This window comes from Agrobacterium sp. CG160-95, assembly GCF_053521725.1.
The window spans coordinates 284,620-339,765 of the sequence record NZ_JBNWDU010000004.1 but is presented as its reverse complement, the minus strand read 5'-3'; the positions used below and the strand labels follow the sequence as shown (position 1 = coordinate 339,765).

Annotated in this window: 59 protein-coding genes (2 of these 59 cut by a window edge); 28 read left to right on the top strand and 31 right to left on the bottom strand. The window is 59.3% G+C overall.

The genetic code is table 11. The features are described from left to right. Window positions 1-286: the 3' portion of an aminoacyl-tRNA hydrolase gene (gene pth, locus ACQZ63_RS16010; RefSeq protein WP_080798024.1), read on the top strand. The gene continues 431 nt to the left of window position 1, outside the view; only the last 286 of its 717 coding nucleotides appear in the window; its start codon lies off the left edge, out of view; it ends in the stop codon at window positions 284-286. 6 nt (window positions 287-292) lie between these two features. Further along, the gene (locus ACQZ63_RS16005; protein WP_025594151.1) at window positions 293-745 is read left to right on the top strand and encodes a GNAT family N-acetyltransferase; all 453 of its coding nucleotides are present in this window, start codon (window positions 293-295) and stop codon (window positions 743-745) included. 11 nt (window positions 746-756) lie between these two features. Here the strand turns inward: ACQZ63_RS16005 and clpS are convergent, their stop codons facing one another. Next, window positions 757-1,068 (bottom strand): ATP-dependent Clp protease adapter ClpS, encoded by a 312-nt coding sequence (clpS, locus tag ACQZ63_RS16000; RefSeq protein ID WP_003513495.1) that lies wholly within the window; start codon window positions 1,066-1,068, stop codon window positions 757-759. A gap of 253 nt (window positions 1,069-1,321) precedes the next feature. Here clpS and ychF point away from each other — a divergent pair, with 253 nt between their 5' ends. The 4 genes from ychF to ACQZ63_RS15980 all read left to right on the top strand — a co-directional run bounded on the left by ychF (window position 1,322) and on the right by ACQZ63_RS15980 (window position 4,383). Further along, on the top strand, window positions 1,322-2,425 hold the full coding sequence (gene ychF, locus ACQZ63_RS15995; RefSeq protein WP_003513497.1) for a redox-regulated ATPase YchF: 1,104 nt from the start codon (window positions 1,322-1,324) through the stop codon (window positions 2,423-2,425). Window positions 2,426-2,746: 321 nt separating this feature from the next. After that, window positions 2,747-3,220 (top strand): MaoC family dehydratase, encoded by a 474-nt coding sequence (locus ACQZ63_RS15990; protein ID WP_113556409.1) that lies wholly within the window; start codon window positions 2,747-2,749, stop codon window positions 3,218-3,220. Then, window positions 3,217-3,684, top strand: coding sequence for a MaoC family dehydratase (locus ACQZ63_RS15985; protein ID WP_003513502.1), 468 nt, complete (start codon window positions 3,217-3,219; stop codon window positions 3,682-3,684). Before ACQZ63_RS15990 ends, ACQZ63_RS15985 begins: the two co-directional genes overlap by 4 nt. A 63-nt stretch (window positions 3,685-3,747) precedes the next feature. Further along, window positions 3,748-4,383, top strand: coding sequence for a class I SAM-dependent methyltransferase (locus ACQZ63_RS15980; protein WP_065687145.1), 636 nt, complete (start codon window positions 3,748-3,750; stop codon window positions 4,381-4,383). A 13-nt stretch (window positions 4,384-4,396) separates the two neighbouring features. Here the strand turns inward: ACQZ63_RS15980 and ACQZ63_RS15975 are convergent, their stop codons facing one another. The 5 genes from ACQZ63_RS15975 to petA form a co-directional block, all read right to left on the bottom strand. Further along, on the bottom strand, window positions 4,397-4,939 hold the full coding sequence (locus ACQZ63_RS15975) for an adenine phosphoribosyltransferase (RefSeq protein ID WP_019565208.1): 543 nt from the start codon (window positions 4,937-4,939) through the stop codon (window positions 4,397-4,399). A gap of 90 nt (window positions 4,940-5,029) precedes the next feature. Beyond that, window positions 5,030-5,422 carry a GFA family protein gene (locus ACQZ63_RS15970; protein WP_113556410.1) on the bottom strand — a complete coding sequence of 131 codons (393 nt, stop codon included), beginning with the start codon at window positions 5,420-5,422 and terminating at the stop codon, window positions 5,030-5,032. 79 nt (window positions 5,423-5,501) lie between these two features. Further along, window positions 5,502-6,386: a cytochrome c1 gene (locus tag ACQZ63_RS15965; protein WP_003513510.1), complete on the bottom strand. Its 885-nt coding sequence runs from the start codon at window positions 6,384-6,386 to the stop codon at window positions 5,502-5,504. 22 nt (window positions 6,387-6,408) lie between these two features. Continuing rightward, the gene (locus tag ACQZ63_RS15960; protein ID WP_019565206.1) at window positions 6,409-7,692 is read right to left on the bottom strand and encodes a cytochrome b; all 1,284 of its coding nucleotides are present in this window, start codon (window positions 7,690-7,692) and stop codon (window positions 6,409-6,411) included. A 14-nt stretch (window positions 7,693-7,706) separates the two neighbouring features. After that, on the bottom strand, window positions 7,707-8,285 hold the full coding sequence (petA, locus tag ACQZ63_RS15955; protein WP_003513514.1) for a ubiquinol-cytochrome c reductase iron-sulfur subunit: 579 nt from the start codon (window positions 8,283-8,285) through the stop codon (window positions 7,707-7,709). Between the two features lie 310 nt (window positions 8,286-8,595). Between petA and ACQZ63_RS15950 the strand changes: the two genes are divergently transcribed. Continuing rightward, window positions 8,596-9,528 carry an endonuclease/exonuclease/phosphatase family protein gene (locus tag ACQZ63_RS15950; protein WP_113556413.1) on the top strand — a complete coding sequence of 311 codons (933 nt, stop codon included), beginning with the start codon at window positions 8,596-8,598 and terminating at the stop codon, window positions 9,526-9,528. Window positions 9,529-9,541: 13 nt separating this feature from the next. Here ACQZ63_RS15950 and ACQZ63_RS15945 read toward each other — a convergent pair whose 3' ends face one another. The 3 genes from ACQZ63_RS15945 to ACQZ63_RS15935 all read right to left on the bottom strand — a co-directional run bounded on the left by ACQZ63_RS15945 (window position 9,542) and on the right by ACQZ63_RS15935 (window position 14,158). Then, window positions 9,542-11,518 carry an ABC transporter ATP-binding protein gene (locus tag ACQZ63_RS15945; protein ID WP_162763675.1) on the bottom strand — a complete coding sequence of 659 codons (1,977 nt, stop codon included), beginning with the start codon at window positions 11,516-11,518 and terminating at the stop codon, window positions 9,542-9,544. Between the two features lie 251 nt (window positions 11,519-11,769). Further along, on the bottom strand, window positions 11,770-13,620 hold the full coding sequence (locus tag ACQZ63_RS15940) for an ABC transporter ATP-binding protein (RefSeq protein ID WP_013636605.1): 1,851 nt from the start codon (window positions 13,618-13,620) through the stop codon (window positions 11,770-11,772). A 382-nt stretch (window positions 13,621-14,002) separates the two neighbouring features. Further along, a complete protein-coding gene (locus ACQZ63_RS15935; RefSeq protein ID WP_448799317.1) occupies window positions 14,003-14,158 on the bottom strand; it encodes a hypothetical protein in 156 nt (51 codons plus the stop codon). A 225-nt stretch (window positions 14,159-14,383) separates the two neighbouring features. Between ACQZ63_RS15935 and ACQZ63_RS15930 the strand changes: the two genes are divergently transcribed. Both ACQZ63_RS15930 and ACQZ63_RS15925 read left to right on the top strand, forming a co-directional pair. Next, complete coding sequence (locus tag ACQZ63_RS15930) at window positions 14,384-14,857, top strand: tRNA (cytidine(34)-2'-O)-methyltransferase (RefSeq protein WP_003513525.1); 474 nt, start codon at window positions 14,384-14,386, stop codon at window positions 14,855-14,857. A 172-nt stretch (window positions 14,858-15,029) separates the two neighbouring features. Then, window positions 15,030-16,682, top strand: coding sequence for a Na/Pi cotransporter family protein (locus ACQZ63_RS15925; RefSeq protein WP_080798012.1), 1,653 nt, complete (start codon window positions 15,030-15,032; stop codon window positions 16,680-16,682). A 3-nt stretch (window positions 16,683-16,685) separates the two neighbouring features. Here the strand turns inward: ACQZ63_RS15925 and ACQZ63_RS15920 are convergent, their stop codons facing one another. Then, on the bottom strand, window positions 16,686-16,961 hold the full coding sequence (locus ACQZ63_RS15920; RefSeq protein WP_013636608.1) for a hypothetical protein: 276 nt from the start codon (window positions 16,959-16,961) through the stop codon (window positions 16,686-16,688). Between the two features lie 129 nt (window positions 16,962-17,090). Here ACQZ63_RS15920 and hemF point away from each other — a divergent pair, with 129 nt between their 5' ends. From hemF to ACQZ63_RS15905, 3 genes are all read left to right on the top strand, one after another. Continuing rightward, complete coding sequence (gene hemF, locus ACQZ63_RS15915) at window positions 17,091-18,002, top strand: oxygen-dependent coproporphyrinogen oxidase (protein ID WP_111803779.1); 912 nt, start codon at window positions 17,091-17,093, stop codon at window positions 18,000-18,002. Between the two features lie 122 nt (window positions 18,003-18,124). Continuing rightward, window positions 18,125-18,391 (top strand): hypothetical protein, encoded by a 267-nt coding sequence (locus ACQZ63_RS15910; RefSeq protein ID WP_111790668.1) that lies wholly within the window; start codon window positions 18,125-18,127, stop codon window positions 18,389-18,391. A gap of 120 nt (window positions 18,392-18,511) precedes the next feature. Then, entirely contained in the window at window positions 18,512-18,697 is a 186-nt protein-coding gene (locus tag ACQZ63_RS15905; RefSeq protein ID WP_003513537.1) for a DUF1059 domain-containing protein, read from the top strand. A gap of 26 nt (window positions 18,698-18,723) precedes the next feature. Here the strand turns inward: ACQZ63_RS15905 and ACQZ63_RS15900 are convergent, their stop codons facing one another. Genes ACQZ63_RS15900 through ACQZ63_RS15890 form a run of 3 tightly spaced genes read right to left on the bottom strand, consistent with a single transcriptional unit; the run spans window position 18,724 to window position 21,241 of the window. Beyond that, a complete protein-coding gene (locus ACQZ63_RS15900; protein ID WP_111790667.1) occupies window positions 18,724-19,980 on the bottom strand; it encodes a CCA tRNA nucleotidyltransferase in 1,257 nt (418 codons plus the stop codon). Continuing rightward, complete coding sequence (locus ACQZ63_RS15895) at window positions 19,977-20,615, bottom strand: NUDIX hydrolase (RefSeq protein WP_065702302.1); 639 nt, start codon at window positions 20,613-20,615, stop codon at window positions 19,977-19,979. Before ACQZ63_RS15895 ends, ACQZ63_RS15900 begins: the two co-directional genes overlap by 4 nt. Next, window positions 20,612-21,241: a DUF1285 domain-containing protein gene (locus ACQZ63_RS15890; protein WP_025594170.1), complete on the bottom strand. Its 630-nt coding sequence runs from the start codon at window positions 21,239-21,241 to the stop codon at window positions 20,612-20,614. Before ACQZ63_RS15890 ends, ACQZ63_RS15895 begins: the two co-directional genes overlap by 4 nt. Before the next feature lie 175 nt (window positions 21,242-21,416). On the opposite strand from ACQZ63_RS15890, the gene ACQZ63_RS15885 reads away from it, so the two are divergent. The 5 genes from ACQZ63_RS15885 to ACQZ63_RS15865 all read left to right on the top strand — a co-directional run bounded on the left by ACQZ63_RS15885 (window position 21,417) and on the right by ACQZ63_RS15865 (window position 28,850). Then, the gene (locus tag ACQZ63_RS15885; protein WP_003513541.1) at window positions 21,417-22,427 is read left to right on the top strand and encodes an AAA family ATPase; all 1,011 of its coding nucleotides are present in this window, start codon (window positions 21,417-21,419) and stop codon (window positions 22,425-22,427) included. A 111-nt stretch (window positions 22,428-22,538) separates the two neighbouring features. Continuing rightward, window positions 22,539-23,453, top strand: coding sequence for a DUF58 domain-containing protein (locus ACQZ63_RS15880; protein ID WP_003513542.1), 915 nt, complete (start codon window positions 22,539-22,541; stop codon window positions 23,451-23,453). Further along, window positions 23,450-26,260, top strand: a complete 2,811-nt coding sequence (locus ACQZ63_RS15875) for a DUF4159 domain-containing protein (RefSeq protein WP_113556414.1) — start codon at window positions 23,450-23,452, stop codon at window positions 26,258-26,260. The genes ACQZ63_RS15880 and ACQZ63_RS15875 overlap by 4 nt, the downstream gene beginning before the upstream one ends. A gap of 1 nt (window position 26,261) precedes the next feature. Beyond that, complete coding sequence (locus ACQZ63_RS15870; RefSeq protein WP_111783597.1) at window positions 26,262-28,349, top strand: hypothetical protein; 2,088 nt, start codon at window positions 26,262-26,264, stop codon at window positions 28,347-28,349. Window positions 28,350-28,436: 87 nt separating this feature from the next. After that, window positions 28,437-28,850: a GNAT family N-acetyltransferase gene (locus tag ACQZ63_RS15865; protein ID WP_013636615.1), complete on the top strand. Its 414-nt coding sequence runs from the start codon at window positions 28,437-28,439 to the stop codon at window positions 28,848-28,850. 33 nt (window positions 28,851-28,883) lie between these two features. On the opposite strand, the gene ACQZ63_RS15860 is transcribed toward ACQZ63_RS15865, so the two are convergent. Next, entirely contained in the window at window positions 28,884-30,197 is a 1,314-nt protein-coding gene (locus ACQZ63_RS15860; protein WP_065659143.1) for an MFS transporter, read from the bottom strand. A gap of 245 nt (window positions 30,198-30,442) precedes the next feature. Beyond that, entirely contained in the window at window positions 30,443-31,015 is a 573-nt protein-coding gene (locus ACQZ63_RS15855; protein ID WP_113556415.1) for a GNAT family N-acetyltransferase, read from the bottom strand. Window positions 31,016-31,311: 296 nt separating this feature from the next. Here ACQZ63_RS15855 and ACQZ63_RS15850 point away from each other — a divergent pair, with 296 nt between their 5' ends. Next, window positions 31,312-32,304 carry a glutathione S-transferase family protein gene (locus tag ACQZ63_RS15850; protein ID WP_448799316.1) on the top strand — a complete coding sequence of 331 codons (993 nt, stop codon included), beginning with the start codon at window positions 31,312-31,314 and terminating at the stop codon, window positions 32,302-32,304. A gap of 17 nt (window positions 32,305-32,321) precedes the next feature. On the opposite strand, the gene ACQZ63_RS15845 is transcribed toward ACQZ63_RS15850, so the two are convergent. Then, complete coding sequence (locus ACQZ63_RS15845; RefSeq protein ID WP_013636619.1) at window positions 32,322-32,813, bottom strand: NUDIX domain-containing protein; 492 nt, start codon at window positions 32,811-32,813, stop codon at window positions 32,322-32,324. Window positions 32,814-32,879: 66 nt separating this feature from the next. On the opposite strand from ACQZ63_RS15845, the gene ACQZ63_RS15840 reads away from it, so the two are divergent. Together ACQZ63_RS15840 and ACQZ63_RS15835 are read left to right on the top strand one after the other, a co-directional pair. Beyond that, the gene (locus ACQZ63_RS15840; RefSeq protein WP_080797986.1) at window positions 32,880-33,827 is read left to right on the top strand and encodes a metallophosphoesterase family protein; all 948 of its coding nucleotides are present in this window, start codon (window positions 32,880-32,882) and stop codon (window positions 33,825-33,827) included. A gap of 74 nt (window positions 33,828-33,901) precedes the next feature. After that, complete coding sequence (locus ACQZ63_RS15835; protein WP_080797983.1) at window positions 33,902-34,192, top strand: GIY-YIG nuclease family protein; 291 nt, start codon at window positions 33,902-33,904, stop codon at window positions 34,190-34,192. Window positions 34,193-34,350: 158 nt separating this feature from the next. On the opposite strand, the gene leuA is transcribed toward ACQZ63_RS15835, so the two are convergent. The 4 genes from leuA to ACQZ63_RS15815 form a co-directional block, all read right to left on the bottom strand. Next, window positions 34,351-36,060 (bottom strand): 2-isopropylmalate synthase, encoded by a 1,710-nt coding sequence (gene leuA, locus ACQZ63_RS15830; RefSeq protein ID WP_113556417.1) that lies wholly within the window; start codon window positions 36,058-36,060, stop codon window positions 34,351-34,353. Window positions 36,061-36,359: 299 nt separating this feature from the next. Continuing rightward, on the bottom strand, window positions 36,360-37,547 hold the full coding sequence (locus tag ACQZ63_RS15825) for a benzoate/H(+) symporter BenE family transporter (protein ID WP_111803826.1): 1,188 nt from the start codon (window positions 37,545-37,547) through the stop codon (window positions 36,360-36,362). 88 nt (window positions 37,548-37,635) lie between these two features. Next, window positions 37,636-38,280 carry an NrsF family protein gene (locus tag ACQZ63_RS15820; RefSeq protein WP_111790661.1) on the bottom strand — a complete coding sequence of 215 codons (645 nt, stop codon included), beginning with the start codon at window positions 38,278-38,280 and terminating at the stop codon, window positions 37,636-37,638. After that, window positions 38,277-38,792 carry a sigma-70 family RNA polymerase sigma factor gene (locus tag ACQZ63_RS15815; protein WP_003513560.1) on the bottom strand — a complete coding sequence of 172 codons (516 nt, stop codon included), beginning with the start codon at window positions 38,790-38,792 and terminating at the stop codon, window positions 38,277-38,279. The genes ACQZ63_RS15820 and ACQZ63_RS15815 overlap by 4 nt, the downstream gene beginning before the upstream one ends. 218 nt (window positions 38,793-39,010) lie before the next feature. Here ACQZ63_RS15815 and ACQZ63_RS15810 point away from each other — a divergent pair, with 218 nt between their 5' ends. Beyond that, entirely contained in the window at window positions 39,011-39,259 is a 249-nt protein-coding gene (locus ACQZ63_RS15810) for a pentapeptide MXKDX repeat protein (RefSeq protein WP_025594191.1), read from the top strand. A gap of 116 nt (window positions 39,260-39,375) precedes the next feature. Here ACQZ63_RS15810 and ACQZ63_RS15805 read toward each other — a convergent pair whose 3' ends face one another. Then, the gene (locus tag ACQZ63_RS15805; protein ID WP_003513567.1) at window positions 39,376-39,957 is read right to left on the bottom strand and encodes an ATP-dependent Clp protease proteolytic subunit; all 582 of its coding nucleotides are present in this window, start codon (window positions 39,955-39,957) and stop codon (window positions 39,376-39,378) included. A 233-nt stretch (window positions 39,958-40,190) separates the two neighbouring features. Here ACQZ63_RS15805 and ACQZ63_RS15800 point away from each other — a divergent pair, with 233 nt between their 5' ends. Beyond that, the gene (locus ACQZ63_RS15800) at window positions 40,191-40,781 is read left to right on the top strand and encodes a HupE/UreJ family protein (protein ID WP_003513569.1); all 591 of its coding nucleotides are present in this window, start codon (window positions 40,191-40,193) and stop codon (window positions 40,779-40,781) included. A 100-nt stretch (window positions 40,782-40,881) separates the two neighbouring features. After that, window positions 40,882-41,637: a DUF2076 domain-containing protein gene (locus ACQZ63_RS15795; protein WP_065659138.1), complete on the top strand. Its 756-nt coding sequence runs from the start codon at window positions 40,882-40,884 to the stop codon at window positions 41,635-41,637. Between the two features lie 25 nt (window positions 41,638-41,662). Here the strand turns inward: ACQZ63_RS15795 and queF are convergent, their stop codons facing one another. The 4 genes from queF to ACQZ63_RS15775 all read right to left on the bottom strand — a co-directional run bounded on the left by queF (window position 41,663) and on the right by ACQZ63_RS15775 (window position 44,808). Beyond that, window positions 41,663-42,127, bottom strand: coding sequence for a preQ(1) synthase (gene queF, locus ACQZ63_RS15790; RefSeq protein WP_013636627.1), 465 nt, complete (start codon window positions 42,125-42,127; stop codon window positions 41,663-41,665). Between the two features lie 17 nt (window positions 42,128-42,144). Beyond that, window positions 42,145-43,047, bottom strand: coding sequence for a cation diffusion facilitator family transporter (locus tag ACQZ63_RS15785; protein ID WP_003513576.1), 903 nt, complete (start codon window positions 43,045-43,047; stop codon window positions 42,145-42,147). A 156-nt stretch (window positions 43,048-43,203) separates the two neighbouring features. Continuing rightward, complete coding sequence (locus ACQZ63_RS15780) at window positions 43,204-43,632, bottom strand: glyoxalase superfamily protein (protein WP_065659137.1); 429 nt, start codon at window positions 43,630-43,632, stop codon at window positions 43,204-43,206. Window positions 43,633-43,701: 69 nt separating this feature from the next. Then, window positions 43,702-44,808: a branched-chain amino acid ABC transporter substrate-binding protein gene (locus ACQZ63_RS15775; protein WP_065662206.1), complete on the bottom strand. Its 1,107-nt coding sequence runs from the start codon at window positions 44,806-44,808 to the stop codon at window positions 43,702-43,704. Window positions 44,809-45,095: 287 nt separating this feature from the next. Between ACQZ63_RS15775 and ACQZ63_RS15770 the strand changes: the two genes are divergently transcribed. Then, complete coding sequence (locus ACQZ63_RS15770) at window positions 45,096-46,271, top strand: DUF3095 domain-containing protein (RefSeq protein WP_065702294.1); 1,176 nt, start codon at window positions 45,096-45,098, stop codon at window positions 46,269-46,271. Between the two features lie 119 nt (window positions 46,272-46,390). On the opposite strand, the gene ACQZ63_RS15765 is transcribed toward ACQZ63_RS15770, so the two are convergent. From ACQZ63_RS15765 to ACQZ63_RS15750, 4 genes are all read right to left on the bottom strand, one after another. Beyond that, on the bottom strand, window positions 46,391-46,714 hold the full coding sequence (locus tag ACQZ63_RS15765) for an ArsR/SmtB family transcription factor (RefSeq protein ID WP_003513586.1): 324 nt from the start codon (window positions 46,712-46,714) through the stop codon (window positions 46,391-46,393). A gap of 521 nt (window positions 46,715-47,235) precedes the next feature. After that, window positions 47,236-48,282 (bottom strand): choline ABC transporter ATP-binding protein, encoded by a 1,047-nt coding sequence (gene choV / locus ACQZ63_RS15760; RefSeq protein WP_003513591.1) that lies wholly within the window; start codon window positions 48,280-48,282, stop codon window positions 47,236-47,238. Beyond that, entirely contained in the window at window positions 48,279-49,130 is an 852-nt protein-coding gene (choW, locus tag ACQZ63_RS15755) for a choline ABC transporter permease subunit (protein WP_003513593.1), read from the bottom strand. The genes choV and choW overlap by 4 nt, the downstream gene beginning before the upstream one ends. A 293-nt stretch (window positions 49,131-49,423) precedes the next feature. Beyond that, window positions 49,424-50,326 carry a choline ABC transporter substrate-binding protein gene (locus ACQZ63_RS15750; RefSeq protein ID WP_233283658.1) on the bottom strand — a complete coding sequence of 301 codons (903 nt, stop codon included), beginning with the start codon at window positions 50,324-50,326 and terminating at the stop codon, window positions 49,424-49,426. A gap of 287 nt (window positions 50,327-50,613) precedes the next feature. On the opposite strand from ACQZ63_RS15750, the gene ACQZ63_RS15745 reads away from it, so the two are divergent. From ACQZ63_RS15745 to ACQZ63_RS15735, 3 genes are all read left to right on the top strand, one after another. Beyond that, a complete protein-coding gene (locus tag ACQZ63_RS15745) occupies window positions 50,614-51,195 on the top strand; it encodes a thymidine kinase (protein WP_111798790.1) in 582 nt (193 codons plus the stop codon). A gap of 114 nt (window positions 51,196-51,309) precedes the next feature. Further along, on the top strand, window positions 51,310-51,762 hold the full coding sequence (locus tag ACQZ63_RS15740) for a pseudoazurin (RefSeq protein ID WP_003513601.1): 453 nt from the start codon (window positions 51,310-51,312) through the stop codon (window positions 51,760-51,762). A gap of 238 nt (window positions 51,763-52,000) precedes the next feature. Continuing rightward, window positions 52,001-53,158, top strand: a complete 1,158-nt coding sequence (locus ACQZ63_RS15735; protein ID WP_013636632.1) for a DUF2333 family protein — start codon at window positions 52,001-52,003, stop codon at window positions 53,156-53,158. 26 nt (window positions 53,159-53,184) lie between these two features. Here ACQZ63_RS15735 and ACQZ63_RS15730 read toward each other — a convergent pair whose 3' ends face one another. Then, complete coding sequence (locus tag ACQZ63_RS15730; protein ID WP_013636633.1) at window positions 53,185-53,901, bottom strand: helix-turn-helix transcriptional regulator; 717 nt, start codon at window positions 53,899-53,901, stop codon at window positions 53,185-53,187. 100 nt (window positions 53,902-54,001) lie between these two features. Continuing rightward, window positions 54,002-54,523 (bottom strand): TIGR00645 family protein, encoded by a 522-nt coding sequence (locus ACQZ63_RS15725; protein WP_013636634.1) that lies wholly within the window; start codon window positions 54,521-54,523, stop codon window positions 54,002-54,004. A 358-nt stretch (window positions 54,524-54,881) separates the two neighbouring features. On the opposite strand from ACQZ63_RS15725, the gene ACQZ63_RS15720 reads away from it, so the two are divergent. Continuing rightward, on the top strand, window positions 54,882-55,146 hold the 5' portion of the coding sequence (locus ACQZ63_RS15720; protein WP_113556418.1) for a TonB-dependent hemoglobin/transferrin/lactoferrin family receptor. The gene runs 1,976 nt beyond the window's last position; the window shows 265 of its 2,241 coding nt (coding positions 1-265); it begins with the start codon at window positions 54,882-54,884; its stop codon lies off the right edge, out of view.

The window sequence follows — 55,146 nt, the reverse complement described above, 5'->3', positions numbered from 1 at the left end:
CGTTCTCGGTGATTTCGCCAAGACCGACCGGGTCTGGCTCGATCCGCTGCTGGACGCCATTGCCGACAATGCCGCCATGCTGGTGAAATCAGAGGATTCGCAGCTGATGAACAAGCTGGCGCCTGCCACCGGCAGCAAGCCGGAAACGGAAAAACCGGCCAAGGCGGCCAAGCCCGCCGCGCAATCCCACATCCATCAGGCGCGCAACAACGCCCAACCGAAAAAACTGCCGGAAACCGGGCCGATGGCGGAGATGCTGAAGCGGATGTTCGGCAAGAAGGATTGAGCGCAGATGTCTTCAGAGACCATGAGCCTTCGCGAAGCTGGCCCGGACGATCTGCCGAAACTGCTCGAACTTTACCAGGCGCTGAACCCTTCCGACCCGCAACTGACGGCGCAAGAGGCAAGCACGGTTTTCGCCGCCATGCTCGGCCAACCCGGCCTCACCGTGTTCTTTGCCATGGAAGACCAGGAACCCGTTGCAACCGCCACGCTTCTCGTCATCCCGAACCTGACGCGCGCTGCCCGTCCCTATGCCTTCATCGAAAATGTGGTGACGCTGGAAACCCGTCGCGGCCGGGGATATGGCCGCGCAGTCGTGCGCCACGCCATCGAGACCGCCTTTGCCGCAAATTGCTACAAGGTGATGCTGCTGACCGGCCGGCAGCGTCCTGAGGTGCATGCCTTCTACGAAAGCTGCGGTTTCATTCAGAACAAGACGGGTTTCCAGATCCGGCGGGATTGAGCGTAAAGCCGTCACTCCTCCGGCTCGGTGGTGAACATCAGCGGAAACCCGGCCTCCTTGCCAAGATCGTTCGCCTCCTTGGCCTTGGTCTCGGCAATGTCGCGCTCGCAGACAACGACGACCGCACTTCCGAAGCGATGCGCCGTCATCATCACCCGGTGGCCGGTGTCCTCGCCCATGTGGAAGACGACCTTCAACACCAGGGTGACGAAGTCGCGCGGCGTATAGTCGTCATTCAGCAGAATGACCTTGTAGAGCTTAGGCCGCTCCAGCTTCGGTTTGACTTTCGGTTTCGGTTTGAGATCAACAGGACTGTCACTCATCATTGTCGCCCGTGATTGTCACTCAATTGTAGCCCATGGGGAAAATCCCCGTTGATGACGAAAGATCGGTTGCTCGACCGGCGCATATTGCGCCGCAACCGCAGCATCGACAACCCCGGCCCCGCACTCGCGCAGAATTCCGCGCCATTCGCGGGGCTTTGCCCGCCCAAATCGGCCCCCGGGCTTGACCTTGCCCTGCCCTTTCCGCAAAAGGCTCCTCAACGAATTCTTTCAAACGGACAGGTTTCAAGCCATGGGCTTCAAATGCGGTATCGTCGGGCTGCCGAATGTCGGCAAGTCCACCCTCTTCAACGCGCTGACGAAAACGGCGGCCGCGCAGGCCGCCAACTATCCCTTCTGCACCATCGAGCCCAACACCGGCGAAGTTGCCGTGCCGGACCCCCGCATGCAGCAGCTCGCGGCCATTGCCGGATCGAAGGAAATCATTCCGACCCGCATTTCCTTCGTGGACATTGCCGGCCTGGTGCGCGGCGCATCGAAGGGTGAAGGTCTCGGCAACAAGTTCCTCGCCAATATCCGCGAAGTCGATGCCGTCGTGCATGTGCTGCGCTGCTTCGAGGACGACGACATCACCCATGTGGAAGGCCGCATCAATCCGGTTGGCGATGCCGACACGATCGAGACGGAACTGATGCTCGCCGATCTCGAAAGCCTGGAACGCCGTGTCGAGCAGACGCGCAAGCGCGCCACCAGCAAGGACAAGGAATCATTGGCCCAACTGCCGGTGATGGAAGCCGTAATTGCTCTGCTAAACGACGGAAAACCGGCACGTCTGCTTTTGAAGACACTGGCGGACGAGGAAATCGAAATCCTCAAGGGCCTCAATCTCCTGACGTCGCACCCGGTGCTTTATGTCTGCAACGTCTCTGAAGCCGACGCATCCACCGGCAACGAGCACACCGCGGCTGTCGCGGAGATGGCAAAGCAACAGGGCGCCGAATGCGTGATCATCTCGGCGGCGATCGAGGCCGAAGTCGCGCAGCTTCCGGCCGATGAAGCCGAAGAATTCCTCTCGGCCCTCGGGCTCACCGAAGCCGGTCTCGACCGGTTGATCCGCGCCGGCTATCACCTGCTCGACCTCATCACCTATTTCACCGTCGGCCCCAAGGAAACGCGCGCCTGGACGATCGTGCGCGGCACCAAAGCGCCCGCTGCCGCCGGCGTCATCCATACCGATTTCGAACGCGGCTTCATCCGCGCCTTTACCATCGCCTATGACGACTACATCGCCTACAAGGGCGAAGTTGGTGCCAAGGAAGCCGGCAAGGGACGCGACGAAGGCAAGGAATATGTCGTCCAGGACGGCGACGTCATCCACTTCCGCTTTAATACCTGATCTGGTCTTGAGCGCGGCGGCGGTCACATCGCGTCTTTTGACTCGCTGACCGAAGTGACACAGACCTGTGGCTTTTTTCTCCTCCCGGCGGGGGAAGATAGCCCGGAGGATCTGATGAGGAGGCAAGGCTGGCGAATCTCACGACCCTTGCCCCTCATTCCGCTATCGCGACCTTCTCCCCCTCTGGGAGAAGGCAGCATGCCGCACTCGCTCTCTCAATAGGATCTCCCTACGCCGCAAACGCACTCTCGATTTGACCTTTACGTAAAGGGAAAAATCATTTTAGATGCCGGTGACATCGACTAGGCAAGGGAGGAAGCCATGGCGCCGGTCGCGACATATGCCTATGAGGATTTTTCCGTTGGACGGGAATTTCCCCTGGGACCGCAATCGATTTCTGCAGCACAAATCATCGAATTCGCCAGCGAGTTCGCCCCCCAGCCCATGCACCTGTCCGAAGAGGCTGGCCGCCAGAGCATTCTCGGCGGGCTGGCGGCATCCGGCTGGCACACCTGCGCCCTGCTGATGCGAATGATGGCGGAGAGCTATATCAGCGATTCGACATCGCAAGGCAGCCCCGGCATCGATTATGTCGACTGGAAAAAGCCGGTTCTGGCTGGCGATACGCTTTCGGGAAAATCCATTGTTCTGGAACAGCGCACCTCCAGCTCACGCCCCGGCATCGGCCTCGTGAAGTTTCGCCATGAGCTTTATAACCAGCGCGGCGTTCTGGTATCGCACGGCGAAAACACCGTGATGTTCCTGATGCGTGCGGACGGAGGCCTTGCGGCATGAGACTGGCAGAACTTTCCCCGATCGGCGAACGGGTCACCCTCGACACATTGCATTTTTCCGCCGAAGACATTGTCCGTTTCGCCCGCGATTTCGATCCGCAGCCCTTTCATCTCGATGCCGAAGCGGCGAAAAACAGCGTCTTCGGCGCGCTCTGCGCTTCCGGTTGGCACACCGGCGCTGGCTGGATGAAATGTTTCCTTTCCCATTGGGGCAAGGAAGTGAAGAGGCTGAAACAACTTGGCCTTGAACCGCCGAAACTCGGCCCCTCCCCCGGCTTTCGTGAACTCAAATGGAAAAAGCCGGTTTTCGCCGGAGACGACGTGACCTATTTCGTCACCTTGCTCGATGCCCGACCGCTGGAATCAAGAGCCGGGGTTTGGCTGAACACCACCTTCAACGAGGGCGTGAACCAGTCCGGAGAAACCGTGATGACCTTCCAGAGCGGGGTTCTGGAGTTCGAATAGCGGCTGGCCGAGATAGCCCGCGCGCGATACCCTCGGAATCGGCGTCGCGGCGGGAAGGCAAGAATGAACGATATCCTACAGGGTTATGCTGAAGCGGCAACGCCGGACCTGATTGCCAGGTTCGATGGACTGGATTGCCGGGAAATCTACGCACCGGTCATCGATCTGTTGCCGGTCACACCGGCCCGCGTCGCGGATATTGGCAGCGGCACCGGTCGCGATGCCGCCTGGTTTGCCGAATGCGGCCATGATGTTCTGGCGATAGAGCCGGTCAAGGAACTGCGTGAACCCGGAAAGAGATTGCACCTCTCGCACAAGATAACCTGGCTTGACGACTGTTTGCCCGATCTGATGAAAGCGCGCCGCCACGGCCCGTTCGATCTGGTTACGCTGTGCGGCGTCTGGCACCATATCGATGACGAGGCACGGCAAACCGCCATGGAAAGCCTCTCGGAGATGACGGCAGAGGGCGGATTGCTGATCATGTCCCTGCGTCACGGCCCCGCACCCGAAGGCCGCCGTGCTTTTTCCATTTCACCAGCGGAAACGACGGGCAATGCAGCCCGTCTGGGGTTCACGTTGATACGACAGGTAGAAGTTGCTTCCATTCAGGCGGGTAATCGCGCCATGGGCGTCCACTGGACATGGATCGCACTACGAAAGACCGGAAAAAACGCCGGCCTGTCGCAACATTCCTAGCCGGAAACCGGCCTCAATGCCCCGAAAACTCCACCAGTGTCCGCACTTCCACACCGAGGTCTTCCAGCTTCCTGCGGCCGCCGAGATCGGGCAGATCGATGACGAAGCAGGCCGAAACGATTTCCGCGCCCATCTGCCGCAAGAGTTTCACCGCACCTTCGGCGGTGCCGCCGGTCGCGATCAGGTCGTCGACCAGAATGACCTTTTCGCCCGGCTGCACGGCGTCCACATGCATTTCCATCTCGTCAACGCCGTATTCAAGGCTGTAGGCCACGCGCACGGTGGTGTGCGGCAACTTGCCTTTCTTGCGGATAGGCACGAAACCGGCGGAAAGCTGGTGCGCCACCGCTCCGCCCAAAATGAAGCCACGCGCTTCCATGCCGGCGATCTTGTCGATCTTCGTCCCCGCATAGGGCTGCACAAGCTCGTCCACGGCACGGCGGAAAGCGCGCGGATTGCCAAGCAGAGTCGTGATGTCCCTGAAGATGATGCCCGGCTTCGGATAGTCGGGAATGGAGCGGATGGCAGCGGAAAGCTCCGAAGCGATAACGGTCATGGTATTTCCAGTTAGATTGGGAAATGGATCAGAAGGTTCGGGCCACCCTATCAACTTGGTGGCTGCGGACCAACTAAAAAGGACCGCCGCTCATTCCTGCCCCGACATTCCCTCGATCCGCGCCCAGACCGGGCAGACATCCGCGAAGGAATGAAACAGAGGCCGTAGCGCCTCGTCATTTCTGTCGTCAAAAGAGCCGGAAACGAGGGCGACAGTCGGTGCATCGTCGATGGCGCCAAGCGTGCTGCCGCAGACTGCGCAAAACGCACGGCTGGAATAATCTGAAGACCGGAAAACCATGGGCGCACCGCCCTCTCCCGTCCAGACCACTGCATCGCTCGCAAACTCCACCCAGGCAAGGCTGGGAGCGCCGGAATGCCGCTGGCAGATATCGCAGGAGCAGCTGTGCGGATTGCCGGGTTCACCCGTGGCCTCGAAACGGACGGAACCGCACAGGCAGCCACCGCACCGGACTTTCGCCATTTCTCATCCTCCTTCGACACATGAAAAGGCCCCCAGGGCAGGACCATGGGGGCCAATGATTGCAGGCATCTGAAGCCGCTCAATGTTCCTTGTTGGCGTAGACCGATTTCTTGGTGAGATAGATCAGCGCCGTGAAGATGAACAGGAACACCATGACCATGAAGCCGGTGCGCTTGCGTGCTTCCAGATGCGGTTCTGCGGCCCACATCAGGAAAGCGGACACGTCCTTGGAATATTGATCAACCGTCTGCGGCGCACCGTCGTCATAGGTCACCTGATCGGCGCTGATCGGCGGCGCCATTTTCAGCGCCACGGCACTGGCGAAATACGGGTTGAAATGCGTGCCTTCCGACACTTCAACGCCGGCAGGCGCGTCCTGGTATCCGGTCAGCAGGGCATGGATGTAGTCCGGGCCGCCTTCCTGATAACCGCCGATGATCGGAATCATGTCGATGACGAATTGCGGGAAGCCACGCTCAACGCCGCGCGCCTTGGCAAGCAGCGACATGTCCGGTGGTGCAGCTCCGCCATTGGCAGCAGCAGCCGCTTCGTGGTTCGGGAATGGCGAGGGGAAATGGTCGGAAGGCACAGCCTTGCGATTATACATTTCGCCGTCGGCGTTCGGCCCGTCCTGCACTTCATATTCCGCAGCAAAGGCCTTCACCTGCTCTTCCGAATAACCGAGATCGCCCAGCGTGCGGAAGGAAACGAGGCTCATCGAATGGCAGGCAGAGCAGACTTCCTTGTAGACCTTCAGGCCGCGCTGCAGCTGGCCCTTGTCGTACTTGCCGAAAGGTCCGGCAAAAGACCAGCTCTGCTCCTCGGGCTTGATGACCGGGAAGTGACCGCCGGCGATCGCATGCTCGGTCTTGGTGGCGAGATCGTGGCTCTCCTCCGCCGCAAAAGCGGCGGCGGAACAGCCGATGGCAGCGATAAGCGCGATGCTCGTTACAAGCTTCTTCATTGTCGTCATCCTTCCTTCGCGCTCAGACTTGGGCGGCCGCTGGCGCGGCAGTCTTCTTGGCGGCGTTCTTTTCCAGAACGGCCTCGGTAATCGAATTCGGAATACGCCGCGGCGTTTCGACCAGACCGAGGATCGGCATGATGACGAGGAAGAAACCGAAGTAATAAAGCGTGCCGATCTGCGACATGATGACATAAAGGCCTTCCGCCGGACGCGAACCCAGCCAGCCGAGCAGGATGGCGTTGACGACGAACAGCCAGAAGAAAAGCTTGTACCAGGGACGATAGACGGCGGAGCGAACCTTCGAGGTATCGAGCCAGGGCAGGAAGAACAGCACGATGATTGCGCCGAACATGACGAGAACGCCACCTAGCTTGGAATCGATCGGCCCGATATTGAAGGTGATGGCGCGCAGCATCGCGTAGAACGGCAGATAATACCATTCGGGCACGATATGCGCCGGTGTCTTCAACGGATCCGCCATGATGTAGTTATCAGGGTGGCCGAGGAAGTTCGGCATGTAGAAGACGAACCACGCATAAGCGATGAGGAACACCGAAACACCGAGCGCATCCTTCAGCGTCGCATAGGGCGTGAAGGGCACCGTATCGGTCTTGCTCTTCACTTCCACACCCGTCGGATTGGTCTGGCCGGTCACATGCAGCGCCCAAATATGCAGGATGACGACACCCGCAATCATGAACGGCAGCAGGTAGTGGAGCGCGAAGAAGCGGTTGAGCGTCGGATTGTCCACCGCAAAGCCGCCGAGCAGGAACTGCTGAATCCACTCACCTATGCCCGGGAAAGCCGAGAAGAAGCCGGTGATAACAGTGGCGCCCCAGAAGGACATCTGGCCCCACGGCAACACGTAGCCCATGAAGCCCGTCGCCATCATCAGGAGGTAGATCACGCAGCCGAGAATCCAGAGGATTTCGCGTGGCGCCTTGTAGGAGCCGTAATAAAGTCCACGGGCGATGTGCAGGTAAACCGCGATGAAGAAGAACGACGCACCGTTGGCGTGCATGTAGCGCAACAGCCAGCCGTGGTTGACGTCGCGCATGATCTTTTCGACGGAATTGAAGGCAACCGTCGTTTCAGCGGCGTAATGCATGGCAAGCACGACGCCGGTGAGGATCTGCACGATCAGCATGACAGCCAGCATCGCGCCGAATGTGTAGGCGTAGTTCAGATTACGCGGGACAGGATAGGCAACGAAGCTGTCATAGATCATGCGCGGCAAGGGAAGCCGCGAATCGATCCACCTCTCGATGCCGGTGGACGGCTGATAACTGGAATGACCACTCATAAATATCTGTCCCCTTATCCGATCTTGATCACGGTATCGGATGTGAATGCAAATGTCGGGATGGCGAGGTTCTGCGGCGCCGGACCCTTACGTATGCGGCCCGCCGTATCGTAATGCGAGCCATGGCAGGGACAGAACCAACCGCCGAAATCGCCGGCCTGGCCGAGCGGAACGCAACCGAGATGGGTGCAGGAACCGATCATGACGATCCAGTTTTCTTTGCCCTGACCGGCGGAACGGTCAATGTCCGTCGCCTGCGCGTCGGGGGCAATGTTGGCGTTGCGCGCCACCGGATCCTTGAGATCGGCAAGAGCGACCGCATTGGCTTCGCCGATTTCCTTCTCCGTGCGGTTACGGATGAAAATCGGCTTGCCGCGCCACTTCACGGTCAGCGACATGCCCGGCTCGACCGCCGCGACGTTCACCTCGATGGAGGCAAGCGCCAGCGTCGATGCGTCTGGACGCATCTGGTCGATAAAAGGCCATGCCACTGCGGCGGCACCAACGGCGCCCGTCATTCCGGTTACTAGATAAAGAAAATCGCGACGGGTCGGTTCACCCGAGGCGTCGTGATTGGTTACGTGCTCGCTCACCGCTACACCATCCTCTGCGCTGTTTTTGCCGTAAATCGCATGAGTCCTCCCGCTATGATTTGATCCAAGACAATCTCCGTCCCACCGTCTCGGTCATCCTCGCGGCGTTTGAGAAACCGCGTCATTCTGTTTGATCGCAAAATATTGACTGACTTGGCAAGAGCAAAGCACACAAAGCTGCCGTAATTCTGCCAGAAGGGGCGGATTTGTTTCTCATTTTTTCCTAAGCCCCGGCAAGCGGGCAACATTGTGCCCACCCTTGCGGCATGTTACGAGACATCAAGGGAGAGCTTGGAAAGCAGGGATTCGGATGACGGCGAAGCTCTCGTGCATGGTCTCCACGGTCGTGGCTGCCGTAATTTTCATCGCCAGCCTGCGTTATGTGACGGATTTCTGGCTTTTAGCCTTCGTCACAAGTTTCCAGCTTCACATCGCCTTCGTCTGTATCCTGCTGTCATGCCTGGTATTTTGGCTGACGCGTGACGCGATTTCCGCTTTCCTCATCATCTGGTCGCTTGCACTCGCCATCCACGCCGTCGCCATGCTCATGGAATTCTCGACAAGCGCCAATGCGGCACCTGGCGCCAGACCCTTCCGGCTATTGTCCTTCAACGTATTGATGGATAACGCCGCCAATGCGGATGCGATTGCCGACAGGATTCTCGAATCAGACGCGGATGCTGTCTATCTGTTCGAGGCGGCTGCGCTGGAATCGGTTCTGCCGCGTCTGCAGCAAACCTACCCCCACAGGCTCGGTTGTTATGCCGGAACACCGACCTGTGATCTTTTGATCCTGTCGAAGCGGCCGCTGCTGGAGGGCCGTTTCCATAGCCTCAGCGATCTGCGCCGCGACCGTTTCGCCATCGCCAGCATCGATTTCGACGGCACGAAGCTGACGCTCGCCGCAGGTCACATCACCAAACCCTATTTCGACGACTATCACCGGGACGAGCTGGACGAAGTCAGCGAAATTCTCTTTCGCGTTACCGGGCCGCTCATTCTGGCCGGAGATTTCAATTCGGCCAGCATCGCTCCCGACATGCGCGACTTCCTCGCCGCCAACGACCTGAAGAAAGCGCCATGGGAACCCGCCACATGGCCGACGAAGGCAGGTCGCTTCGGTATCGCCATCGACCATATCTTCGCCCGCGAACCGGCCACGCTCTTGAAAACCACCCGTCTGCCCGACAGCCTCGGTTCCAATCATTTCGGCCTGATGGCGGATTTCATGATCGGGAAATAGCTGGCGACAGGCCCTATTGGGCCGCCTCGTCCACAGCAAGGAAGCCGCCCGACTGTCGCGCCCAGAGTTCCGAATAAAGTCTGCCCTGCGAGACGAGATCTGAATGGCTGCCCTGCTCGACGATACGGCCCTGATCCATGACGATCAGCCGGTCGAGAGCAGCAATTGTTGAAAGACGGTGGGCAATGGCCAGCACTGTCTTGCCCTGCATCAACTCATCCAGATTGCTCTGGATCGCCGCTTCTACTTCCGAATCAAGCGCAGACGTCGCCTCGTCGAGGACGAGGATCGGCGCATCCTTCAGCATCACGCGGGCAATGGCGATGCGCTGGCGTTGGCCGCCGGACAATTTCACGCCGCGTTCGCCGACATGCGCGTCGAAACCCGTGCGGCCGCGCTGGTCTTCCAGCCGTGCAATGAACTCATCCGCCTTGGCCCGGCGCGTCGCCTCCAGCAATTGCGCTTCGGTGGCATCCGTGCGCCCGAACATGATGTTGTCTCTGATAGAACGGTGCAGCAGCGACGTATCCTGCGTGACCATGCCGATATGGGCGCGCAGTGATTCCTGGGTGACCTTGGCGATATCCTGCCCATCAATGAGGATACGGCCTTTCTCGACATCGTAAAACCGCAGCAGCAGATTGACGAGGGTGGATTTGCCCGCGCCGGAGCGTCCGACGATGCCGACCTTCTCCCCCGCCTTGATATCGAGATTAAGATTGTCGATGACCCCGTTCGCCCGCCCATAATGGAAGCTGACGTTTTCTAAGCGGATACTTGGACTTTTCACGTCCAGCACTGTCGCATCCGGCGCGTCCACGAGGCCGATCGGCTGCGAAATCAGCTCCGCCGCATTCTGCACCGTGCCGAAATTGCGCATGATGCCGTTGAACTGCGTCATCAATCGCCCGAGCAGGAAGTTGAGGCGCAGAACCAGTGCCAGCGTGAAGGCGACAGCGCCGGAACTGATCTTGCCGGACAGCCAAAGGTCGATACACAGCGCCGCCATCGACGTGATCATCACACCCGACAGCAGCGCCATGGAGGCGCGCACACCGGTGATGAACCGCGTGAACGTCATCGTGGCGTTCTGGAAGATATCGAAGCCCTGCCGCATGTAGCGGTCATTGGCATCGTCGCGCCCGAACAGCCTGAGCGTCTGGATATTGCTGTACGCATCCACCATCCGGCCGGAAAGCATGGAGGCTGCCTCCGCCGTTTCTTTCGAATGGGAGCGGATGCGCGGCACGAAATAACGCGCCAGCAGCGAGAAGATCAGCACCCAGACGAGGACGACGACGGCAAGCCGCCAGTCCAGTCCGCCGATCAGCAGCAGCATCGAGACGGAGTAGATGCCGACGAACCAGACGCTTTCCATCAGCGAGGTGACAAGATCGCCTGCCGCCTGCCCGCCCGACCAGACCTTGGTGACGATGCGGCCGGAAAAATCATTCTGGAAAAAGGTCAGCGATTGCCGCGCCACATGCATATAGGATTGCCAGCGCACCAGATTGTAAAAGCCGGGCGTGATGATCTGTTGGTCCACCAGCGCGGTCACCATGGTGACGATAAAACGCACGATGCCGATCAACACCAGCATGCCGACGAGTTCGCCGCCATGGGCTGCCAGCAGTCCAGCCCAGCCCTCTTCCGGCTTGACGGTCGAGAGAATGTCGACCAGCCGCCCGACGAACCAGAAAAGCGCAGCCTCAATGGCAGCCGTCAACCCGCCCAGCACCAGCATGGCAAGAAACGGCGCCTTGGCCTGCGAGATATAGAACCAGATGAAACCGGACGTCTTTTCCGGCGGCCGCAAATCGTCCTTTCGGGCGAAGGGCTTTATCCAGTTCTCGAAAAACTCGAAGATGCGGGTAATGACCATGATCCGGATATAGGCGGATTCCCGGAGCGGGAACAGCCACAGAGCGTTCGGGAAGAGATTATATTTCGGTAACGTTCGGGAAATGAAAAAGGGCGAAGAATGTTCCACCGGGCTCTGGATAGACCCACCTGGATTTTGCGCACTCGCAGCATCCTCACTCCGTCACAAGGACTAGATCCGGGGTAAAGCGCGATTCAAGTTTTTGATCGCGGAGACTCCTTTCACGGCGCAGACGCGCCGTGACTGGAAACCGGCTCAAGGCCGGCATGACGGAGGAGAGGTTTAACTCGCCTACATAGATAAACGTGAACCGCAAACGAAAGGGCGGGAAACCATGCTTCCCGCCCTTCGAGCTCTCCTTACTCGGCAGCCACTTCCGCCTCGTGGTCGGCGATGAAGCCGCCGGACTGGCGCCGCCATAGATCGGCATAGATACCGCCCATCGCCGCCAGTTCCGCATGGCTGCCCGATTCCACGATCTGACCCTTGTCGAGGATGATGAGCCGGTCCATTTCGGTCAGCGTCGACAGGCGGTGCGCGATCGCGATCACCGTCTTGCCTTCCATCAGCGAGAACAGGTTTTCCTGAATCGCCGCCTCGACTTCCGAGTCAAGCGCCGAGGTCGCCTCATCAAGTACCAGGATCGGCGCGTTCTTGAGGAACACGCGGGCAATGGCGATACGCTGACGCTGGCCACCGGACAGCTTTACACCGCGTTCGCCCACCTGGGCATCGAGACCCTGGCGGCCATGCATATCGACAAGCGTTTCCACGAAGTCCCAGGCATTCGCCCGCTTTGCCGCCGCGATCACCTGCTCGTCGGTGGCCTCGGGATGGCCATAGGCGATGTTGTCGCGGATCGAACGGTGCAGCAGCGAAGTATCCTGCGTCACGACACCGATCAGCTCGCGCAGGCTGTCCTGCGACACCTTGGAGATGTCCTGCCCGTCGATGGTGATCTTGCCCGCTTCCAGATCGTAGAAGCGCAGAAGCAGGTTCATCAGCGTCGTCTTGCCCGCACCGGAACGCCCGACCAACCCGACCTTCTCGCCCGGCTTGATATCCAGCGTCAGCCCGTCGATCACGCCCTTGTTCTTGCCGTAGTGGAAGCGGACGTTATCATAACGGATCGCGCCCTGCGGTGCAGCAAGCTGAGGCGCCTTCGGAGCATCGACGATGTCGTGCGGCTTCGTCATCATCGACATGCCGTCATAGACGGTGCCAATGTTTTCGAACAGCGAGGTGACTTCCCACATGATCCATTGCGACATGCCGTTGACGCGCATGGCAAGGCTTATGGCAATGGCAACCGAGCCGGCCGTGACCGACCCCTGCATCCAGAAATAAAGACCGAGCGAGGCCGTGGAAAACAGCACGACCGCATTGTTGAGGTCGATCAGGATGTTGAAGCCGGAAATCTTGCGCATCTGGCGGTGAACGGTTCCGAGAAACACGTTCATGCCCTCACGCGCATATCTTTCCTCGCGGCCCGCATGCGAAAACAGCTTGATCGTCGAGATGTTTGTATAGCTGTCGACGATACGCCCCGTCATCATCGAGCGCGCATCGGCCTGCTCCTGTGCGAGCCGGCCGAGCTTCGGCACGAAATAGGTGAGGATACCCATATAGATGCCGAGCCACACCAGCAGCGGAATGACCAGCCGCCAGTCTGCGGCCGCAACCATGAACAGCATCGAGACGACGAAGCTGATAGCGTAGACGAACACGTCGATCACCTTCAGCGCCACTTCGCGGATCGCCAGCGCCGTCTGCATCACCTTGGTCGAAACCCGGCCTGCAAATTCGTTGGCGAAAAAGTTCATGGAGTGGCGAAGCAGGAAACGATGCATCTTCCAGCGCGCGATCATGCCGAAATTGCCGGCAAGCGTCTGGTGCATCGTCATGGTGTGGATCGCGCCCATCAGTGGCAGCAGGAAGAGCACCAGCCCAGCCATGACCATCAGATGCCAGCCCTCATCGGCAAAAAACGTCTCGCGATTGGCCGTGGAAAGCCAGTCAACGATGCTGCCGAGGAATTTGTAGAGCATGGCCTCCGCAACGGCGATGCCCATGGACATCAGGCCGAGCAGCAGGAGCCACGGCCATGCGGGCTGCACATAATGCCACACGAACGGCAAAAGCTTCTTCGGCGGCACAGACGGCGCCGAAGAGGGAAAAGGATCAAGGCGTTTTTCAAACCAGCCAAACATAGGCCAAGCTCCGGCAAGCAATCGCCCCATCGTGAAACGTGAGCAAACGCAAATATGGCTCACGACGGAACAGAAAAGTATTGGATATGGCCGCAACAGCCACATGACGAATCAGACTATGGGAAACGCGGTCGAACCGCGGGGGTAACACCTAGGCCAGCAGCAGCACTACTGGGGCCGGGAGGCGAATACGAATGTCATTTTGCATCAGAACCTCCCTAGCTGGTGTTGAAGATGTCGCCTTGTAGCGCAAAAATTAATCGTTGACCAGCCGCAAAGATGCCGAACGCGTCAGAAAAGCTCTCGATCGCGACCGATTCTGCCGAACGGGCGGAGATGACCCGCGAAGGTCTCCGCCCGTCGTAAGGCCTGGATGCGCAGCTTACTCGGCGGCGTCCTGCGCCTGCCCGAGCGCCTTGATCTGCGCCAGAGTATCGGCCAGCGTGGCCGAGGTGTCGGAATAAAGATCATCGTCCTGCACCTGCGGATTGCCCACATGCAGATCGGTCAAATGGACGAAATTCGCCGGTTCGGACATGATATCTTCCTGTTTTTGCTGCGCGGAATCCGGATCGAAACAACGCCGATCCGACGCAACCGGATGTGCCGGATCGGCCTGACGACACGTTGGTTAATGGGTAGCCCGACTGTGTGTCACGCGAATGAATACGGCACTCTTCGAAACGGTCTTCTCGGGCTGCATCTGTCACAAACCCGCCGCCCGTGATAAGCGCTCCGGCATTCCAAACGCGGTGAGAAGACCATGAGCGATATCAGACCCGAAATCAGGATTGCCCTCTACCAGCCGGATATTCCTGGCAATACCGGCACGATCCTGCGGCTGGCGGCCTGTCTCGGCCTCGGCGTCGATATCATCGAGCCGGCAGGTTTCGATATTTCCGACCGAAACCTGAAAAGGGCAGGCATGGATTATATCGCAGCGGCGGCGCTGACACGCCACGTCAGCTGGGACCGGTTTGAGGAGTGGCGCGCAACCACCGGCCGCCGCCTCGTTCTCGCCTCCACCAAGGCCGCCCTGCCCTATACGAAAATCGCCTATCGCCACGACGATATCCTGCTTTTCGGCCGTGAAAGTGCTGGTGTGCCGGACCACGTGCATGAAAAGGCGCAGGAGCGAATCATCATCCCGATGGTCGAGGGGCAGCGCTCCATCAACGTCGCAATGTCCGCCGCGATGATCACCGGCGAGGCTTTGCGCCAGACCGCATGGTCGTAAGCGCCTTTTTTAACGCCATTTTTTCGTGCAAATACAAAAATTGACCGTTTTTGCTTCAAAACTGTCGCAACCCGGCCTGTACCGAAGGCGTTCAGGCTCCTATACTTATTAGCCGGACAACAAAAATCGCCCTCGCCGCAGCAATCCGCCGGCGGGTGTGAGGAGACGTCGCATGCAATCCACCATTGTCATCGTCAACCTTCTCGGCGCAGTCGCGCTGCTGCTCTTTGGTCTTGCCCAGGTCAAGGATGGGGTTACCCGTGCCTTCGGCATGAAATTGCGAAGTGTATTGGCGACGGGCACCCAGAGCGGCCCGCGTTCCTTCTTTTCCGGCTTTTTCGCCACTGTCGCGCTGCAAAGCTCGACGGCAACCGCGCTTACCGTCGCCTCCTTCGCAGAACGCGATCTCATAAAGCCGCGCATGGCGCAGGTCGTGCTGCTCGGCGCCAATGTAGGCACCGCCGTCACCGCCTGGATTGTCGCGGCCGGTGTGGAGTGGCTGTCGCCGCTGCTGATCCTCTCCGGTATCGTGCTCAAAAAGGGTAGCTCAAACGCCCGACAAGGTGGCGGAACCGCGGTCATCGGCATCGGCCTGATGCTTCTGTCATTGCATCTGTTGAGCGGCGCGACCGAACCGATGCGTGCCTCGCCAGCCCTTGGCGTCTTCATCGGTCTGCTTGATGGCGCATGGCCCGTCGCGCTGATCTTCTCCGCCGTGCTGGCCTTCGTCTCCTCCTCCAGCCTCGCTGTCGTGGTGCTTATCCTGTCGCTTGCTGCTACCGGCACGCTGTCCGCCGGTCTCATCATCGTTCTCATTCTCGGCGCCAATCTCGGCGGCGCCATTCCGCCGGTCATCGCCACGCTCTCCGGCCCGGCCTCGGCGCGGCGCATCACCATCGGCAACCTTGTGGTGCGCACCATCGGCTGCCTCATCGCCATGCCACTCGCATCCTATGGCGCAACGCTTTTGCAGCAATTGCCGCTTTCGCCCGCCAAATTGCCTGTTGATGCGCATCTCATCTTCAATGTCATTCTGGCAGCGGTTGCCTGGCCGTTCTCAGCCCTCATATCCGACCTGATGGCAAAGCTGGTGCCGGGCGATCCGAAAGCCGAAGATGGCCCGAATTTCCTCGATCAGCAGGCGCTGGATACGCCTGTTGTGGCGCTCGCCAATGCCACGCGTGAGGTCTTGAGCGTCGGCGATGCTATCGAGCGCATGCTGATCCGCGCCGAAAACGCCTTCAAGCATAATGATCTGGCACCCCTTCAGGAAGTGTCCCTGCTCGAAAAGAAGGTCGATCGCCGTCAGCAGGAGGTGAAGGTCTATCTTTCCCAACTGGGGCGCAAAGGGCTTGCAGACGACGAAGCGCGCCGTTCGATCGCCATCATCGATTACGCGATCAATCTCGAACATATCGGCGACATCATCGAAAAAGGCATTTGCGAGCAGATCCGCAAGAAGGTGCTGAACAGCTTCAAATTTTCCGACGACGGTTATGAGGAGCTGAAGACGCTGTTCGACATGACAATCGAAAATCTGCGGGCTGCCCAGAGCATTCTGGTGACCGGCGATTTCGAACTCGCCCGCCGGCTGATGGAAAGCAAGGTGGATATACGCCGCCTCGAAAAACAGTCGTCCAACCGCCATCTGGAGCGGCTGCGCGATGGGCTGACGGAAAGCATGCAGACGAGTTCACTGCATCTCGACATGCTGCGCGACCTGAAGCGCATAAACGCCCATATCGTGTCTGTTGCCCATCCCATTCTGGATGAAAGCGGCGTGCTGATTGAAAGCCGCCTGCGTTACGCCGAACCGCGTGCTTAAAGCTTAGTCTGCCGAAGGAAGCCGCCGCATGGTGAATTCGATGCGGTCGCCTTCCAGCTGCCGCCAGCTTTCCACTTCGGTCCAATAGGCGGCCTTGGGAAAACTGTCGAACCACTCGCGCGCCTTGGCACGGGCTTCTTCACGGTCGAGACAAAAGGTCTGCCGCACGAACATACCGTTGCGCATCGGATCGCCGCCGTCACTTTCACGCGCCTTGCGGTGATTGGCGATCCTGCGCTTCAGCCCGTCCAGGGGCGGCGGTCCGGCAAATTTCGTCATGATATTCACCTCTGGCACCTACATCGCTAAAGATAGTGTCCGCATGTGAACTTGGCGAGTCGAATTTGTGCGCAAGGCCAGCACCTGCTAGATGCGACAGGGAATCGACTTCACCAAAGGAGAACATGCATGGAACGGCCATCTTTGCCGAAGGGCTTGCCCGAGGACATAGAAGACAAGAAGGCCGCCGCCCAGGCCTGGTTCCAGCATCTGCGCGACACCATCGTTGCCTCCTTCGAAACCCTTGAAGACGAGCTGAGCGGCCCGCTCGCCGATCAGGAACCGGGACGCTTCGTGCAGAAGGACTGGCTGCGCGACAATGGCGCGGGCGGCGGCGGCAAGATGTCGATGATGGAGGGCCGCGTCTTCGAAAAGGTCGGCGTCCACACCTCCACCGTCTATGGTGAGTTCTCGCCGGAATTCCGCCAGCAGATACCGGGTGCGGAAGAAGACCCCAGCTTCTGGGCCTCGGGCATTTCGCTGATCGCCCATCCGGTCAATCCCAATGTGCCGGCTGTTCATATGAATACCCGCATGGTCGTCACCACCAGCCACTGGTTCGGCGGCGGCGCGGACCTGACGCCCGTGCTTGGACGCCGGCGGACGGAACAGGACCCGGACACCCAGCTTTTCCACCGCGGCTTCGAGATCACCTGTAACCGCCATCCCGTGGCCGACTATCCGCGCTACAAGTCGTGGTGCGACGAGTACTTCTTCCTCAAGCACCGCAACGAGCCGCGCGGCACCGGCGGCATCTTTTTCGACTGGCTGCACCCGGAAGAGGAAAAGGGCGGCTGGGACGCCAATTTCGCCTTCGTGCAGGATGTCGGCCGCGCCTTCAACCTGGTCTACCCAAAAATCGTGCGATCCAATTTCAACCAGCCCTGGACGGAAGAGGACCGCGACGAGCAGCTCATTCGCCGTGGCCGCTATGTGGAATTCAACCTGCTTTACGACCGCGGCACTATCTTCGGCCTCAAGACCGGCGGCAATGTCGAATCGATTCTGTCTTCCCTGCCGCCCGTGGTCCGCTGGCCCTGAAATACTCACGTAAATTTGACGCCCGTCAGGAATTTGGGCGCAAATCGCGCAAATTAGGACTTATGGAAAAATAAAGGCAATGATAATCTCCTGCGTGCAGACGTACTGGAGGAGCTATCGTCATGATTACTTCGAACAGCATGCCTATATCCGCTTCCGCTGAGGGAGCCTCGCATTCCATCGATACCCCTGATTTGATCGACCGCCTGGCAGCGGAAATGCGTGCCACCGGCGATCGCGAACTGCCGCATTCCTTTTATGTCGAACAAGTAAAACGCACGCTTGCCGGAAAAGCGGTGACGCGGGCCGACAATGACGAAATGCCTCGTACAAAAATCCCGGCAGCCGGCACATCCTCTGTTTTCCAGTGCTGGGCGATGCCCGAATAGGGCCTGAACAGGGTCAGCGGAACGCCGCTCTGGAACATTAGCGGCGACCGTTCGTTTCTTGTCAGAGGGACAGCAGGCATTTGCAGGCTGTCCCTCTGTCTAAAACAGGGAGGCAAGGCCATGAGACTGTTTGAATGTGGAACGCTCGTGCCCGGCTGTGCCTGGCACACCCGCGCGGATGACGACGCGGAAGTCGTGCGCCGCACCGTGGAACATATGCGATCGGCCCACGGCGAAACCATCATCCGCGAAAACATGATCGAAAACATCAAATCCCGCATCCGCGACGAGGCAAATGCGGCCTGAGCCGCAACGCCTCCGGCACTGCGATCTCAATTCTCCAGCATATCCTTCAGCCGGGCGGTCAGCGCTGCCCGGTCTAGCGAGAAATTGACGTCGATCCACTTTTCTTCGAGGCTTTTCAGCACCTCGCCTACCTTCGGACCGGACTCCACGCCCGCGGCCATCACATCAGCGCCGCTCAGCGGAAAGCCGGGCTTGTGGAACTTGTTCGCTCTCGTCAGCAGCGTCGAAAGTCGCGCGACTTTCTGCATCGCCGCCTCACCGCCCGAAAGGTCGGCGCGGGCCGAGGCAAGCGCCAGTTTCAGGCGCGTCTTCACACCGTCAACGCCCTGCCGGTAAAGCAGCCGGTCTAGCGCCGTCTCCTTCATCTCCGGATCGATCACCGGCGCGGAAGCCCAGTGGGCGAGATATGCAGCTTCAGCCTTCGACAGCCGCAGCCGCGCAGCAAGCGCCGTTAGCCTCTCCCTGTCGGGCGGCACTATCGCAGCGAGCCGCAGCATCGGGTCAACTGTCCAGCCAAGCGCCTGTTCGGTTGCCACCAGCCCGTGAATGGCGTCGATACCCCATTTTTCCGTTTCGGGAAGAATTTCCGCCAACACGCCGGATTGCCGCATCCACAGCAAGGCGCGGGAGGGATCGCGCGCGGAAAGCAGCTTTTTCAGCTCGCTCCACACCCGCTCGGCCGAGAGCGTCCCAAGCTTGTCCTTGGCCCGCGCACTGGCGCGCAAGCCATCGGCATCGGGACGACCGGAGCCATAATGGGCGAAAAAGCGGAAGAAGCGAAGAATCCGCAGATAATCTTCCGAAATCCGCATCGCGGCATCGCCGATGAAGCGCACGGTTCCTGTTTCAATGTCGGGCAGACCATCGATGAGGTCGATGATCTCGCCCTTCTCGTCGGCGTAAAGTGCGTTGATGGTGAGATCGCGCCGCTCGGCATCGGTCTGCCAGTCTGTGCCAAAAGCGACCTGCGCATGGCGGCCATTGGTCTCGACATCGCGGCGCAGCGTCGTCACCTCGAAACCTTCGCCATCGATCACCAGCGTCACCGTACCGTGTTCTATGCCGGTCGGTACCACCTTGATGCCCGCCGCCTTGGCGCGCTCAACCACCACATCGGGGGTAAGCGTCGTCGCCATATCGACATCGACGACCGGCTGTTCCATCAGTGCATTGCGCACGGCGCCGCCGACGATCCGCACCTCGCCGCCATCGGAGTTCAACAGCGCGAAGATGCGCTTCAGCGCCGGCTTTTCAAACCAGTCCCGCCCGGCAAGGCTGCTCATGAATAAAACCTCTCGTAAATCGTCCGTACGATGCCCGCCGTAATGCCCCAAATGTAGCGCTCGCCATAGGGCATTTCGTAGAAAAACCGCTCCTTCCCCTGAAAGATGCGACTGCCGCGCCCGTGATTGGCTGGGTCCATCAGGAAAGACAGCGGCACCTCGAAAACCTCATCCACTTCCGTGGGATTGAGCGTCAGGTCAAAGCCGGGACGAACGACCGACAGCACTGGCTTGATGCGAAAACCGGTACCGGAAATATAATCCGGCAGACGCCCGACTGTTTCCACGAAAGATCGCGAGAGGCCGATCTCCTCTTCCGTCTCGCGCAGAGCCGCCTCTTCCGGTGTGCGGTCCCCGGCATCGATGCCACCGCCCGGAAAGGAAATCTGGCCGGAATGTTTGCGCAGGGTTGCGGTGCGCTGGGTGAAGATCACCCGCGCTTCGTTGCCGTCGTCGATGACAGGCACCAGCACGGCGGCGTCCTTCAGCCTTATGCCGTTTCCCGAAAGCACCACGCCCGGATTGAGCAGATGATCGCCATTCTCGCGTTCCGCCACGCCCTCGCCTTCCTCCAGCACCCGGCGGCGGAAATCGGCGGCGGTAAAAGTTTCAAGGCGGGTTGTCGTTATTGTCATTGCGAAAGCCGTTCCAGTTCTTTGGCGGGCATCACGGGAAAGACAACCCCGCCCGAGCGCACGGCAAACATCTCGACACCGTCCACATCGATCACCTCGCCGAGTGCCACGAGATCATACATCACCGCCCGCGAGACGAGCGCCTCCAGCCTGCCGCGCACCAGAATATAGGGTTTCAATTCGCGGTTTTCTCCGAAAATCGTAAAGCGTAGCGGATGCTCCGGCCCGGCCTCCACCACATCGCCGACATTGGTGCGGAAGGTCAGCAGCGGTCCGCCATCCTTCTCGCCCGCCGTCACCTTCATCTCGACGGCCACGAAAGGTGCATCCACCACGCGGATGCCGACTTTTTCCACAGGAGTTACAAGATAGGTCTTGCCGTCGTCATCCTTGCGCAGGACCGTGGAAAACAGCCGCACAAGCGGCGCCCGGCCAATGGGCGTACCCATATAGAACCAGGTGCCGTCTGCGCGGATTTCCATGTCGAGATCGCCGCAAAAGGGGGGATTCCAGCGCTCCACCGGGGCAGGTCCACGTTTGGCGTCGCCGGTCTGCTCGGCGGCGCGGGAAATCATCGCCGCCAGCCCTGCTGCATCGCTTGCCGAATTTATCGTCTCCGCTGCCATATTCGAGTCTCGCTTTGCCGATAAGGAAATACTAAGTCACGACATAGTCATTCGAATGGCGCTTGTCAGCGGCCAAGAGAGCAATAAGCTAGTTGCAGCGCGAAATCCGCCCCGGCCAATGGCGATCAAGATCGGGGCAGGAATGGGTCGGCGGCAAAGGTATGAGGAGAGCGACATGGGCGTGATGAATACCGGCGAAACCCTAGACGAAAAAGCCATCGTCGCCTCGGCCGAAAAGGCGCTTTCGGATATTGCCGCGATCCGCGCGGAGGTATCCAAGGTCATCTTCGGCCAGGAAAAAGTGGTTCAGAACACGCTTCTCGCAATACTCTCGGGCGGCCACGCGTTGCTCGTCGGCGTTCCCGGGCTTGCCAAGACCAAGCTCGTCACCACGCTCGGAACGGTTCTCGGGCTCGATGCCAACCGCATCCAGTTCACACCGGACCTCATGCCATCGGATATTCTCGGCTCCGAAGTCATGGATCAGGATGAAAACGGGCGGCGCTCCTTCCGCTTCATAAAAGGTCCGGTTTTCGCGCAATTGCTGATGGCGGATGAAATCAACCGCGCCAGCCCGCGCACGCAGTCCGCGCTGCTGCAGGCCATGCAGGAATATCACATCACCATGGCCGGCCAGCGTTACGATCTGCCGAAACCCTTCCACGTTCTCGCAACCCAGAACCCGCTGGAACAGGAGGGCACCTATCCACTGCCTGAAGCGCAGCTCGACCGCTTCCTGCTGCAGGTGGATGTCGGCTATCCCGAGCTCGCCGCCGAACGCCAGATATTGCTCGACACGACAGGCACCGCATCGGGCGAGGCACGCAAGGTAATCGACGCTGAACGCATGATGGAAATCCAGGCGCTCATCCGCCAGATGCCGGTCAGCGACAAGGTGGTGGACGCGATTCTTTCGCTTGTCCGCTCTGCCCGCCCCGGCCACGGCAACAAATTGACCGACAAACACGTTGTCTGGGGTCCGGGTCCCCGCGCCGGCCAGTCCCTGATGCTGACGGCACGCGCCCGTGCGCTTTACGAAGGCAGGCTCGCGCCGTCGCTGGACGATGTCTATGCGTTGGCCGAACCGGTGCTGGAGCACCGCATGGCGCTGACATTCGCCGCCCGCGCCGAAGGCATGTCAGTGCGCGATGTCATCGCAGCCCTTGTGGAGCAGGCGAAGAACTAAGGCATCGGACCGAAAAGTGTGACGCTGTTTTCGGAAAATCCGATGCTCGACAAAAACTCGGAGCGGCCCGCCGCTCTGACATCTGCCTAAGCTTTCTCGAAAGGAGTGCCTGTGGCATCCATCGGCCAGATCGTAGATAAGACACCGGGTAGCGAAGTCCTGGCGCGCGCGCGCCAGCGTGCCGCACTGGTGCCGGACTGCATGGTCGAAGCCAAGCGCATCGCCAACACCGTCACCGCCGGCTGGCACGGCCGCCGCAAGCGTGGCATCGGCGAGAATTTCTGGCAGTTCCGCCCCTATGCCGAAGGCGAGAGCCTGTCGCGCATCGACTGGCGACGCTCGGCCCGCGACGACCACACCTATGTGCGCGATCGGGAATGGGAAGCTGCCCACACCATCTGGCTGTGGGCCGACATGTCGCCGTCGATGATGTTCAAATCCACCCTCGGCTCCGTCTCCAAGGAAAGCCGCGCATTGGTGCTGATGCTGGCGCTGGCGGAAATCCTTGCGCGCTCGGGCGAGCGCATAGGTTGTCCCGGTATCATGGAGCCCATCTCGGCCAGAAACGCCGCCGAACGTCTGGCTGCCGCCATCATGCACGCGCCGCTCACCACAGGCATGCCGGAAACGGGCATGATCCGCGGTGCAAGCGACATCGTCCTCATAGGCGATTTTCTCGACGATGCGAAAAACGTTATGGAGCGGATTTCGCCACTCGCGCGGCGCGGCTTGCGCGGCCATGTGGTGGAAATCGCCGATCCGGCCGAAGAAACCTTCCCCTATTCGGGCCGCACCGAATTTACCGACCCGGAAACCGGTGAAAAACTCGTCTCCGGCCGCGCGGAAACCATTCGCGAGGATTATACCCGCGCCTATCTCGCCCGCCGCGAAGCGCTGTCTTCTTCGCTGCGCCGTCTAGGCTGGAATTTCGTGTTTCACCGCACCGATCATCTCGCCTCCGAGGCGCTTGTGGCTGTTCACATGTATTTGTCCGGTGCGCCCGCGCAAGGCGGTGGCAACCGATGAGCGCATTGCCCTTCGTCTTCACCAGCCCCTATATTCTCTTCGGCCTTTTGGCATTGCCAGCCATCTGGTGGCTGCTGCGGCTCACCCCGCCGCGCCCCAAGGCGGAAGTTTTTCCGCCGCTGAAAATTCTGGCCACCGTGCTGAAGCGCGAGGAAACGCCCTCGAAAAGCCCGTGGTGGCTGACATTGCTGCGCATCGCGCTCGCCGCCGCCGTGATTTTCGCGCTGGCCGATCCGGTGGTGAACCCCCGCAACAACAGCATTGCCGGCACTGGTCCCCTGGTGCTTGTGGTCGATAATAGCTGGGCCTCCGCAACTGATTGGCAGAGACGCGTCGATACCGCTCAGGCCCTGATCGGCGATGCGGAAAGGGCTGATCGCCCCGTTTCCATCAGCTTCACCGCAGATGCCGAACACGACGCCGTGCCGGCCACAACGGCGGTGGCGCTGGACAAGCTCGCCGCCGCCAAGCCGAAGCCGCTTGCGCCGGACCGCGTGCGCACGGCGGAAGCCATTACCGAGGCGCTCAACGGCACCTCCCCCGGCACGCTCGCCTATATTGCCGACGGCGTTGCCACCGCGCAGGATGAAAGCGCACTCAAAACGCTGGCCAGCCTCTCAGCTGCCGAGTTCCGCATCGTCACGGGTGATGGGAAATCCATCGCCGCCATTACCGGCGCCGCCAACAATGCCGATGCGATGAGCGTCACGCTATCGCGGCTCGACACGGCCTCCCCCAGCCGGTTGACCGTCAATGCGCAGGACAGCCAGGGCCGCATCCTTGCCACTGGCACCGCCAGTTTCGCCCCCGGCGAAGCGGAAACGACGGCGACGGTGGAAGCGCCTTTCGAATTGCGCAACGACTTCGCCCGCCTCTCCATCGAGGCAGTCTCGACGGCGGGCGCGGTGCATCTTCTGGATGACGGTTTCCGCCGCCGCCGCGTGGCGCTGCTGGCCGGTGAAACCGGAAATGATTTCCAGCCGCTGCTGCAGCCGCTTTATTACATCAGCCGCGCCCTTCAGCCTTTTGTCGATCTCATCCCGCAACGACAGGCAGATCTTGCGCAGGCAATCCCGGAAATCCTGCAATCCAATCCTTCCGTCATCGTCATGGCCGATATCGGACGTCTGCCGCAGGAGACCTATGAGCCGATGCAGCGCTGGCTTGCCGCCGGCGGCACGCTGATCCGTTTTGCCGGACCGCGCCTTGCCGCAACCCCCACCAATGATCCGCTGGTGCCGGTGACGTTGCGGCAGGGTGAACGCGCGCTTGGCGGCGCGCTCTCATGGGCCGAGCCACAGCCGCTTGCCGATTTCCCGAATTTCGGCGCCTTTGCCGGAATGCCGAAGGCCGATGGCGTGCTCGTAAAACGGCAGGTTCTGGCCGAACCGACACCCGACCTTGCCGAGCGCACCTGGGCGAGCCTTGCCGACGGCACGCCACTCGTCACCACCCGCAATGTCGAAGCGGGCCGCATCGTGCTGTTCCATGTCAGCGCCGAGGCAAGCTGGTCCGACCTGCCGATATCAGGCCACTTCGTCGATATGTTGCGCCGTATCGTGCAATTGTCCAAGGCAGGCGGTGCTTCCACCTCCGCGAATGCCCCGGCCGCAGCATTACCGCCCTTCCGGCTACTAACGGCCGAAGGTGCTTTGTCAGCCGATGTCGGCTCCGCCCGGCCGTTGGAAATGCGCCCCGGTCAGGCTCCCCGCACCGGTTTCGACAATCCCCCCGGCCTTTATGGCACAGAGGATGGTTTCGTGGCTCTCAATCTTCTACCGGCTGGCGCCACGCTTCGCCCGCTCGATACCTCGCTCGCCGGTGTCAACACCACCAGCGAGGCACTGATCGGCGAAACGGCAAAATCGCTGCGCCCGGCCTTGTTCATCGCCGCCTTCCTGATGTTGATTGCCGACAGTCTCATCGTGCTCTTCATGAACGGCGCCTTCGCACGCCTGCCGAAAGCCCGCAGCGCCACAGCTGCCACCGTGCTGCTGGCCATTGGCGCTTTTGCAGCCATGTCCCCGAGCGATGCGCGCGCCGACGACCCCAAACACGGTGACGAGCAGATTTTCGAGCGGCTGGACACGACGCATCTCGCCTATGTCCGCACCGGCGAGGACGATGTCGACCGCATTTCCGAACAGGGTTTGCAGGGATTGAGCGAATTCCTGACCTGGCGCACGACGCTGGAGCCCGGCCAGCCGGTCGGCCTTGATATATCCAAGGATGAATTATCCTTTTACCCGATCATCTACTGGCCGGTGTCGGCCTCCGCGCCCATGCCGTCGAGCGCTGCCATATCGCGCATCGATGCCTATATGCGCGCCGGTGGCACCGTTCTGTTCGACACGCGCGATCAGTTTTCGTCGCTCGACACTGGCGCGACCAGCCCGAATGGCGAACGTTTGCAGGCGATACTCGCCAATATCGATATTCCGCCGCTGGAGCCCGTGCCGGAAGACCACGTCCTGACGCGGTCTTTCTACCTGCTCACCAATTTCCCCGGCCGTTACAACGGCTCGCCGCTCTGGGTGGAATCGCGCCAGGGGGCGGCGAAGACGACATCCGGCCTCTCCTCCTCCGGCGATGGCGTAACGCCGATCATGATAACAGGCAATGATTTTGCCGGCGCATGGGCCGTCGATGCGCAGGGCGCGCCGGTGCTGCCCACTGTGCCGCCGGACGAGTTGCAGCGCGAACATGCGTTTCGCTCTGGCGTCAACATCATGATGTATATGCTGACCGGCAACTACAAGGCCGATCAGGTACACGTTCCCGCACTTCTCGAACGGTTGGGGCAGTGACATGACATTGACATTCGCCCCCTTCCTGCCGTGGATCGTGATTGCCGTTCTGGCCGTCTCCGCCCTTCTTCTCTCCTTCATCGGCCTGTGGCGCGGCGTGCGCGGCGCATGGCTGCGCGGGCTGGCGCTTGTCGCCCTGCTTGCCGCCATCGCCAATCCGCTTTTGACGCAGGAGGAACGCGAGCCTCTCTCCACAATCGTCCCCGTTATCGTCGATCGATCGCAGAGCCAGGACGTGCAGGACCGACCGCAGATGACGGATACGGCGCTTGCCGCGCTGAAAGACCGGCTGTCGCGCTTCCCGCGCATCGAACCGCGCATCGTGGAAGTGCGTGATGATGGTGAGAGCGATTCACCTTCGACGCAGCTTTTCTCGGCCCTCTCCTCTGCCGTCTCGGATGTTTCACCGTCCCGCGTCGGCGGTGCGATTTTCCTCAGCGATGGCCAGATCCACGATATTCCGAATGCTCTGCCCAATGCCGAACAGGCGCTTGGTTTCCGCGCTCCCCTCCACGGGCTGATCACCGGCAAGGCCGATGAATTCGACCGCCGTATCGAGATTGTCCGCGCGCCGCGCTTTGGCATCGTCAACGAGGAACAGCAACTGACGCTGCGCGTCTTCGATGATGGCCGTGCAGCCGCAGGCGGTGGTTCGGCGGAAGTAACCGTGAAGATGAACGGCGAAGAAATCGCCACCTTGCAGGCCACACCCGGCCAGCCGACACCCTTCACTTTCAAGGTTCCGCGCGGCGGCAACAATGTCATGGAATTTTCCGTCGCCGAGCTTCCCGGCGAAGTGACGGCCGCGAACAACCGTGCGGTACACCTGATCGAAGGTATCCGCCAGAACCTTCGCGTGCTGCTGGTCTCCGGCGAGCCGCATGCGGGCGAGCGCGCCTGGCGCAACCTCCTGAAATCCGACGCCTCGGTCGATCTGGTGCATTTCACCATTCTGCGCCCGCCGGAAAAACAGGACGGCACGCCGATCAACGAGCTGTCGCTGATCGCCTTCCCCACACGCGAATTGTTCGTCGAGAAGATCGAGGATTTCGACCTCATCATCTTCGACCGCTATCAGCATCGCGGCGTGCTGCCGATCCTCTATTACGATTACATCGCGCAATATGTCGAAAAGGGTGGCGCGCTCTTGATCGCCGCAGGCCCGGAACATGCCGGTCAGGATTCGATCGCCATGACGCCGCTTGCATCCGTGCTGCCGGCCCAGCCGACAGGCCAGGTCCATCAGTCCGCCTTTTATCCCCGCCTCTCGGAAGCGGGCAAGAAACACCCCGTTACCCGTGGGCTGGAAGGGTCGGGCGATGAGCCGCCGCATTGGGGCCGCTGGTTCCGCACCGTCAGCGTCGAGCCGCCGCAGGGCCAGACCGTGATGCTGGGTGACGGGCAGGACCCGCTGCTGGTGCTGAACCGCCAGGGTGAAGGCCGTGTCGCCATGCTGCTTTCCGATCAGGGCTGGCTTTGGGCGCGTGGCTACGAAGGCGGCGGCCCGCATGTGGCACTTTACCGGCGCATCGCCCACTGGCTGATGAAGGAACCGGAGCTTGAGGAAGAGGCGCTGACGGCGCGCGCCAACGGCCGCACATTGCAAATTACCCGCCAGACCATCGGCGACGACCCCGGTCAGGCAAGCGTGCATTTCCCCTCTGGCAAAACCGAAAACATGGCCTTCAACAATACCGAGCCCGGTCTTTACAAGATCGAGCGTCGCATGGACGAGACCGGCCTGTTCGAAATCAAGAACGGCGATTTCACTACGCTCGTCCATGTCGGCGCGGTGGATGCGCCGGAATTCAAGGCAATGATTTCGACAACCGAAACGCTGAAGCCGCTTGCCGACGCTACCAAGGGCAGCGTGCACCGTGTCGCCGACAATTCGGGCCGCGTGGCACTGCCCGATATCCTGCCTGTCAGGGGCGATATCAGGGTTGCCGATGAGGATCGCATGCTGATACGCATGACCGACGAGACGGTGCTGAAAGGTGTCAACACCCTACCGCTGTTTGCCGGTTTTGCCGGGCTTGCCGCCCTGCTCCTTGCTTTCTCCGCGCTCTGGTGGCGTGAGGGCCGGTAGGAACTTTCCGGTGGAAGCTCAGGCGCTTTCACGTCTCGCAGTGGAAACGAGAAACGGCCGCCGCTCGGCGACCTGGGAAAGATAATCATGAATTTCGTTTTGAGCGACATCGCGGATGCAGAAGCTGAAAAGGCCATCCGCGATCCCCTGGTGGCCTATAATCTCGCCCGTTTTGGCGAAAGCGACAAACGCGAACTCATCATCACAATCCGCGACGATGAGAACACCGTCACCGGGGGTCTTGTCGGCTATACCGGCCGCGGCTGGCTTTATGTGCAGCTTCTCTTCATCCCCGAGACCTTACGCGGTCAAGGCACAGGCGCGAAGCTTCTCGGCATGGCGGAAGAGGAAGCGAAAAAGCGCGGCTGCATGGGCGCTTACATCGACACGATGAACCCGGATGCGCTGAGGCTTTATGAGCGCTGCGGTTTCACCAAGATCGGCTCGCTTGCCCCCCTCTCCAGTGGCCAGGCGATCACATGGCTTGAAAAGCGTTTCTAATCCGTTCGAAAGAAAGCGGTTGGCGCAGCAGTGTCAGGAGAGCGCCACCCGCCGCGTTTCCGCATTGATCATCGTTGCGGCAATCGCAGCCAGCACCAGCAGCCCGGCGAAAATGCCGATGGCGAAACCGAAGCCCTGCGCGATGGCATAACCCAGCAACGACGGCGCCAGAAGGCCGCCCAGCCTTGCCATGGCGCCCGCAGCCCCCATGCCGGTCGCACGCGATTCCGTCGGGTACAATTCGGGCGTGAAGGCATAAAGCGCACCCCAGGTGCCAAGCAGCGCAAAGCTCATGATCAGAAGCGATGTGGCGATCATTGCGCCGCCTGTAGCGAGCGTGAAGAGCAGGCAACCGAGGGCGGACAGCAGGCAGAAACCGATCAGCGTCGGCTTGCGGCCCCATTTTTCAACGCCATAGGCCGCAAGCGCATAACCGGGGATCTGCGCCAGTGCCACCAGCACGAGGAAACCATAACCGCGCACGAAGCCGAAACCGTCTCCCGCCAGTTTTGCCGGCATCCAGGTGAAGACGCCATAATAGGAAACGGAGACAAGGAACCAGATCGCAAGGATCATGATGCTGCGCTGTCTGAGCGCCGGCGAAAATATCCCCTGCCCTTTTGAAACCTCCGGCTGAAAAAGCCCTGTCCCGGCATCAAGTGGCGCGCGGCCGTTTACCACCAGCATACGGTTGACGATGACCTTGGCTTCGTCCGATCGGCCTCTTCGCACGAGGTAAAGCGGCGATTCGGGCACCATGAACCGTAAACCCAGACCCACAACGGCTGGGAAAGCCGTAACCGCGAAAATATAACGCCAGGCATCGGCAACACCGGCAAGGCTTGCGCCCCACGCTGCAAGCGCCACGATCAAGGTTCCGATGGCCCAGAAGCCTTCCAGCATGACCAGCCAGCGGCCCCGGTTCTTTGCGGGCAGGAACTCCGCCATCATCGCATAATCCACCGGCAGGGTGCCGCCGACAGCCGCACCCGTTAGAAAACGCAGGACAAGAAGAATGGCAAAGTTCGGCGCAAAGACGGAAAGCACACCGAACACGGCATCGCAGGCCACGGTGACGATCAACACACGGCGGCGACCGTAACGGTCCGCCAGACGCCCGAAACCGGCAGCACCTAAAAGCATGCCAAAGAAGAAGGCCGTTCCGGTTTGAAGGGCCTGCGGAACAGTCAAGCCAAACGTTAGGGCAATCGAGGCGGCAGTGAAGCCGACCGCCAGCACCTGCATGGCATCCGCTGCCCAGACGAGGCCGAAAATACCCATCAACCGCCGCTGATAGGCGCCCGCACCTGCGCGTTCCAGCGCATCGTTCATGGTGATTGCCGTCATATGCTCGCCCCCGTGCCGAAATCGACTATCGAGTGCTATCGCATAGGGGAAAGAAACGGAATTGAATTTTGCGAAGTACGATGCATGGTTTCAAGGCAGAACACCATCACGTCATCTTTAGCGAAATAACCGGCCAGTACCAATATGGTCGACTCAACGCCCCATCCCTCATCAAGTCAGTCGTATTTGATGAGGGAAAAAGTGCGAACTGGTGAAGGGCGGGAAATCCGACGTAAAGAAATCCGTCAGCCGTAAACCCGAAGAGGCTCTTCGAAGCCGTCGTCTTCCGCCTGGGCTGCAGGCATGGCGGCAGCATCGCATTTGCGCCAGCCGATCTTGCCCTTCAGCCGCTGGTGCACGTCGTCACCAACAGGCACGACCAGCACCCGGTTCGGATCCACCGGGCCTGGAAAATCAAGCGCGGCGTAGGCGACCTTTTCGAAACCAAGCGGCATGTAATAGGGCGGATCGCCAATCAGAATGACGGCCTCCGAACCCTTCCGCCGGGCGGCAGCGATGGCAATCCGGACGAGTTCACGGCCGATGCCCATGTTCTTGTGCGACGGCCGCACGGCAAGCGGGCCGAGCATATGGCCTTTCACCCCACCGGCCAGAACCGGCGTCATGCGCACCGAAGCGATCGTCTCGCCATCATCGGCGCAGACGAAGGACAGCGACCGGTCATGCGGACCCTGCTCGCGAATGCGCGCGGCGGCACGGGTGTGCCGACCGGGGCCGAATGCTTCTTCGTTGATTATTTCGATGATGGCGTCGTGCGACGCGTCCTCGGTGAGGTAGACAAGATCGTGCTTGGACATGAAGAGACCGAAACTTCCAAAATGCGGATGCGACAATAGATGACGGCTGCGCCGGTAAAGGCGTTCAGGAGCGTCAGCGTCGTCGGAGCATCCGTGTTTCGATCATAATCTACGATTTCCTCAGATTTGTGAAAATCGCAATTATCAGGAAAATTCCCACCCGTCCAGAACAAATCTCGGCACTATCCCATTCAGCCCATGCGAGACCGGAAACGCATTGTTCAACGCGCTACGGGTTCGCGGCACCGCGCTAAACGGTTAGGATTGCGGTTAAGGAAACAATCAAGGAGATCGTCATGGGCATGCTGGTGGAAGGCGTATGGAAAGACGTCTGGTACGACACCAAGGAAACCAAGGGGCACTTCAAGCGCAGCGCCTCGCAATTTCGCAACTGGGTAACGGTGGATGGCGCGCCCGGACCTTCCGGCGAAGGTGGCTTCAAGGCCGAGAAGGATCGCTACCACCTCTATGTGTCGCTCGCCTGCCCCTGGGCGCATCGCACCCTGATTTTCCGTAAACTGAAAAAGCTGGAAGACCTGATTTCCGTCTCTGTCGTCGATCCGCTGATGCTGGAAAACGGCTGGGAGTTCAAACCGGAAGGCAAACGCACTCCGGGTGCAACCGAGGACCACCTCTTCGGCTTCTCCGCACTTTGGCAGGTCTATACCAAAGCGGATGCCAACTATTCGGGACGGGTGACCGTGCCGGTACTGTGGGACAAAGAACACGGCACCATCGTCTCCAATGAATCGGCCGAAATCATCCGCATGTTCAACGTGGCCTTCAACGACCTCACCGGATCGGCGGCGGATTATTATCCCGAAGCACTGCGCGCCGACATCGATGCGCTGAACGACGTTATCTACGACACCGTCAACAACGGCGTCTACAAGGCCGGTTTCGCCACCACCCAGGATGCTTATCAGCAAAATGCCGTGAAGGTGTTTGAAACGCTTGATATGCTGGAAGACCGGCTGGAGGACCGCCGTTTCCTGTTCGGTGCAGAAAAGACGGAAGCAGACTGGCGTCTCTTCACCACGCTGGTGCGATTCGACCCTGTTTATGTCGGCCACTTCAAGTGCAACATCCGCCGCATTCACGATTACCCGCATCTCACGGGTTACCTCCGCGACCTCTACCAGACACCAGGCGTGCCGGACACAGTCGATATCCGCCACATCAAGGAACATTATTACCGCAGCCACCTCACCATCAACCCGACAGGTATCGTGCCCGTTGGCCCGGAACTGGACCTTACCATGGCCCATGGCCGTGAGACGCTTGCCTGACGGCAGAGACGCCGCCGCTACCAGTAGTCGGCAATCGCCGCTTTGCCGGAAAGTTCGGCAAGGCGGCGGCGGGTGGCCGGCGTCACATTTTCCGGCAGGTCCGAGAGATCGAAAAAACCGCTTTCCGTGATTTCATGATCCGGTTTTTTTGGCGTGGTCTGGGTGACCTGAAGCCGGTAGAGCGCCACATGATCGCGGTTGCTGCCTTCCAGATTGAGGTAGACATGGACAAGCTCGGGGGTCGACGTAGCCTCGAGATTGCCTTCCTCGCGGATTTCCTTGTTTAGCGCCATCAGCAGCGTTTCACCGCGTTCCACCCCGCCGCCGGGCAGATACCAGCCGGGCAGATAGGTATGCCGCACCAGAAAAATCCGTCCCGCATCATCGAAGCAGAGCGCACGTACACCGAGGGTGGCACCGCGTGTGAACAGAAAAACGAAATGAAGCAGGCGGATAAGGATACGCGTGTGGAACGGACGGGCCTGCCGCTCGGTTCTCTCGTCATTCACCCTGGTTTCTCCTTGCCGGCAGGCTTTTATTGGACGTGCCGCATATCATAGGTTATCTCTGCCGCCATGTTCAAACTTGCGCATATTTCAGACGTCCATCTCGGGCCATTGCCAAAACTTACTTTCCGGGAACTTGCATCCAAGCGCATCACCGGTTTCGTCAACTGGCACCGCAACCGCCGCAAGCACCTTTTCACCGACACGCTGGAAAAGCTGCTCGATGATCTCGAAGCCAAATCGCCGGATCATTTGGCTATTACCGGCGATCTCGTCAATCTTGCGACAGGCATTGAAATTCGCGCCGCCGCCGACTGGCTGGAAGAAGTCGGCGACCCTGAAAAGATCTCGGTCGTTCCCGGCAATCATGACGCCTATGTTTCCGGCGCGCACGACAAGGCCATGCGCGCCTGGTATCCTTATGTGCGGGGCGATGGCGACCCGGCGGAATGGGACGATGACCGCAAGATTTTCCCCTATATGCGCGTGCGCGGTCCCGTCGCACTGATCGGCTGCTCCACCTCGATTGCAACGCCGCCCTTCTCGGCCACCGGCTATTTCGGCAACCGTCAAGCACGCGCAACCGCGGAACTCTTAAAAAAAGCCGGTGAACAGGGGCTGTTCCGCGTGGTGATGATCCATCACCCACCGATCCGCGGTGCGGCGGCTGCGCACAAGCGCATGTTCGGCATTCGCCGTTTCGCGGCAGCGCTTGGCGTTGGCGGCGCCGAGCTCGTGCTGCATGGCCACACCCATTTGAACACCGTATACTGGCTGAATACTCACCACGGGCAAGAGCACATCCCGGTCGTCGGCATCGCCTCCGCCAGCCAGGGACCGGGCGGCGAAAAACCGCGCGCGGCCTATAATCTCTTCCATATTTCCGGTGGCCCCGGCACCTGGAACGTCGCCTGTGAACGCCACAGCCTCAACGATACCGGAACGGGTATCGGGCTTGAAGATATCAGGGTATTTTATGAGAATGGTAGGCCGTTGGGGTTCTCGCGGCTCAGATAAAGACGCTTAGCCTGTCAAAAGACGCGACGTCATCCTGTCATTCGTTTGCCATTTCAAAAGTGCATCGTTTTGCAATGAAGGGCTACGTCTACATATTGGCATCCAAACGCAACGGAACGCTCTATACCGGCGTGACAAAAGATTTGCCGCGTAGGCTTTTCGAGCATCAGAATGAACTGACGCCCGGCTTTACGTCGCGATATGGCGTCAAAACATTGGTCTGGTTTGAGGAGTTCGATCTTTTGACGAGCGCAATAACGCGCGAAAAAACGATCAAGAAATGGCCTCGGCAATGGAAGCTCAATCTGATCGAACGCACCAATCCCGGGTGGAATGACGTCTCCAGTCATTTGCACGATCTGTAATTGAACCACTGACGGTCAGGCATATTCTCCTCATCCCTGTGCTTGTCACAGGGATCCAGCCGACGTGCGTCTGCACGGCGAGAAAAGTCCTTTCAGCCCAAGGACTTGGGCTGACTGGATTCCTGTGACAAGCACAGGAATGAGGGAGAATTTAGAACTTACTTAACCCGCTCTTCCAGCACCCGATTGGCCGCCGAAACAATCGCCTCCAGCGAAGCGCCAACAATATTCGTATTCACCCCGGCGCCGAACAATTTTCCGCCCGGATGCTCCATCTCGACATAGGCAATGGCGGAAGCATTGGACCCATGTTGCAGCGAATGCTCGGAATAGTCATTCACCGACAGATCGATGCCGAGATAGACCGACAGCGCATTGATGAACCCGTCGATAGGACCGGTGCCCTTGCCCTCGATGCGCTTCACCTCACCGTTATCGGTGATTTCGGCGGCGACTATGCGCACGCCCTTGAAATCGCCCGCCGGATAGGTGTGGTGATCGACGAACTTGATGCGCGCATTCGGCTGCGTCACGTAACGCTCCATGAAGCGCTCGTAGATGCGCTTGGCCGGCAGTTCCACGCCCTCTTCATCGGTGATGCGCTGGATGTCTTCGCGGAACTCCACCTGCAGGTTGCGCGGCAGGTTGATGCCGTAATCCTGCTGGAGAATATAGGCGATTCCACCCTTGCCGGACTGCGAATTGATGCGGATGATCGCTTCGTAGGAGCGGCCGACATCCTTCGGATCGATCGGCAGATAGGGCACTTCCCATACCGGGTGATTGGCAACCTTGATCGCCTTCATACCCTTGTTGATCGCATCCTGATGCGAGCCGGAAAACGCCGTATAGACCAGTTCGCCGACATAAGGGTGGCGCTCGGGGATCGTCATCTCGTTCGAATATTCGTAGACCGCCTTGATGCGCTCAATATCGCGGCAATCCAGCTCAGGATCGACGCCCTGCGTATACATGTTCAGCGCCAGCGTCACGACGTCGACATTGCCGGTGCGCTCGCCATTGCCGAACAGCGTGCCCTCGACGCGGTCCGCACCGGCCATCAGAGCCAGCTCCGTCGCAGCGATGCCAGTCCCGCGGTCGTTGTGCGGATGCAGCGAAATGATGACGTTTTCGCGATTGTCGATATTGCGGCACATCCATTCGATCTGGTCGGCATAGATGTTCGGTGTCGCCATTTCGACAGTGGAAGGCAGGTTCAGGATCAGCTTGTTATCCGCCGTCGGCTTCACCACATCGACCACGGCATTGCAGATTTCCAGCGCCACTTCCAGCTCGGTGCCGGTAAAGCTTTCCGGAGAATATTCGAAGCGGAAACCGCCCCCGGCCTTGGCCGCCATGTCGGTGATCATCTTGGCGGCATCGACGGCAATCTGCTTGATCCCGTGCACGTCCTTGCCGAATACCACGCGGCGCTGCAATTCCGAGGTGGAGTTGTAGAAGTGGATGATCGGCTTGTTGGCGCCTTCCAGCGCTTCGAAGGTACGGGTGATCAGTTCCGGACGGCACTGCACCAGCACCTGCAGGGAAACATCCTCAGGCACATTGCCCTGCTCCACGCACCAGCGGGCAAAATCGAAGTCCGTCTGCGAAGCGGAGGGGAAACCGATCTCGATTTCCTTGAAGCCCATTTCGAGCAGCAGCTTGAACATGCGGGCCTTGCGGTCGTGGCCCATGGGGTTGACCAGCGACTGGTTGCCGTCACGCAGGTCCACCGAACACCAGATCGGCGCCTTGGTGATGGTTTTGCCCGGCCACGTGCGGTCAGGAATATTGATGGTCGGGTAAGGGCGATACTTGACGTTCGCGTCCGACATGCCTTTGGAAATATTGGTGATCTTTCCGTCCATTTCGCTTCCTCCTTGCGCATTCCGCGGGCTTCTCGAGCCATCGGCGGATGCGCGGCCCTCAAGGGCCTAAATCCAGTATAAAATGAGATTTCGAGATGAGGAGCGTTTGCGCCAGCGGGCTTTCGGCCGCCGGGCGCTCCTCACTGGACCCGGCAACCGCGTGTAAGGTCGAGGCTAAGAAGCGAGAGTGCACCGCACGGAGAGGCAATCGCAGAAATCTGCGCGCTCATGCCGGAAATGGTTGCGATGCTGTTGCTCATGGGCAAGCTTATAATCGGCGAAATATTTGGATGCAAGGGCTATTGTCTCTTCAATCCTTTTACGAAACCGGTCAACGCCATCATCAACCCGCCACCGATCAGCCCCCAGAAGGCACCGGAGACACCGGCGAAGGAAAGGCCGGAGGCGGTGATGAGGAAGGTGATCGCCGCAGCCTCGCGTGTTTCCGGATCCTTGAAAGCCGCAACGGCAGAGCCGGAAAAGGCGCCCACCAGTGCAAGCCCCGCCACCGCCTGAATGAGGACAGGCGGCGCCAGTGCCACGAAAGCCGTGACCGCGCCCGCCAGCAGGCCGAAGACGATGTAGCCCACACCGCCGATGATCGCCGCCCAATAGCGCCGTTTCGGATCGGGATGGGCGTCCTCGCCAGCGCACATCGCCGCCGTAATCGCGGCAAGATTGACTGCATGGCCGCCGAAGGGTGCGGAAAGCAGTGAGAAGAAGCCGGTCGCCGCGAAAAGCGGTCCGGGCTGCGGATCGTAGTGATTGACCTTCAGCACTGCGATACCGGGAATATTCTGCGACGCCATGGTGACTATGAAGAGCGGCAGCGCGATGGAAATGACGGCGTGCAGGCTGAAGACGGGCGTCACCCACTCCATCGGAGGCGTCAGCGATTGCGCCACACGGTCAAGCGCCCCCGCCGGAATATCGACACCGAAGATCATCACCAGCACGAAAGCGGCAAGTGCCGCAGGCACGGCGAAAAGTCGTTTAAAGGCTCCCACCACGATCCAGGCAAGAATGATCGGCAATCCGAGCGCCGGGTTAAAGCCGATCGCCTTGATCGGCGCAAAACACAGGCCGATGATGACCCCGGAGAGCATGGCGTTGGCAAGTGGCGCTGGAATGGAGGCCACCGCCTTTCCGAGCGGCCGGAACAGGCCGGCAATGATGATCAATATGGCGCAGATGATGAACCCGCCCACGGCGGCCGGAAAACCGCCCTCGATCACGCCTGTGGTCGCCAGCAAGGCTGCACCAGGAGTCGACCATGCGATGCTGACAGGCATCCGCGTCGCGACTGAAAGCGCTATCGCGCAAACCCCCATCGCCACCGAAAGCGCCATCAGCCCAGACGCCGCCTCGAAATCCGTCGCACCGACAGCCTTCAGGCCCTGCAACACCACGGCGAAAGAACTGGCAAAGCCGACAAAGGCGGTCAGCCACCCCATGAACAGGCTTTGTACGGAAAAATCTTTCATCAACATGGCGGTTCCCGGATCTTCTGTTTCCCTTGAAGATCAAAAAACCCAACAGCTGGCAAGATGCCCGCAGGCTGAACAGGTACGCCTTTTACCAGCGCAGAAAACGCGAACCGGCAAAAGCGCCGATCAGGCCGGTGATGAAAATGCCAAGTGAATACCAGATCAGCACGAAAGCCATGCCGTTTTCGGTGCAGAACCAGGAATAAACCCAGGCTCCGGCTGCACCCGCCGCAATGCCAGCCACAAAACCTGCCAGGGCTGGATCAGTCGGGGCTGAGCGTTTGAGAACTGAAAAATTCGCCAGGAATACCGGAAGCGCGAAAGCGACGATCAAAAACGGGCAATGCAGTGCGGACGATCCCAGAACAAGCGTCCTGTAATTGTCCGGAAAGGCAAACCCCAGCTGTACGAGCGCTATCGCCGCCATCACAACGAAAATTAGCGCAAGCCAAACGAAAAGGCAGCCGCTGTTCCCCTCGGGGCGGGTAAGGCGGCCGACCGCGAAAAACGCAGTCAGGGCCAGCAGGGCGTTATAAGCGGACTTGATCCAGAAACCCAGCTCGGTCAAGGCGTCGTGCATGTCGACCCGTGGCCCGAGAATGGCAAGCATCAGCAACAGCGAAACGCCAAGGCCGGGCAGGACGGCCAGCGCCAGCCGGCGCTCCAGTGACAAGGCAGGCACGGGCTTGAGGCCGCTTGCCAGTTGTTCAATGATGTCTTCCGTCTTCCTCACGTTTCGCCTCGCAACTTTGCCGCCAGCATTTTAAGCGTCCTGTGAATGCCGACCCTCGCCGCAAGCTCGGTCTGGCCGGATTTTTGGGCCGCTTCGGCGATTGACTGACCCTCGAGTTTCACCCTGCGAATGAGGTCGCGTTGCCGCTGCGGCAACTCGTCGAGCAACCGTTCCACATCCATACGTGCCGTGACCTGATCGACGGACGATCCCGCTTCCAGCGTCTCATCAAGTTCCACTTCCGAAAGCTGGCGCGCACCCCTGCCCCTGTAGTGATCGATGAGTTTGTAGCGCGCTATCGAAAAGAACCAAGCGGTAAAAGGCCTTGCTCGATCATAGGTCTCGCGTTTGGCGTGAAGCGACAACAGGGTTTCCTGAACGAGATCTTCCACATCCCCCCGTGAAGCGGCCCTCATGCGCCGGTCGAAATAGGCTGTCAGCAGCCTGCGTAGGGCATGGAGCAAATGCCTGTAAGCGCCCTCGTCCCCATCGAGGGAACGCAGCATCAGCATTTTTAATGTCTCTTCCGAAAGGCTGCCTGTCATCGTCACTATCGGGTTATTCGCAATCGGCGGGATATTGTTACATAATGGCGTGAAAAGAATCTCGCCCGAATATGATTTCACAAACGCGTGAGCGTGTAACGACACACGGGCCCCCACCGAATGGACAATCGTGAGCCCCGGTGCAACGCCGGCGGACATTTAATGACGTCCAGAGGAGATCTTTCATGACCCGCATTTTTACCGCCATCGCCACCGCTTCCATGCTGTCTGTTCTTTCTTTCGCAGGCATCGCCCATGCCGACGGCATGAAAACCGATATGACGAAAATGCACAACGACACCATGAAGACGCAGACGATGAAAAAAAGCGACATGTCCATGGCATCCAAAAAGGACTGCATGCACAAGGCTGACATGGAAATGAACAAGATGAAAAAAGCCGACATGATGAAGGCCTGCAACACGATGAAGTGATGCCGGCCGAACATTCAGTGCACATGACCGGAAGCGGCACGTATCATCCGGCCTGAATGAAAAAAGCCCGTGCCGGTTTCCACCGGCACGGGCTCTCTCAACTAAAAATCAAAACCTTAGACTTCCGACTGGCTCTCAACGATCTTGCCGACGAGGCCGTAGCCCTTGGCTTCTTCAGCGCCGAGCCAGTAATCGCGATCGATGTCCTTGGCGATCTTTTCTTCGCTCTGGCCGGTGGCCTTGGCGAAGATCTTGATCAGGCGCTGGTTCATCTTGATGATTTCGCGGGCCTGGATTTCGATGTCGGATGCCATGCCGCGCGTGCCGCCGGAGGGCTGGTGCAGCAGGAAGCGGGTGTTCGGCAGGCAAAGGCGACGTTCCTTCGGCACCGAAACATAGATCAGCGCGCCAGCGGAAGCGACCCAGCCCGTACCGATGATATAAACCTTCGGCTTGATGAACTTGATCATGTCATGGATCGAATCACCCGATTCGACATGGCCGCCCGGCGAATTGACGTAAACGCGAATGTCGTCGTCGCTGGCGGCGGCAAGTGCCACGAGCTGCGTGCAGACCTTCTGCGCCAGTTCCTGCGTGATGCCACCATAGATGAAGATCGAACGCGACTTGAAAAGATTCGCTTCCGTTTCCTTGCCGATCGGCAGTTCCTTGCTCTTGTCGTCTTCGTCTTCGTTCATCAGCGGCTCTCCAGCGTAATTCATGCATGCCCTTCGGACATAGTGCGACTTGTTACGTAAGGCAATGAGCAAAAAAGGCAAGGTTTGCGCCCCAACAATAAACATCGCCCCCGGCAGATGACGCATGGACAGCCTCTCCGGGTTCGCGGTATCGTCAGGTCCTCATTGCAGTGCCGCCGATTGCGGGAACCCCAAGATCCCCTTGCTGGCGGCGATAATCAAAAGAGGGAATCATGCTGAAAAGACTAAGCCTTGCTGCCGCAGCGCTCGGCGCCACCGCCCTGCCCGCTTTCGCCCATTTGAACCCGGAAGAACACGGCTCCTTCATGGCTGGCGTCTCCCACCCCTTCTTCGGTGCGGATCATATTCTGGCAATGGTTGCCGTCGGTCTCTGGGCATCGCAGATCGCAATGGCGCAGAATGACCGCAAGGCGCTGTGGATCGTGCCTGCCGCCTTCGTCGGCACCATGGCCATTGGTTTCCTGATGGCCGTTTATGGCATCGGCCTTCCGTTTGTCGAACCGGCCATCCTGGCCTCCGTCATCGGCCTCGGCCTGCTGGTCACGATTGCGGCAAAGCTGCCGACGGCAGCCGCTGCGGCCGTGGTCGGCGCTTTTGCCCTTTTCCACGGCCATGCCCATGGCGGTGAACTCGGCAGCGCCGGCGCCCTGCAATTCGGCATCGGTTTCATGATAGCAACCGCGATCCTGCATCTCGCGGGCATCGTGCTTGGCCTGCGCATTGCCCGTTTCGGCTCGGCCGCAAGCCGTACCGCCGGCGCGCTGACGGCAATAGCGGGCCTTTCGCTTGCCTTCGGCGGGTGACGATCATTACCGAAATTTAAAGTTTCGACCGCTTTGAAAAGCCTGAATTTGGACCTACCTCCTTATCGTTGATTTCCGCTTCACGGTAAGGAGGCATCATATGTCACCGGAAGAAAGCCAACTTCTCAAGGCCCTGTTCGACAGGACAAAAGCCGCATCCGCCACTCCGCGCGACCGCGAGGCGGAAATATTGATCGCAGATGCCGTGCGCGATCAGCCCGCAGCCCCCTATTATCTCGCCCAGGCGGTGATTGTTCAGGAAAAGGGTCTGGAAGCGGCAGCAGCACACATCCAACAGCTCGAAGACCGCATCCATGCGCTGGAAAGCGGTAATGCGGCCCCGCAAGCAGCCGCACAGGGTGGTTTTCTGAGTTCGATCTTCGGCACCGGCCAACAGCAATCACCTGCTCCGGCGCCCGTCTCTCCACCGCCCCAGACATCATGGCGCAACGATACCGCAGGCCAGACAGCCGGTCCCTGGGGCTCACCAGCCGGCCGCGCACCTGATCAGCAGCCCGGTGGCCTCTGGAGCCAGCAACCCGCAGCAGCCGGACGCTCCGGCGGCGGTTTCCTGCAAGGCGCGCTCGGCGCTGCTGCAGGTGTTGCCGGCGGCATGCTGCTCGCCAATTCGCTGAGCGGTATTTTCGGCAACCACGCATCGTCGCTCGGCATTGGCTCGCCATTCGGCGGCGGCAATCCGCTGGGCAACAACGCACCGGTCGAAGAAACCGTCATCAACAACTACTACGGCGACAGTTCCTCCCAGCCGGACAATAGTAACGATGTCCAGCAGGCCGACTACGACGACAGCGCCGATGACGATTTCGATCAAGGCGACGACGGGTCGTTCGCCTGAACGTTTTCAACCGTGAAAAGCCGGATCAGCCGCGGCCGCGATAGGTCGGCACACCCTGATCCGGCAACCACACGCCCTCAGGCACCGGTCCGGTCTGCCAGAAAACGTCAATCGGAATACCGCCGCGCGGATACCAGTAAGCGCCGATGCGCAGCCATTTCGGCTGCAACAGCTCCACCAGCCGCCTGGCGATATAGACCGAGCAATCCTCGTGAAATGCGCCGTGGTTGCGGAAGGATTGCAGGAACAGCTTCAGCGACTTCGATTCCACCAGAAAATCACCGGCAATATAGTCGATGACGATATGGGCGAAATCCGGCTGTCCGGTCATAGGGCAAAGCGAGGTGAATTCGGGTGCTGTGAACCGCACCACGTAATCGGTACCGGCATTGCCGTTCGGCACCTTTTCGAGAATGGCCTTTTCCGGGCTCTCGGGCGTATCGACCTTCGCGCCCAGCTGCGACAGGCTGGAAACATCCGTCACGGACATGGAAAACTCCTGCTTATTCAAACGATCACTTTGACGCCATGCGCCTTTTCGCCTTCCGGCTCGACGTGAATGGCAAGGCTGGCACCCGGTATGACTTCCCTTATGGCATCTTCAAGGCGGTCGCAAATATCATGCGCCTCCCGCACCGTCATCGGGGCGGGAACGACCACGTGGAAATCGATGAAGGCGGCCGAACCGGCGCGGCGGGTTCTAAGATCATGCACGCCGATGATGCCGACGGAATTTTCGGCGATCGCCTTCTTGATCGCCTCGTCTTCTTCCGGTTCCACCGCCCGGTCCATCAACCCGCCGAGCGAATGCAAAATGACCTTCGATCCCTGAAACAGGATGTTGATGGCCACCAGAATGGCGAGCAGCGGATCGAGAATGGCGTAACCCGTCAGAAGCGCCAGAACCAGGCCGACCAGCACGCCTGCCGACGTTACGACATCCGACATGATATGATGACCATCCGCCTTGAGGGCTGGTGAAGCGTATTTCCGGCCGACGCGGATGAGGATTGTCGCCCAGACGGCGTTGATGACGCCCGCTGACGCGTTGATGGCAAGACCGAGAACCGGCGCTTCCGGCAGCTTCGGGTTGAAGAGACCACCCCAGGCTTCCTGCACGATCAGAAGTGCGGCGACGACGATCAGCACGCCCTCGACGACAGCCGAGATATATTCCGCCTTGTGATGGCCGAACTGGTGATCGTCATCTGCGGGCTTCTGCGCATAACGGATGACGAAATAGGCAATGAAGGCCGCAACAACGTTGACGGTCGATTCCAGACCGTCCGACAGCAGCGCTACCGACCCTGTGACCCACCACGCCACGAGCTTGAGGCCAAGCACGCCGAAAGAAAGTGGAATGCCCCAGAATGCGAGCTTCCTTACCAGTGCATTGCCTTCAGTGTTCATTTTTTGCCCCCGTGCGGATGCGAACGAATTGCAGAACTGACCGCCAAAACGCACGAACCGCGCGCACGGGGTCTCCGTGCACGCGGTTCGTTATTTGCGCTTCCTATCGTTCAAACCGCAGCCGAGGTCAAGACCCATGAGGTCACGTCGAAGACGTCACCCCTCGCTTTTCTGCTCACAGAAACGGATACGGTTGCCGAATGGATCGATGACTTCCATGACATCGCCCCAGGGCAATTCTTCGACACCAGGCTTCAGGAAGCGATAGTCTTTGCCGACCAGCTCTTTTTGGAAGGCATGAACGCCGTGCATGGTGGCGAAGATATTGGAGCCCGGCGTCGCGTCGCCATGATGGCCGCTGAGGTGAAGCCCCATTCCGGCCCGCGAAACCTGCATGTAGAGCGGGAAGTTTTCGCCGAAGCGGTGTTCCCAGTCGACCTTGAAACCGAGAAAATCAACATAGAATTCCCGCGCCTTGGCCTCATCGAAAATTCTGAGAATCGGGAATATCCGCGCAAAGCCAATGTGAGGAAGGTTTTCCCCACCCGCCGCGCTTGCGTCCCGGGCGTCCACGTCACTGCCCATTCTGCTTGCCCCTAGTCACGCAACGGAGATGGTACCGGCCGCAACGGATGCGGCCGGTACGCCTTATCCTTATTCGGCTGCGACGATCTTGCCGTCCTGCCACTTGTAGAGCGAGAAAGCCTGCGATGACAGGTCGCCACTCTCGCCATAGGTGACCTTGCCGATCGCCGTGGCAAAAGCGTCACCGCTCTTCAGAGCCGTGATGACCGCTTCGGAATCCTTTGCGCTTCCAGCCTTCTCGATGCCGGCCTTCAGCACTTCGACGGCAGCGTAAGCGTTAAGGGTGAAGGCTTCCGCAGGAATGTTGGCGGCCTTTAGAGCTTCGGCAGCAGCCTTGGAATCTTCGTTCTTCAGGGCGTCGGAGGCGTTGGTGAAGATCGTGCCTTCACCAGCCTTGGCACCGATGTTCCAGAACTCGCTGTTAGACAGGCCGTCACCGCCGATAACGGCAGCCTTGGCGCCGATATCGTTCAACTGGCGCACCAGAAGACCGGCCTCCGGATGGTAACCGCCGAAATAGACGATATCGACATTTTCAGACTTGAGGCGGGCCGTCAGCGCGCCGAGATCCTTTTCGCCTGGTGTCAGCGCGTCATAGAGAACTTCGGTAACGCCACCGGCATTCAGCGTGGTCTTGAAGGCATCCGCCAGACCCTTACCGTAAGCGCCCTTGTCGTGAATGATGGCGACCTTCTTGTCCTTGAGCTTGGCAAGAACGTATTTCGCCGCAACTTCTGCCTGCTGGTCGTCCCGACCGCAAGTGCGGAAAACATTGGCAAGGCCACGGTTCGTCAGGCCCGGCGAGGTCGCCGTGGGGGTGATCATCAGGACACCGTTTTCAGCAAACACGTCCGATGCCGGAATGGCAACGCCTGACGTGACCGGACCGACGACGAAATGGATGCCTTCGGCAACCAGCTGGTTTGCGGCCGACACACCCTGCTTCGGCTCGCCGCCATCGTCTGCAAGCTTCAGAACGACCTGTTCTCCGAGAATGCCGCCCTTCTTGTTGATTTCATTGACTGCCGTCTGGGCGCCGTTCTTGACCTGGTCGCCATAGGCGGCGACGGGACCGGTAAGCGGCGCAATCAGGCCGATGACGATTTCGGCATGGGCAAGCGGTGCGAATGCGAAGGACGCTGCAAGCGTCACGCTGGTCAATGTCTTCAGTTTCATCCTGGTGTCTCCTTGGAAATGGGGTCTCAGCCCCGATGAGCGCCTTGGGCGCCGACCGAATGAAACTTCGCGGACGCCTCCCGGCGAAAACCCGTTCCATTTTTGAATTCCGAGCCTTCATTTCAACTAATACGGAAGGTTTGATGGCTTATGCAAGTCACCTTTGCTGGATAAGGTCTATTCGCGGTAAATCTATCGTCAGGCCAGCCTCGATCGTGTCATCGAAACGGGCAAGCGCAACGGCGTAAACGCTTGGCGTTTGGTCGCCGCAGGAGGATAATAGCGGCATGATAACAGCAGATGACGAATTTCTGACGGGTCTGCCCGTCTTCCGACATTTCGAGGACGTGGCCGACCCGGCGCTTTATCGCGCCCTGCCGCCGGGATGGGCGCTGGCCATTGCCGATATCATCGATTCGACAGGGGCGATCGGCACCGGCAGATATAAGTCCGTCAACATGGCGGGCGCTGCGGTCATCTCAGGCATATCGAACAGCCTCGGGCGTCACGACCTGCCCTTCGTGTTCGGTGGCGATGGAGCCGCCGTTGCGGTGCCACCGAACGGGATACCCCTTGCGCGCACCGCCCTTTCGAACGTGCAGCGCTGGGTGAAGGACGATCTCGACCTTTCGATGCGTGTGGCGCTTGTTCCGGTGGAGGACATACGCAACAACGGTTTCGATGTGCGCGTCGCGCGCTTTCAGGCAAGCGAGGATGTTTCCTACGCCATGTTTTCGGGCGGCGGCAACAGCTGGGCCGAGGCGCGGATGAAGGAGGGGCAATATGCCCTGCCTACGGTTGCGACAGGCGGTCGGCCGGACCTGACCGGCCTTTCGTGCCGCTGGAACCCCATTCCGGCAACCCATGGCAAGGTAGTGTCGATCATCGCCATGCCGGGACCCTCACTGGATATGCCGGCATTCCGCCAGCTGGTCATCGATCTCGTCGATCTGGCCACGCAGGACGCAAGACAAGGCCACCCCGTGCCGGAGGATGGGCCGAAACTGGGCTTCGTGCGGGAAGGCCTCGGTCTGGAAGCCAGGGCAGGTGCGGCCTATCACGATAGCTGGGGCAAGGTGCGCCGTTCGCTGCGCATTCTCGGCGAGAGCTTCCTCGTGAATTTCCTAGGCATGACGGGATTGTCGCTCGGACGGTTTAATGCGGATCGCTATCGGCGCTCGGTTGCCAGCAACACCGATTTCAGGAAATTCGACGATGGCCTGAAAATGACGGTTGATATCGACGCCGAGAGGCTCGAAAAGATCCGTGCGCGGCTGGAGCTGGGGCGCCTCTCCGGCACCTGCTATTTCGGCCTGCACGAGCAGGACGCCGCATTGATGACCTGTATCGTGCCCTCCCCGCTTTCGAAGGACCATATGCATTTCGTCGATGGTGCCGACGGTGGATATGCGGCTGCGGCAAGCCGGCTAAAGCAACAGATACAGGCTGCGTCTTCGCCGTGAGTGGGGCGGGCGACTTTTCACCGCATTACATGCGAGCCAGACGCCAAAAAAAGAAAAAACCGGCGTCATGCGCCGGTTTCAACGGAATGGCACCGCCGGGCCGTGGGATGGCCGTTAGATCAAGCGGCAGCAGTCTTGCTGCTCTTCTGCACCTGGCAATAAATCTCCTCGAGGGAAGCGAGGATTTTTTTGACGGATTCGGAATTGCTGGAATAATAGATGGTCTGAGCATCCCGTCTTGTTTTCACCAGCCGCTGGGCACGCAATTTCGAAAGATGTTGCGAGAGCGCGGACTGGCTGAGACCAACTTGGGAGGCGAGAACACCGACCGGCACTTCCGTATCCACCAGCGTGCACAAGATCATCAGGCGCTTGGGATTTGCCATCGCTGAGAGCAAGTCTGCAGCGGCGATGCTATGTTCCGACAGAGATTGGTTATCCATACGCTCAAGTCTCCTGATGACAGTCGGAAGACCGTCATGGTGGCTATTATAGGTGGTCCAAAAGGTGTTTTTTATAATTCAGTCGATACGTTGTATATACCTAAATCTTGCTTATATCGTGTCCCCCTCCAAGACTATTCTTCATTGATCATTTACCTGGACATCTTGATCAAATTTTCAGACTTTCGCCTGTTTTTCGTCATTTTAGCAACAAACTGCTACATTCTCAGTAGTATTTGGAGCAAAAAACAATCAAAAATTGAGCACACAAATCTTGTCTTCCAATGTCTGGCTTCGTGACCACTACCTTACACCACCTTAAATTTAGCAAGGAGGTACAGAATCTAGTTTTACTTTGCGCAATTTTCTCAAAGTTTGCAATATGCTTTTTATTCGTAATTATTTTAATGCATAACTTATAATGTCTTGGGTATTCTTTTTCTTTATACCAGCATTAGGTAATACAAAAAGGCCTTCCGGGGAGGAAGGCCTTTCGTTTTCTCGACCAATGCGAGTGTTTCTCATTTCTTGCGGTGGCGAGTGAGGCCTGTCACAATTTCGTCTGCGGAAATCGTGCCTATAATTGCGCCATTATCGACAACACCGATCGCGCCGGAATGTTTCGAGAGCGCATCGAGGATATCGATCAGCGGCGATGTCGGACGGGCGGTAGCGGCCACGTTCAACCGGCCGTTTTGTTCGTCCACGCCTGGCTTCATCACGTCCGCGGCGGTCAGCATGGAGATCGGGTTCATGTTCTGCACGAAATCCGCGACATATTGCGTAGCCGGTTGCTTGACGATCTGCTGCGGCGTGCCGCACTGGATGATACGCCCGCCCTCCATCATGGCGATGCGGTTGCCGATGCGGAATGCCTCGTCCAGATCGTGACTGACGAAGAGGATGGTTTTCTTCAACCGGCTCTGGAACTCCAGAAGTTCGTCCTGAAGGCGGCTTCTGATGAGCGGGTCGAGCGCCGAGAACGGCTCGTCCATCAAGAGAATGGGCGCTCCGGTTGCGAAGGCGCGCGCCAGCCCTACGCGCTGCTGCATGCCGCCGGAAAGCTCCCCCACCTTGCGGTCAGCCCAGGCGGACAGGTTCACCAGCTCAAGCTGCTCGGCCACCATGCGCTTGCGCTCGGCTTCCGGCGTCCCGGAAAGCTCCAGCCCGAAACCGACATTGTCGGCAACGTTTCGCCAGGGCAGCAGGCCGAATTGCTGGAAGACCATCGAAACCGTATGCATGCGCAGATCGCGCAGCGCCTTCGCCGTCGCCCGATAGGGATCGACAAAACCGGACGCCGTCTTCACGCTGACATTGCCACGCACCACAGGCGCCAGGCCGTTAACGGCCCTGAGCAGCGTCGATTTACCGGAGCCCGAAAGCCCCATGAGCACGAGTATCTCGCCCTCATTTACCGAAAGCGAGGCATTCGCAACGCCGAGGACCAGTCCGGTCTGCTCGTTTATCTCGTCACGCGTGCTGCCCTTGTCGATCAGCGCCAGCGCCGCCTCGGGCCGGTCGCCGAAGACGATATCGACATTTCCGAAGATGATTGCATCACTCATAGATCATGCTCCGTGCCGGGAAGGCGGAAAAGTCGGTCGAGAACGATCGCCAATATGACGATGCACAACCCAGCTTCGAAGCCCATGGCGATGTTGACGGTGTTCAATGCGCGTACCACCGGCACCCCCAGGCCGTTGGCTCCGACGAGGGCGGAAATGACCACCATCGAGAGCGAAAGCATGATCGTCTGGGTAAGACCTGCCATGATCTGCGGCGCAGCGAAGGGAAGCTCCACCTTGCGCAGAACCTGCGACGGCGTGGCACCGAAGGCGATGGCCGCTTCTACCAGCGCCGGCGGCGTCGAAACGATGCCGAGACGGGTCAGGCGCACGGGCGCGGGAATGGCGAAGATGACGGTGGCGATAAGCCCGGGAACCATGCCGAGGCCGAACAGCACTAGCGCCGGAATGAGATAGACGAAGGTCGGAATGGTCTGCATCAAATCCAGCACCGGGCGCATGCCGGCATAAATCCACTTGCGCCGCGCAGCCAGTATTCCAAGCGGTATGCCGATGATCATGCAGACCGCGCTGGAGGCAAGAACGAGCGCCAGCGTTTCCGTCGTCGCCTTCCAGTACCCGAGATTGATGATGAACAGCAGACCAAGCGCCGTAAAGACCGGCATGCCGACCGACCGCCTCGTCCAGGCTGAAAGAGCCGTCACAATCGCGACGATGACCAGCGGATGCGGCGCCTGCAAAACGTAAAGCAGGGCGTTAATGACGCTTTGGAAAATGAAAGAAAGCCAATCGAAGAAAAAAGCGAGATTGCCGGTCAGCCAGTCAATGGCCTCCTTGGCATATCGGCCGACGGGCAGGCGGTTTTCAGGAGCGCTGAGCCATTCCACGGTAAGACAAGACCTTTCGTGAACCAGAGCAATTCCAGTAAAAATGCGTAACGGTTTTGGGCCCGGAATTGCAAAAAAATAAGAAGAACAGGCATTGAAGGTGATCCCGTTTCACCGGAAATGCCGCTAATGCAGAAACGACGGCCGGCAACAGCATTGCCGGACACCGGGATCGCGCGTGACCCCGGATGCGAGAAAAATTCGCGGACCGAGATCATGCAAAGGACATCGTAATTTCCTGCAGTATCCGGCCTGTTTAAAAGGTTAGGCCGGATACATGCGTTGTCTGCAACCTAGAGGCCCAAGGCCTTCTTGACGGCGGGCAAGGCGTCAGCGCTGCCATCCTTGGTCTTGACGTTGGCAAGCCAGGGTTCGATCGCGGCCGGGTTGGCCTTCAGCCAGGCAGTCGCCGCCGCTTCGCCCTCGAGGCCATCATTCAGGATCTTGCCCATGATCTCGTTTTCCATGGGCAGGGAGAATTCCAGGTTCTTGAGAAAGACGCCAACATTCGGGCATTCCTCGGTGTAACCCTTGCGGACATTGGTGTAGATCGTCGCACCGCCGAGATTGGGGCCGAAAACCTCGTCACCGCCGGTCAGATAGGTCAGCTTGAAATTCGTATTCATGGGATGCGGTTCCCAGCCGAGGAACACGATCGGTTCGCCGGATTTCCCCGCGCGGGCAACCTGCGACAGCATGCCCTGTTCGGAGGATTCTACCACCTCGAAACTCTTCAGCCCGAAGGTGTCCTTGGCGACCATGTCGAGGATCAGGCGGTTGCCGTCATTGCCGGGCTCGATGCCGTAGATCTTGCCGCCGAGATCGCCGCTATGGGCCGCGATATCCTTGAAATCCTTGATGCCGAGTTCAGCACCCTTGGCATTGGTCGCCAGCGTGTATTTGGCACCGGTCAGGTTTTCACGCAGCGTTTCAACCGACTTGTCATCGCGGTAAGGCGCGATATCGCCTTCCATGGTCGGCATCCAGTTGCCGAGGAAGACGTCGATGTCCTTGTTTTTCAGGGATGTATAGGTAACGGGCACCGAGAGAAGCTTGACGTCGGTTTCATAACCGAGGCTCTTCAGCAGCACCGTGGCAGTCGCTGTGGTGGCAGTGATGTCGGTCCAGCCCACATCGGAAAAACGAACCTTGCCACAACTTGCCGGCTCCGCAGCGCCGGCTGCATTGAACGTCATGACGGAGATTGCTGCGGCCAAAGCCAGACAGCGACTTCTATTTGCAAACATCGCTTGCTCCCTTTTTTTCGTTCCCTTGCCATTATCAATATCTGCCGGATACAATCAACTCGCGTGCATTTGCGTGCTTTGGCCCGCCGTTTGCGACACGACGATGAAAATCTCCGGCCTTTTAGTCCGCGATACGGACAGCTGCGGCATGCGGAAATCTGTGTTTTTCCCGTTGCGGCACTTTTCAACCCGACCCTTCGCCGTCAAAAGACGCGAAGGTGTACAGGGAGTGGACGATGGCAAAACTCTATTTCAATTATGCGGCGATGAACGCCGGCAAGTCGACCATGTTGTTACAGGCATCCTATAATTATCACGAGCGCGGCATGCGCACGTTGATTTTCACGGCCGCCTTTGACAACCGGGCCGGCTTCGGCCGGGTCGCGTCACGCATCGGCCTGTCGTCCGACGCACGGACCTTCGACGCAAACACCGATATCTTCTCCGAAGTGGAGGCCCTGCATGCCGAAGCGCCCGTTGCCTGCGTTTTCATCGATGAAGCCAACTTCCTGTCCGAACACCATGTCTGGCAGCTTGCCGGTATTGCCGACCGGTTGAACATTCCGGTGATGGCCTACGGCCTGCGCACGGATTTTCAGGGCAAGCTTTTCCCGGCCTCCAGGGAACTGCTCGCCATTGCCGACGAGCTTCGCGAAATCCGCACCATCTGCCATTGCGGCCGCAAGGCGACGATGGTCGCCCGTTTCGACAATGAAGGAAATGTGGTCAAGGAAGGCGCGCAGATCGATGTCGGCGGCAACGAAAAATACGTCTCCTTCTGCCGCCGCCACTGGGTCGAAACGGTCAAGGGCGACTGACCGTCTGCGGCCGGTTGCCGCATTTGATTTTTCGCAAGGATGGCTCCCCTGCTCCTGCGCTAAGACCATGCGGACACATTCGCGTGGATGTGCTTTCTCTCAGGAGCAAAAGATATGCACAACAAAACTGCCACCGTCGCCAGCCTTGCCATCGCTGCTGCCCTCCTTGCCTTTCCCGCCCTGTCGGCCGAAATCGAGGTGAAGATGCTCAACAAGGGCAGCGATGGCCAGGCGATGGTCTTTGAACCGGCAACCGTCAAGGCAGCTGTCGGCGACGTCATTTCCTTCGTGCCCGTCGACAAGGGTCATGATGCGGCTGCCGTCAAGGAAATGCTTCCCGAGGGCGTTGCGGACTTCAAGGGCAAGATGAACGAGACGGTGAAACTGACCGTCGAGAAGGACGGTGCATACGTCGTCAAATGCACGCCGCATCTCGGCATGGGCATGGTCGCCCTCGTTGTGGTCGGCGATGCCGCACCGGCCAATCTCGATGCCATAAAGACCGGCAAGCTGCCGAAAAAGGCGCGGGAGCGGCTGGACGCCGAAATTGCCAAACTCGGTCTGTAACCGCCTGTCACCTTGTCCAGGCGATACATGCTCCACGCGTAGTTCCGGAACACGGGAACGACCCGCGCGGACCGCAGGTTGAGAAAAGTTTCGCAATCATGTTGTATCCCCGTGGGTAGGGACATATCTGGAAGACAGTAAACGACCGCGGTTGTTGCGAAGCGCCAAAAGGCGCATGGCCGAACCGCGGTTGTTCCTTCCGGCGTTCAGCCCCACGGGCAGAGGAGACTATGACGACATGATCGACCGGATAACCGCTTTGATTCAGGCAGCCTTCAACGCCATCGGCAAGGCCGCCGGTCTCGTCGTAGCCTGGCTTCTGTGGCCTTTCATGGCCGCCCACGGCTGGTATCGCGACCGCAACTGGATCATCAAGGGTCCGATCGCTCTGGTGCTCATCCTTCTGGCCGGCTTTTACGGATACTTCTTCTGGCAAACGCAGGTCTGGACGAATTTCGACCCGGATTATATTTCCCGTTACAAGCTTGCCGAACGCACGGTGCCGCCCGGGCAGGAATTGCCGGCTGCAACACCCACGGCCGCCGCCGGCGCCACCGGTGCTGCGGCAAACACCTCCGCACCGGTATGCCAGCGCTCGGCTATCGTCGATGCCGCCGCCGATCTCACCGATTTCAACGTCAATCAGAATGCATGGATTTCCTCCATGCTGCTCTATCGTCTCGGCCTTTTCGGCATGGACTGGGACAGCACGCCATTTCTGGACAACAAGGCGTCCTTCCAGCGCGGCGTGAACCAGGCGGTGCGCCGCACCGCGGTGGAACTGGTGGATACGCTCGGTCGCGTTCGTGGAACATCCGGTATTAACAACAATCTCCAGGAAGCGCGCGGGAACATGCAGTTCAGCGAATATTCCTGGTATTTCGGCCTCGATCCGTTTGGCCCCAAAACACCGACACCGAGCTACTATCGCGCCGCCATCCGCAGCTTCCAGGCATTTAACGGTGAACTCACCGCCTGCAAGGCCGTCTTCGATACCCGCGCCGATAACCTCATCCAGTTCATCGACCGCATTGCCGGCGATATCGGCTCGACATCGGCCATTCTGCGCGAGCGTTCGGAAAACTATAATGGCGGCTGGTTCGACACTCGCGCGGACGACCGTTTCTGGTTCGCCTATGGCCAGCTCTATGGTTATTACGGCGTGCTGTCGGCAGCCGGATCGGACTTCGCGCAGGTTATTCGCGAACGCAATCTGACCAATCTGTGGAATGACACCCTGGGGCAGACCCGTGCGGCGCTACGCATCCAGCCGGCAATCATTTCCAACGGCGACGAAAGCGGTTGGATCATGCCCTCGCACCTTGCCACCATGGGATTTTACGTTCTGCGCGTTCGCTCCAACCTCGTCGAGCTCCGCTCCGTTCTCGACAGGTAAGTCAACGGCTTGGACCGGCATGAAAATCAGCTTATCAGGCCAAGGCGTATTGTCTTGGCCACCAGCTGCGCGCGGTTGACGCAATCCAGCTTGCGAATGGCGTTGTTCATATAGGTATTGACGGTGTGCTCCGAGATGGACAGAAGCTCGGCAATCTCCACGGAGGTCTTGCCCTGCGCAGTCCAGCGAACCACGTCGAGTTCCCGCTTCGTCAGTGGTGAGGGGAGTTTTGAGCCTGCACGACAAAGCCGGTCATAGGCCTCCAGGGCGTGAAGGGCGATCATGCACAGCTCGTTCAGCGAACCCTGCGACAGGACATCGCAATCGCCCGCGAAATTCATCAGATGCCGGTTTCCGTCCATGCCGTTCACCGGCACCAGAAGACCGGAAGTGATTCCCATGCCTCGCAGCAGGGTTGAGACTTCCAACAGCGAGCCGCAGTTGATGTCCTTATCGTCAAGAGACCAGTATTGCGGCATCATCGATGAAGCGCCGCGCTTTATGACGGGACAATCTGCAAGTTCACCGTCCCGGGTCATCGCATTCACCACCCACACCGGCAGGCTGCTTTCCACCACTATCGGCAGGGCGTAGGCATTGCGAATGCTCGGCAGCTTCAGCAACGTCACGTAGGAATAACTGAACGCCTGCATCACCTGCTGCAGCGCCGCCAGCCATTGGGGTCTGTCAATGGCAGCCGAAAGGTCGCGGCAAAGTCTGGCCTGGCGCTCCGTCTTCGGCATTCAGGCGCCACCCGGCGGTGGGCGCAGGACACCCAGAAGCGACGACCAGGCGGCATGGGCAAACAGTGTTGCAACCTTCATATCGGGCGGACCACCTTGACTAAAGTGCCGGTTTTTCGGGTTTATCCTTCGGCTTGGCCATCAATTTCTCCAGGAAACCGAGCATGACCGCCGAGACGACAAAGGCCAGATGGATGATGGTGAACCACATCAACTGGCTGTCCGTATACTGACTGGCGTTGAGGAATATCTGTAGCAGGTGGATCGACGAAATCGCCACAATCGACGATGCGACCTTGATTTTCAGGCTGCCGGCATCAAGCTTGCCCAAAAATGAAACCTCGTCATCCGCCTCATCGAAACGGCTGACGAAATTCTCATAGCCGGAGATCATCACCATGACGATAAGGCTCGCGACCAACGCCGCATCGATCAGCCCAAGCATGGCGAGGATCATGTCCGATTCGTCGTAAGTGAAAACGTTTTTGGCGACCTTCAGGAATTTCAGCACGAAGGAAAATGCATAAACCGCCAGCGCCGCGACGAGCCCGAGATAAAACACGACGAGCAGCCAGCGGCTGGAGAGAATGATCCGCTCGACGAGCAGTTCAAGTGACTTCATTTCCGTATCCGATTACTTTTTTGTATATTGTTGGAGCATGCATTCTTCCGCCATCTAAACTGGCTGCGAATATCCTAGCAAGCGTCAATGTCGGGACTTTGGCCGGAACCCGGCATTTTCGGGCCTCTCCACCGGTCCGGATGCAGTCTCACGGGGCGTCACATTTTTGCCACGCACCGTTATGCTTTAAAACATGATGATAAAAGTCATATATAATATGTTGACAGTTATGATCATGTTTTTTAGTCCTCAGCAATCGGCTTGCCCGTAACAAATCAAAACAGTTTCAGCCGCGACAGCAAGCGCGGCGCGTTTTTGCGCGCCATAGCTTCTGCGCGCGCCTATCCGGGGGTATTTAATGTCCATCTCGCGCACACATTCGGCGCTGTTTTTGTGCACTGCCATGTCTCTTCTGCCCTTTGCCGGACCTGCGCAATCGCAGGATGCCGCGTCGCAGACCAACGACACCACCACGCTGGAGAAGATCGTGGTCAAGGGCAAGCGCGTCAAAAGCGCGAATGCAGCCGCCGACACACCGCTTGCAAGCCAGACGACGGCGGAAGACATCAGGAAGAAAGACATCGGCAGCATCAAGGACCTCGGAAACTCCACCGAGCCGGGTG

Coding starts and splice junctions, on each gene's coding strand:
- ACQZ63_RS15840 (WP_080797986.1), top strand. CDS start 32,880: ATGTTCAAACTTGCGCATATTTCAGACGTCCATCTCGGGCCATTGCCA.
- ychF (WP_003513497.1), top strand. CDS start 1,322: ATGGGCTTCAAATGCGGTATCGTCGGGCTGCCGAATGTCGGCAAGTCC.
- ACQZ63_RS15740 (WP_003513601.1), top strand. CDS start 51,310: ATGCACAACAAAACTGCCACCGTCGCCAGCCTTGCCATCGCTGCTGCC.
- ACQZ63_RS15910 (WP_111790668.1), top strand. CDS start 18,125: ATGATTACTTCGAACAGCATGCCTATATCCGCTTCCGCTGAGGGAGCC.
- ACQZ63_RS15725 (WP_013636634.1), bottom strand. CDS start 54,523: ATGAAGTCACTTGAACTGCTCGTCGAGCGGATCATTCTCTCCAGCCGC.
- ACQZ63_RS15770 (WP_065702294.1), top strand. CDS start 45,096: ATGATAACAGCAGATGACGAATTTCTGACGGGTCTGCCCGTCTTCCGA.
- ACQZ63_RS15975 (WP_019565208.1), bottom strand. CDS start 4,939: ATGACCGTTATCGCTTCGGAGCTTTCCGCTGCCATCCGCTCCATTCCC.
- ACQZ63_RS15930 (WP_003513525.1), top strand. CDS start 14,384: ATGAGCGATATCAGACCCGAAATCAGGATTGCCCTCTACCAGCCGGAT.
- ACQZ63_RS15730 (WP_013636633.1), bottom strand. CDS start 53,901: ATGCCGAAGACGGAGCGCCAGGCCAGACTTTGCCGCGACCTTTCGGCT.
- ACQZ63_RS15745 (WP_111798790.1), top strand. CDS start 50,614: ATGGCAAAACTCTATTTCAATTATGCGGCGATGAACGCCGGCAAGTCG.
- clpS (WP_003513495.1), bottom strand. CDS start 1,068: ATGAGTGACAGTCCTGTTGATCTCAAACCGAAACCGAAAGTCAAACCG.
- ACQZ63_RS15895 (WP_065702302.1), bottom strand. CDS start 20,615: ATGACAATAACGACAACCCGCCTTGAAACTTTTACCGCCGCCGATTTC.
- leuA (WP_113556417.1), bottom strand. CDS start 36,060: ATGGACGGAAAGATCACCAATATTTCCAAAGGCATGTCGGACGCGAAC.
- ACQZ63_RS15835 (WP_080797983.1), top strand. CDS start 33,902: ATGAAGGGCTACGTCTACATATTGGCATCCAAACGCAACGGAACGCTC.
- ACQZ63_RS15875 (WP_113556414.1), top strand. CDS start 23,450: ATGAGCGCATTGCCCTTCGTCTTCACCAGCCCCTATATTCTCTTCGGC.
- ACQZ63_RS15815 (WP_003513560.1), bottom strand. CDS start 38,792: ATGCTGATGCTGCGTTCCCTCGATGGGGACGAGGGCGCTTACAGGCAT.
- ACQZ63_RS15985 (WP_003513502.1), top strand. CDS start 3,217: ATGAGACTGGCAGAACTTTCCCCGATCGGCGAACGGGTCACCCTCGAC.
- ACQZ63_RS15785 (WP_003513576.1), bottom strand. CDS start 43,047: ATGAACACTGAAGGCAATGCACTGGTAAGGAAGCTCGCATTCTGGGGC.
- ACQZ63_RS15940 (WP_013636605.1), bottom strand. CDS start 13,620: ATGTTTGGCTGGTTTGAAAAACGCCTTGATCCTTTTCCCTCTTCGGCG.
- ACQZ63_RS15775 (WP_065662206.1), bottom strand. CDS start 44,808: ATGAAACTGAAGACATTGACCAGCGTGACGCTTGCAGCGTCCTTCGCA.
- ACQZ63_RS15795 (WP_065659138.1), top strand. CDS start 40,882: ATGTCACCGGAAGAAAGCCAACTTCTCAAGGCCCTGTTCGACAGGACA.
- ACQZ63_RS15850 (WP_448799316.1), top strand. CDS start 31,312: ATGGGCATGCTGGTGGAAGGCGTATGGAAAGACGTCTGGTACGACACC.
- ACQZ63_RS15980 (WP_065687145.1), top strand. CDS start 3,748: ATGAACGATATCCTACAGGGTTATGCTGAAGCGGCAACGCCGGACCTG.
- ACQZ63_RS15885 (WP_003513541.1), top strand. CDS start 21,417: ATGGGCGTGATGAATACCGGCGAAACCCTAGACGAAAAAGCCATCGTC.
- ACQZ63_RS15970 (WP_113556410.1), bottom strand. CDS start 5,422: ATGGCGAAAGTCCGGTGCGGTGGCTGCCTGTGCGGTTCCGTCCGTTTC.
- ACQZ63_RS15810 (WP_025594191.1), top strand. CDS start 39,011: ATGACCCGCATTTTTACCGCCATCGCCACCGCTTCCATGCTGTCTGTT.
- choV (WP_003513591.1), bottom strand. CDS start 48,282: ATGAGTGATGCAATCATCTTCGGAAATGTCGATATCGTCTTCGGCGAC.
- ACQZ63_RS15950 (WP_113556413.1), top strand. CDS start 8,596: ATGACGGCGAAGCTCTCGTGCATGGTCTCCACGGTCGTGGCTGCCGTA.
- ACQZ63_RS15925 (WP_080798012.1), top strand. CDS start 15,030: ATGCAATCCACCATTGTCATCGTCAACCTTCTCGGCGCAGTCGCGCTG.
- ACQZ63_RS15750 (WP_233283658.1), bottom strand. CDS start 50,326: ATGACGTTCAATGCAGCCGGCGCTGCGGAGCCGGCAAGTTGTGGCAAG.
- ACQZ63_RS15765 (WP_003513586.1), bottom strand. CDS start 46,714: ATGGATAACCAATCTCTGTCGGAACATAGCATCGCCGCTGCAGACTTG.
- ACQZ63_RS15800 (WP_003513569.1), top strand. CDS start 40,191: ATGCTGAAAAGACTAAGCCTTGCTGCCGCAGCGCTCGGCGCCACCGCC.
- ACQZ63_RS15935 (WP_448799317.1), bottom strand. CDS start 14,158: ATGTCCGAACCGGCGAATTTCGTCCATTTGACCGATCTGCATGTGGGC.
- queF (WP_013636627.1), bottom strand. CDS start 42,127: ATGTCCGTGACGGATGTTTCCAGCCTGTCGCAGCTGGGCGCGAAGGTC.
- ACQZ63_RS15870 (WP_111783597.1), top strand. CDS start 26,262: ATGACATTGACATTCGCCCCCTTCCTGCCGTGGATCGTGATTGCCGTT.
- ACQZ63_RS15990 (WP_113556409.1), top strand. CDS start 2,747: ATGGCGCCGGTCGCGACATATGCCTATGAGGATTTTTCCGTTGGACGG.
- ACQZ63_RS16005 (WP_025594151.1), top strand. CDS start 293: ATGTCTTCAGAGACCATGAGCCTTCGCGAAGCTGGCCCGGACGATCTG.
- ACQZ63_RS15900 (WP_111790667.1), bottom strand. CDS start 19,980: ATGAGCAGCCTTGCCGGGCGGGACTGGTTTGAAAAGCCGGCGCTGAAG.
- ACQZ63_RS15890 (WP_025594170.1), bottom strand. CDS start 21,241: ATGGCAGCGGAGACGATAAATTCGGCAAGCGATGCAGCAGGGCTGGCG.
- ACQZ63_RS15905 (WP_003513537.1), top strand. CDS start 18,512: ATGAGACTGTTTGAATGTGGAACGCTCGTGCCCGGCTGTGCCTGGCAC.
- ACQZ63_RS15855 (WP_113556415.1), bottom strand. CDS start 31,015: ATGTCCAAGCACGATCTTGTCTACCTCACCGAGGACGCGTCGCACGAC.
- hemF (WP_111803779.1), top strand. CDS start 17,091: ATGGAACGGCCATCTTTGCCGAAGGGCTTGCCCGAGGACATAGAAGAC.
- ACQZ63_RS15965 (WP_003513510.1), bottom strand. CDS start 6,386: ATGAAGAAGCTTGTAACGAGCATCGCGCTTATCGCTGCCATCGGCTGT.
- ACQZ63_RS15805 (WP_003513567.1), bottom strand. CDS start 39,957: ATGAACGAAGACGAAGACGACAAGAGCAAGGAACTGCCGATCGGCAAG.
- ACQZ63_RS15780 (WP_065659137.1), bottom strand. CDS start 43,632: ATGGGCAGTGACGTGGACGCCCGGGACGCAAGCGCGGCGGGTGGGGAA.
- ACQZ63_RS15960 (WP_019565206.1), bottom strand. CDS start 7,692: ATGAGTGGTCATTCCAGTTATCAGCCGTCCACCGGCATCGAGAGGTGG.
- ACQZ63_RS15865 (WP_013636615.1), top strand. CDS start 28,437: ATGAATTTCGTTTTGAGCGACATCGCGGATGCAGAAGCTGAAAAGGCC.
- ACQZ63_RS15920 (WP_013636608.1), bottom strand. CDS start 16,961: ATGACGAAATTTGCCGGACCGCCGCCCCTGGACGGGCTGAAGCGCAGG.
- ACQZ63_RS15735 (WP_013636632.1), top strand. CDS start 52,001: ATGATCGACCGGATAACCGCTTTGATTCAGGCAGCCTTCAACGCCATC.
- ACQZ63_RS15860 (WP_065659143.1), bottom strand. CDS start 30,197: ATGACGGCAATCACCATGAACGATGCGCTGGAACGCGCAGGTGCGGGC.